The following is a 57671-nucleotide window of genomic DNA, read 5'->3' on the forward strand; positions in this document are numbered from 1 at the left end:
AGAGGCGCATGGCTGCTCTTCCTGCCGCCCTACAGTCCGGATCTCAACCCGATCGAAATGGCCTTCGCCAAGCTCAAGGCGCATCTGCGCGCAAAGGCCATCAGAACCATCGACGCCCTGTGGCAGGCCATCGGCGATATCTGCAATCTGTTCTCCCCAACAGAATGCAGAAACTACTTCACTGCCGCAGGCTATGGACTCACATGAAAATCCGCCGCTCTAGGCGCCCGTCGCCACGTGCGGACGACGCCACGCATTAACCGGCGGGCAGATGCGCGGAGGGCAACAACGGCGCTTGACGCAACGCCGCCAGATCAGCCGAGCCGGTGCAGAAGCACGCGACTGCCAACTGGCGGATGACGATCTCGAAATGCGTGACCACCGCCTCGGTGGACACCGTCGCCGCGCGCAGCACGCCGGCCGCCTGCCCGGCGAAGTCCGCGCCAAAGCGTATGGCCTTGGCCACGTCGCCGCCGTCGCGGATCCCGCCCGACGCGATCAGCTTCACCGTTGGCAGCGCGCGACGGACCGCCTGCACGCTGGCCGGGGTCGGAATTCCCCAATCGGCGAACGCCATCGCCACTGCACGGTCGGCGGCATCGCGGGCGCGCTCGCCCTCCACCGCGGCCCAACTGGTGCCGCCGGCGCCGGCAACATCGATCACCGCCACGCCCGCCTCGACGAGCGCGCAGGCCACCGAGGCGGACAGGCCCGACCCCACTTCCTTGGCCACGATCGGCACGCCCACGCTGCGCGCGGCGCGAGCGATCTGCGCCAGCACGCCGTGCCAGTCGCGGTCGCCCTCCGGCTGTACCGCTTCCTGCAGCGGATTGAGATGGACGATGAGTCCATCGGCCTCCAGCGCATCCACAGCCCGGCGCGCCAAGTCTAGGCCGTCGGCCTCGCGCAGTTGCGCGGCGCCGATATTGGCCAGCAAGGGGATGTCTGGGGCCAGGCGGCGCAGCGCGCGCGTCAGCCCCTGGGAGTTGCGGGATTGCAGGCTCACGCGCTGCGAACCGACGCACATGGCAATCCCCAAGGCTTGCGCTGCCTCGCTCAGATGCCGGTTGATGGCCTCGGCGCGCGGCATGCCGCCGGTCATGGAGCTGATCAGCAGCGGCGCGCGCATGGTCTTGCCCAGCAACGAGGCGCGCAGGTCGATCTGGGTCAGGTCCAACTCGGGCAATGCGCAGTGTTCGAAACGGATATACTCCCAGCCGGCGGCGACCGTGGCCGGCGCCGTTCGCCGATCCAGCATGATGTCAAGATGGTCGTCCTTGCGCCGGCTCAGGGCGGTGTCGTTCATGCTCGCTCCATCCGTCGCATCGGGCGACGGCGTTGCGTCGGGTCGGACCGACGGCAGCGCGCGCACGTCGCCGCCTCCCGCGCGTTCTGGCCGGCCCACGCTGGCGTCCCCCGCAGTGTCCCTGCGGTAGCGGCTGGCCGAGGCCTGGTAGTACTGCGCGCGGATGGCCGCCATGGCCTCGATCAACGGTCCCCACGGCGCGGGAAAGCGTGCTTCCGCCATCACCCGTTGCAGCATGCGCGTATGGCCGGCCAGCTCGTCGTTGAGGAACTTCACCACAGGCATAGCCGGATAGCGCTGCAGCAGCAGGATCGCCGCGTTGTCGGCCTCGCCGGCCGACCAGTCCTTGTCGCGTCCATGCAGATCGTTCTGCAGGCGCCCGATGGCAGAGATGAGCCGCAGGACCTGGCGAAACGCCGGACGCGCGCGCAAAGTCGCCATGTCCAGCCCCCACAACAACGACAGGCAACACAACACGTTCCTGTAGGCGATCGAATCGATGCCGTTGTGCAGGTACTCGGCGTAGGACCAGTGTTCCGCCCCTGCCGCTTGCGCGTCTCCGGCGCGCAGCGCCGCGCAGTAGCACCGAGTATCGTCGAGAAGCTGAGCATAGTCGCGACGATCGTAGGCGAGCGCGGCCAACGAAGCGCTTAGCACAGCGCAGCCCTCGAATCCGGGGAGTGCGCACGGTACGCCCTGCCCCAGCGCCTGCTCCACCGCGGCGAGCTGCTCCGGCGCGATCAGGCCAAGGTCGTTGCAATCGTCGAGCCAAAACAGCAGCGCCAGTTCGCGGTAGAACGCCACGATCAGTGTTTCGTCCTGCGGATCGCGACCAGTGCGGGCGCTGGCGTCCCGCAGGCTCGGGTCGATGCGCTGCAGGATGTAATGGCCGCCCCTGACCGCTTCCACGGCATGCTCGTCGGCGAACCCGATCAGGGAACGCCCCCACTCCAGCACCTGCTGCAGCGCGCGTTCGGTCTGGATCATGGCGCCGCTCCTGTTCCCTCGACCAGGACGCGCCGCCCCCAACGAAGCGCCAGCCACAACCCGGCGAGTTCGGCCACGCGTACAACCCGGGTGGGGCAATACAGTTCCTTGCCGATCCACAGCGGCATCTGTGGCAATGCATGCGCCGCATAGCGGGCGAGCATCCATTCCAGCGCACGCGCCACAGCCTGCGCGATGCGCCGGCGCCCTGTCGGCTCTTCGCTCCCGTCCATCACGTGCAGCGCGAACAGCGCATAGGCGGTTTCCTCGAATGTGGCCGCGCGACCGGCGCCCCAGCCGCCGTCGTCGCGCTGCGCCTGCAGCAGCGCCGCCAGCGCGCGCTCGTCGCGCCACTGGGGCTTGCCTTGCGCCAGCGCAGCGACCGCATGCGCGGTGGGATACAGCCAAGAAACGTGCCATTTTTCGTTGTCCCATAGGCCGTGCGGGTTGCGATTGGCCTCGACGTAGGCGCTGGTGCCGGCGGCGGGCTTTCCCAGCAGTCGCAACGCATGCAGGGCATGGATGTTGGTCGACACCGAAGCATTGCGCTCGCCGGGGAAGGTGACGAATAGCTCGCCGATTTCGAAATGGCGCAACGCGTCGACCGCCGGGTCGCGGCCTGCAAGGCGCAGGACGCACAACGCAACGGCTGTGTCGTCCGCATCGGCCGCGAAGTGCAAGGCCGGGCCCAGACCACGCACGCTCAGGCGGGCGTCGAGCTGCGCGACGATCACGCGCACCGCCTCGGCGAGCGCGGGATGCGCGAACAGCCCGGCCAGATGCAGGCTGTACAGCGACCAGCATGGCTCGAACACATTGATCGGCCAGACGTTGGGAACGACACCTTCGATGCCGCTGCGCGTCGCCCGGGATGCCGCGTGCAGATACGCGTCGGCGCGCCCGACCTGCGGCGTGCTCCCTTGTGTCACGGCGTGCGCACGCCACGCGGCGGTGGCCGCCGGACTGATGCCGATGCTGCCGTCATCATCCGGGCATGCGGTGCTCGGCGACGTCCCCCAGGCTTCCCAGGAGTGCAGCAACGGATGGCCGCTCGGCAACGTCGGCACCGCGCTCAGCTTGACCAGGCACGCTTGCCGCAATGGCAACAGCGCCGGGTGGCGCGGAAACGCCACGCCGCCGAGCAGGGATGAAGCCTCGCCGCTCAACTGCGGCAGAATCAGCTCCGCGCCGATCGGCGCATCTTCCGGCACAGCATGCGCGTAGGGATCGGGCTGACGCTCGAGGAACCGAGTTGCAGCCTGGACTGCGTCGGCAGCGCCGGGTTGAGGATCGGCACGCTGCAATGCCAGCAGCGCCGCCCACGTGGGCGCATGGCGGAACAGCGGGAAGTCCGCGCTTCCCCATCCGCCATCGGCCTGTTGCTGCGAGATAAGCCACGCGTATGCGTCCTGCCGACCGGTGACAGTGCCGTGGAAATGCAGAGCTCGCGCCGTGTCGTACACGGACGGACCGACGCTGCCGCCGTCGCTCATTTCGCTCAGCAGGTGGCGCAGCTCGGAAAGGATCCGTTCGGACAGCGCGTTCACGCGGGATGTTCCTTCTGCAGACGGTTTGACGAGAATCAGGACCGGGCAGACGCCGCGCACCTCGCCGCAGCCCTGTCGCGGCCCGGCCCCATGTGCAGCGCCGGGCGGCCGCCCTGCTCCGGCGCGGCGACGCGCCCCGATGCTGGCGCCGATCGACCGCATAGGCTTGCGCGCAGCGCGCCCGTGCGCCGCGGCCGGGCAGGGCAACCGCTTGATCGGCGCCGCGGACTCGGACATAGGCAGCACCGCTGCCGCCGGCCGATCGCAGCGGCACAGGGGCGACTCCAGGCGGACGGGCGCGCTCATGCGCATGGCGCGTGTTTGAAGAGATACGCTTTGGCCCGCTGCAGCATCTGCGCCAACCGTTCCGCACGCGGCCCCAGCGGGGCGATGGCCTCCCCGGCGTCGCGCAACAGATCCAGCGCGAACTGGCGCGCTTCCTGCAGCCCCATGATCGACGCGCAGGTCGGCTTCTGCGCCGCCGCGTCCTTGCCGGGGGTCTTGCCCAACGTCGCGGCATCCGCTGTCGCGTCGAGAATGTCGTCGACCACCTGCAACGCGAGGCCGAAACAGGCGCTGTAGCGATCGAGCGCACAGTACAGCGCAGCGTGCGCGGTGTCCTCCGCGATGGCGCATAGCGCGCCCATGCGAACGGACGCGCGTACTAGCGCTCCGCTCTTCATCCGGTGCATCGCCACGATCCTGTCCAGCTCGACGTGCTTTCCGACCAGCGACAGATCCATGGCCTGCCCGCCTGCGGCACCCTCGGCGGACACCGCCTGCGCCAGTTCGCGCACGAGCGCTATACGGTTGTTGCCCGGCGCATCCAGGCTCGCCAGGGTCAGGAAGGCGTGCGCCTGCAGCGCATCGCCGACCAGGATCGCAGTGGCTTCGCCGAACTTGACGTGCACGGTCGGAAGGCCGCGCCGAAGCACGTCGTCGTCCATCGCGGGCAGGTCGTCGTGGACCAGGGTACAGGCGTGCATCATCTCGATGGCGGCTCCGACGTCGTCGAGCATGTGCGCCGGCGTGTCGGCCAGTGCGCCGGCAGCCTCACAGAGCAAGGCGCGGGTGCGCTTCCCGCCCTGCAAGGTGGCGTAGCGCATCGCCGCCATCAGCTCGGTCTCACTGTTATCTTCGGCGCAGAGAAGACGCGCCAGCGCCTGTTCCACCCGCTTTGCGCCATCCTGCATCCAGATCTCCGGCAGCAGCCTGCCGGATGCGCCGCGCGCCTGCGCGCCCAATCCACCGAGCGCGGAAACGCCCGTTCGGTCGTCGTGTAGCGTGGGACCGGTCTGCATGTTGTTCATAGTCCTTGTACCTGACACGGCCGCTGCGAGCGTTGAGCCGCCGCGATGTTGCCGGCGCTGAGCGCTTGCGCCGAGTGCAGCAATGCTGCGCGTCGCCGGCGCCGCTGCCTCGCCACACGGGGCATGCGATGCCAGCTCATGAGAATCCGATGCGGACTGTCATGGACGGATGTGCGGTCGGGTAGTAGCGCCGGCCTTTTTCGGCGCCGTTCAGCAACCGCGGCCGCACCCCGGCCTCGTGCATAGTCAGCGCCAAGGCGATGCAGAACTGCACCATTTCCAGCCATACCAAGTGGTAGCCGATGCAGACGTGTGGGCCGGTACCGAACTGCAGCATGTCCACCGGCCGGATCGGCTCCGTGCGTTCAAGCCACCGCGCCAGGCGGAACTGATCAGGCGCCTCGTGCAGCAGCGCCGAGGTCGAGAAATGCAGCAGCGGGATGCACAGATGGGTGCCCGCGGGAATGCGCCGTTGGCCGAGCTGCAATTCCTGCAGCGCGAGACGCGGCAGGAGCGTGCTCGCCGGATGCACGCGCAACGTCTCGCGGAACAGCGCCTCGGCGACCGGACACTGCGCCAGGTCCGCGTGCCGGGTCGGCACCGCACCCACGCGTTGCGCCTCCTCGACCAGGGCGTCCCACAGCACAGGCTGCCGCGCCAGCTCGATCACCATCCAGGCCATCGTCGAGGCGGTGGTGTCGTGGCCGGCAAGCAGCAGCAAGCGGATGTTGGCGACCAGTACGTCATCGGAGAGCGCATCGTCGCTGCGATCGAAGGCGCTCACCATGTCGTTGATCAACCCGGTGCGCGTGGCATGCGCGCGCGCGTCGCGGACGAACTGGTGCAACTGCGCGTCGATCCAGTCGCGGGCGCTGCGGCCGCGCCGCAAGGGCAGTCCGGGCAGGTCGACCGGGGGCGCGACGATCAACTGCAGCAGTTGCCGGTACTTGCGATGCCATCCCGGCAGGTCCTGCGCGGGGATTCCCATGAGGCTGAAGATGAGCTTGAGCATCAGGTCGCCGGTTTCGCGCAGAATGGTTACGTCGCCGCGATCACGCCAGGCCTGCACCCGCGCTCGGATGACGGGCGCAAACAGGTTGCCGATGCCGGCCTGGGTCAGCCCCTTGGGCAGGAACGCCGCCTTGATCGCATCGCGCGCCTGCCGGTGCGCGACGCCGTCCTGCGCGACCAACGTTCCGCCAAGCAATTCGGGCGCGATTTCTTCTATTAGCGACGAGGACACGTCCTTGTGCCGGAGCAGTGCGAACGCATCCGGATGCACGCAGGTCATCAGGTGGCCGGCAGGGCCGAAATCCAGCCAGAAGTGGCTGCCCAGCGTCCGTTCCGCGCGCCGCAGCAGGCGCGGCAGGTCGCAGACGATGGCGGGAAGATGCCCGACCAGGGGGAAAGCGCCGGGCATGACCGGAATGTCGTGCCGCAGCCGGTGCCGACGGTCCAGCGGGTTGAGCAGCATGTCCATTAGCAGCGCTGCGCCGCGGCCGCTTCAGCGAGGCCGCCGTCAGGCCGCACGGCGCGGCTGTTGCCACCGTCGGCGTACGTCGGCACATGCGCCAGCATGCCGCCGTCGATGCACACGACCTGGCCGGTAATGAATGCAGCATCGTCGGAGAGCAGGAACGCCACCAGCGCGGCCACGTCGTCGGGGCGGCCGACGCGCGGCAGGAGCTGGTGCCGGCGCAAATGCCGTTGGATGCACTCGTCCAGCTTGGCGAGGAGACGCTCGGTCATGATGAGACCCGGCGCAACCGCGTTGCAGCGGATCTGCGCATGACCGTACTGGGTGGCGAGCGAGGCCGACAACATGTTCATCGCCGCCTTCGACGCGGCGTAGGACGTCTGCGCGGTGTCACCGCTGAGCCCCTGGCACGACGACATGTTGACGATCGCGCCACCGCCGCGGGCGATCATCCGTGGGATGGCCTGTCGGCAGCAGAGCAGCGTGCCGCGCAGATTGGTCGCCATGGTCTGATCCCAGACCGCTAGGTCCAGGTCGAGGATCGCGTAGTCGCGCGGGGTCAGATGCATGGCGCTCGCGTTGTTCACCAGCAGGTCGACCCCACCGAAGTGCCGCTCCGCCGTCTCGAACAGCTCTGCCACCGCCTGCGCATCGGCGATGTCCATGGCAACGGCCAGCGCGTGACCCGCTTCGGCCGCGATCTGCGCGGTGCAGGCCATGGCCGCAGAGCCATCAATGTCGGCCACCACCACTCTGCCGCCCTCGCGCGCGATGGCGAGGGCGCATGCCTTGCCGATGCCGGCGCCGGCGCCGGTCACCACGGCCACCTTGCCTTCAAACCGTCCCATCGTGTCGCCCTGGATTGCGTTGGTCTTTCGCGGCATGCCGCTCGGCCTCCGCCGGAGAAGGCGCAGGGTCAGCGCTGGCGCGCAACTCATCGCCAGCTTCGCTTTCGATGACCCGAATGGCGGCGACTGGGCACTGGCTGGCCGCGAGCCGCACGGCGGCGTGTAGCGCCTGCGGAACCGTCGCCATGCACATTTCGGCCACTCCGTCCAGTTCGCGCTGGCGAAAGATGCCCGGCAGCGTCAGCGCGCACTGCCCAGTGGTTCCGCACAGATCCTGGTCGACTACGACGCGCATCTCAGCCCCCCTGCGAACGCAGCCGCACCGGCAGTGCGCGGAACGTCCTAAGGAACGCGGAGGGCTCCCGGGTCGGCTGCTCGGCCAATGCCAGCGTGGGGAAGCGCGCCTGGATCCGCGGCAGGCTCTCGGCCAACTGCACCCGGGCCAGTTGCGCACCGAGGCAGAAGTGGATGCCGTGGCCGAAGCTCAGCATGATCTTCCCGTCGCTCGACATGCCAGGAGTGGTGCCGTAGAACCGCGCGGGATCGAAGCGGTCGGGATCGGCGAAGGCGTCCGGGTCGCGATTGCCGGCCGCGATCAGCACGCGCACGTCGGCGTTCTTCGGGATTACCACGCCACGCAGTTCGATGTCGTGCTGAGCAATGCGCGGAATGGAACTAAACATGGCGGGCGCATCGCAGCGCAGGACTTCTTCGACGAATGCCTTCACGTCCGCGGCGTCCCCCTGCAGCCAGTGCCGCTTTTCGGGAAACGCCAACATCGCCAGGACCGCATGGTCGATGCTCGCGGCAGTGGTGGCGAAGCCGCCCAGCAGCATGCCCCACAGCATGCTGATCAACTCCGCATCCGACAGCGTGTCGGCATCGTCGTCGTGTGCGCCGACCAGCATCGACACGATATCGCGGCGGGGATCGGTGCGTTTGCGCTGTATGAGGTCACCGAAGTAGGCCTGCACCCTGGCGCTGGCCGCGTCCGCCGCGGCGAGCTGGGGATCGCTGGCGCGCGGGCTCAGGCCTTCCAGAATGGCGCCGATGCCGGCGGCGAGCCCGAACACGTCGTCCCGGGGCATGCCGAACAGTTCGGCGAAGACCAGCATGGGCAAGGCAAGCGCGAATTCTCGATGCAGGTCCACTGTCCCCCCGCGCTCCAGCGCGGGTGCCATGCCGTCCAGGCGCTCTGCGACGATGCGCGCGATGCTCGGCCGCAGGTTGTCGATCTCGCGAATAGTGAAATCGCGCGAGATCAGCCGGCGCAGACGCGTATGTGTCGGTGGTTCCTTCATCGCTAGCGTGGACGCCAGCAGACTGAGCGACAGGCTGGTCGCCGCACGCGGGAAATAGCGCGCCAGTTCGCCCGGAGCCGGTCCCCGAAACGCATCGCCCGTGGCCTTGAGCGCCCAGTAGATGTCGGCGTGGCGGCTCAACAGAAAGAGGCCCGACGCCGCGCGATGCACCGGATCGTGCTCGCGCAACCACCGCACGAACGGATACGGGTCGTGGATGCAAGCTGGCGACGCCAGTTCGGCGAAGGCGTCCCGGCATGCTGCCATGGTTTCTTGCACGTCCATCTTGGTTACCTGTTGGCTGGCTGATCTGACCGGCGCGCGCCAGGGGCGCCGGCAAGTCGCAGAGAAGATCGCGATTCCCGGCGGCGTCCGTCCATCACCAGAGCACCGGGAACTCCTCGAACCCGCCAGTGATGATCTCCTTGCGCAACTTCAGCGCTTCGGGCGCCACGGCCAGGCGCAGCGCGGGAAAGCGCTGGAAGATCGAACCGAACACCACCTTAAGTTCCAGTCTGGCCAGCGCCATGCCGATGCAGTAGTGCGGCCCGTGCGAGAACGTCAGGTGCGGATTTTCGTCGCGTCCTATATCGAAGATTTCCGGGTCGTCGAAATGGCGCGGATCGAACGACGTCGCCGGCAGGCCGACCAGCACCTTGCTCTCCGCGGGAATATGCACGCCCGCGATAGTCACATCGGTCCTCGGATAGCGCATGATGCCGTCCCAGCCCGCGCCCGGCGGGTACATGCGCAGGATTTCCTCCACCGCCTTGTCCACCAGGGATGGATCGCCGACCAGGCGTTCGCGCTGTTGCGGATGGCGGAACATGGCCAGCAGGCCAAATTCGATCTGCGCGACGGTGCTCTCGTGCCCCGCCACCAGCATGCCCGCCGCCAGGCCGATCGCCTCTTCCTCGGTCGCCTTGCCCTGGTCGACCGCCGCGAGCAGATCCGTCAGCAGGTTGTCGCCCGGATCCCGGCGCTTGTCCCACATCTTGCCGCGAATGTAGGCGCGCAGTTCTTCCCAGGCCAGACGAGACGCGCTGCGCGGACCGCTTTCATGCTGGTGCGTCATCACCTCGTTGGACAGCCCGGCGAAAAAGGCGTGATCCTCATAGCGCACGCCAATCAGCGCGCTGATGACCATGGCCGGAAGCGGAAAGGAGAAGTGGCGCCTCAGGTCGGCGGGCTGGGGCTGGACAGCTAACGTCTCGAACAACTGCGCGGCGATCGCCTCGACCTGCTGCGCGAGCAGCTTCACCCTGCGGTTGCTGAAGGCCGGCGCCACGATCGTGCGTAACCGGTCGTGCTCGCCCCCCTCGTGCGAGACGAGCCACCCCGGCGAACCGAGAATCACCGAATCCGGGGTGAATGCCGCCGGCGGCATTCCCGCAGGCCGGAACGCCGCGTCGGACAGCGCCGCCTTGGCCTCGTCGTATCCTGTCACCCACCAGCCTTCGTGCCCGGACGGGAAGCGCACGCGGTGTATCGGACCGTTGGCGCGTAGCGCCAACATCTCGGGCGAGGGCTCGATGTGATCGACGCGCCACATCGGCAGCGTCGGCAAGGGGTGTTGGCCAACGTATAACTGTCCAGGCATACCGCGCGGGGCGAGATGCAGTACTTTATCCCGCGCCTTTGAGTCAGGATAAAGCGAGTGTGGTGGGCCGGCCTTTGAGTCGCAGCCGGCCATCAAGCTTTCCTGCGCAAGGGTCGACAAGGGCGGCGCCTGTTTGGGTACGGGGCGGTCTCGCCGAGGCCGCCTTGCCATAGAATGCTATCTGATGCGGGTTTGACATTTGCTTTCTTTCTTCGTTCCATCCATCGCGGTGTCATCCACGAAATGAAGGTCGGTCGGCGGCGCCCGGCTTCCAACGAAGGAGTGTCAAAACTCGTGCCAGTTTGGCCGACCCGGCAGAAGTGAAAACATTGTGATTGCTTTTCAACGGATTAGCATGATGCCAGACAAGAGCTCGGCTAAAAAGACCGGTGTCGCGGATCCAACAAAAGCGACAGAACAGTGTCGGATAGTATACGAGCGTCACACGCTAGACCGGCGACATACCCCGCAAACGCGCCATCCTCCCACTTCCCCGTCATTGAAGCTGACCGGCACATCAGGGCACCAGCGATTGTGTCATGAGGTTGGTCGGGACAGGCCGCTGTCATGCCGCCAGTATGTCGAGCTAAAACCGGCCCGACCGGCTGGCCGAAATGAACTATACGCTCGCGTAGGCCATAGAACCGGTCGGTCCGGTATGGCTGACCTTGATTCTGAAAGCAGCGCGCGAGCTGGAATACGAAGACGAGCGCGCACCGGGTAAGGCATGGTCCAGCGGGCCAGCTCTTCGTCAAGATCCGTCATTTCGCCCTATCCGGGAACCGATCCCTAGCCTCACGAAATCTGAACTGCCTCCCCGTCCGTGGCGCCGACGCGCTTGGCGTCATCGGTTTTTGGAAGCGCGGCATCGATTAGTCGCGCGCGAGCCCATACCCGCGATGGAAGCAGTTGCACTGCGATCCAGGCGGGATCGGCCAGAATTTTCCAGCCAGTCGCTCGTATAGGCCGATGAGCGCTTCACCGCCTGGACGCGCGGTCGTCGGTTCAAAGGCGTATCTGTCGTTGCGCGGCCCGCCGGACCAGGTTCACGGCGCCAGCCGGAAACGCACCGTCGACGCGCGGATTGCTGCCGAAGACGTCATTGAGGGCGAGCAGGGTCAGGAAGCGCCAGCAGCACAGCCTGATGCTGGGTCGACTATGCTTGATCGCTTGTGGCGACACCGTAGCCGACGCTCACCTTTCCAATTCGGAGATCATGGTTAGAGCTGCCGATTGGCTGCCACCACTCCTGACGGGCTAGTGAGCGGTCTTAAGCGAGCAGGGTCATTTATGCATGAGACTTCGAGTGAAGCCACGCACGGTGCCTGCAAAAAGGCAAATCCGTCTGCTGAAAACCGCCGCAGTGCAAGGCTTGACGGCCTTCTTTCCTATACCCGTCCACGCGACTCAAGCTTTTCCCATAACGTATCAATCGTGGACCGAGGAAGGTGCAGCCGAAAAACCTCGGACAAGACTCGCTGCAGGTCGCTCTTCGTTTTGAGTGTTTCTGTTTCCTCAATTTGATTCCGAATCAAGCTGAAATCCTTGTTGAACAAGTTCGCAGGCCCGTCGGCTGTCAGCACGCTCATCATGAGGCTGGATGGAAACGGCGAACGGTCCCAGCGAGCGCAGATGAAGTTGGCGCCCTCGAAATCTGAGGGTAGGGCCGTGGCTCGATCGAAACCATAAAGAGCGAACCATTCATTCCCGTTCTTGCGTTCAACGACGAGTTCTCCGCTGGCGGAGTCAGCTCGCAGGCGAAACACGTCACGGCCAGCTGTTTGCAGTTCGTCTATATCGAGCCGTAGCGGTGCAATCGGTGCTGGACCACCGAAGCCAGCGTCGGCGAGCCAGTCGACGCCCTCGATGGTTAAGATGAATGCCTGGTGTGTGCGTGGCCCACCCTCCGCAGCACCCATACGCACTCTGCAAAGGATGGGCTGGATCGTGAAACCGAGTGCTCCGAGCGCCAAGCCAAACAACTTGTTCAATTCGAAGCAATACCCCCCTCGCCGGGCATTGATAAGTTTGGCCCAGATCGAATTCTCAGTCAGATTGGGTATATCACCCAACAGCACATCGATGTTTTCAAAGGGAATCGCGCGCATTTGAGCCTGCTGAAGGGCAACAAGACCGTCGACCGTTGTCGGCACTCGAGCAAGGCCGATACGATTCAGATAGGTCGCAATATTGAATGCCATGGGAATGTCCTTAACAGCTAGGATTCGTATTCGTTGAACACTCTGCCGAAAGCGAGATGACGTCCCAGGGTTCACGAAGCAGAGTAAGGTGGCCATCTCCCCCGATAGAAGTGAACATGCCGACCATTCCTCGTGTTCGCCCTGAACCAAAGCGGCGGTTCGAGCGTTGCAAATTACCCTCGTGATCCGGAAAACTCGGGCATTGCTCGTACAGGGCACTGGACATCACGGTGCTGCAAAAACGGGTACACAAAGGACTTCCGATCCATATCGGATTGCACAGTCGACCTTCTCAGGCCTCCGCTCATGGTGACTCGCTGTGGCTCACTACGAGTGGTCGAGATAAGCGTCGAACGCGGCAGCAACAGAGCGAAGCAAAATGCGATGGCCATGCCGCACACGGATGAAGCCATTCTCGACGTCCACAATCCCGTCGTCGGCCAGCATCGCCAAGCGCTCAGCTGATTCGAGAAAATGGGTCCAATCAAATCCGTGGGCGGCACAGATTGCCGGTACGTCGGCCTCGAGATCACACATCAGTCGCTCGATGATTGCGCCTCGGACGCGGTCTTCGCCGATGAGACGGTAGCCCTTCGACGTTGCCAAGCAACCAGCTGCGATATGCTGAATATAGGCCTCCAGAGCGCCTTCGTTCTCGACGTAACCCTCTCCAACACGCCCGATAGCCGACGCACCAAAGGCGATCAAGGTTTTGCAGGTGTCGGCAGAGTAACCTTGGGAGTTGCGCCGCAGGCGACCGGTTTTCTGAGCCAATGCGAGCTCGTCGTCCGGCAAGGCGAAGTGGTCGAACCCAATCTCTCGGTAGCCGGCGGCAAGCAGCGTCTCGGCGACGGCCGCAGCTTGTTCGGCACGGGCAACGCTGTCCGGTAGTCCTGCCTTTTCAATGAAGCGCTGATGTTTATTAGAAGACGGCGTGTGAGCGTATCCGAACACGGCAATCCGCTGCGGGCGCTGGGCCACCGCCGCCGTTGCGGTCTGGACGCAGGACTTCATCGTCTGATTGGGAAGACCGTAGATGAGATCGATGTTAATGCGGTTTATTCCCTGCTGGCGCAGGTTTTCGACGGCAGTCGCGGTCTGCTCTACACTCTGGATACGATTGATCGCTTTTTGAACACTCGGGTCGAAACTTTGCACGCCGAGGCTCGCGCGGTTCACCCCGGCTGCTCCTAAGGCTTCGGCCATCTCCGCGGTGAACGTGCGCGGATCGATCTCGACGGCGATGGCGCTCTTTTGCCTGAACGCGAAGCGGCGGCGTAGAAGCCCCGTCAAGGCGAGGAATTCCGTTGGCTCAAGGAGCGTAGGCGTTCCGCCGCCAAAGTGCACGTCGCTCACGGGCAGCGCCTGCGGCGTTAGCTCCGAGACCAAACGGATCTCGCCGCGCAGCGCCGCCACGTAATTTTGGATCGGCGCGTCCCGCTGGGTGATGGTAGTGGGGCAGCCGCAATACCAGCACATCGACCGGCAGAACGGAATATGGATATAAAGCGATACGGGATCGTTAGCCGATAGGCCGCCGAGCCATTCTCCATAGACCTCCGCGCCGATCGCTGCGGAGAACTGCGGTGCAGTTGGATAATTGAAATACCAAGGCAGGCACGCCTCGCTATGTTTTGTCTCTAGCATAGCCGACTCTCATCTTGATGTTAGCTCCCCTACCTGCCGCGCTATCCTATGTCTCTGATCTTCAACTGTCGGGGCGCAACCTGTATTTCCGTCAAGCCAAGTAGCCTGTGTACAATAGTCTCCATAGAAGCGTGCACGGGTGCGCCTTGTTGGGGCGCTGTTGGCGAAGGGCAGATTTGATCGGCGCATCTGGTGCAGGTGTTTGATCCCACCCGTGGTGCGCGCCCACGTCTCCGCGCTCGCCGCCGGCTTCATCTCGCTTCAATCCGCCCACACGGCCTTAAGACTTGCGCACTATTGTGCATGAGTTTTTGAGACATGTAGGTGTATTCGAGCGCGTAACGGCGGGCGTATTCCTGCAGGTTGCCCTCGGCCTTGCACAGCGCATCGACATCGAGGATGGTGCGCCATTGCGGCTTGCCTGACCTGTAGGATTCCCAGCTCGCACGCCGCGACAAGCCTTGCACGTGCGTGCCGTCCTGCCAGAAGTTGTCGATCATGTCGCCTTGCAAGGCCGGGCGAAACAATACGATCGGTGGCCAGTAGGATCTTCAGAATGTCGGGTTGGTATTCGCAGTTGCGCGGATTTTTCGACAGCTTATTGAGGGTCGATAGGTTATGCGCCCTGACCCAGACCATCGCCTCGTGGCCGTCGACCTCGTTCAGATAGGCGCGAGGGTCGGTGGCATCGTTAGGAGCCTCGTTGGGGTTGGAACCTATCGCCTTGGCTATGGTGGTCATCTGGGGCTGGGCGGAAGCCGTCATGGCGGTCGCCGTAGCTAAGGCCGTCGCCGTCATTAAGCTGTTCATAGATGTACTGCTGATGGTTAGCCCTTTCGAAAGCCTCAAAAAACGTAGCCGAAGCGATAGAAATGAACCGCTTAGGCTCTCTTCTGGGCAAGAGCTGTGCCAGTGAGACACGCTTGAATTCAATGGATTATTCTGGGGCGGTTGGGGGGCAGTCTAGGATAAGTCGCACCGTAATGTCGCAAGCGCGACACGCTTGTCGCTTCGGGATGGCTCTAAGACAGATTTTACAATGCAAGAGGGCGGCCATTCTCCACCTCCCACAACTCGGTCATGTCGAGACCGAGTCCGTGGCAGGGTTTGAGTTGATATGCAGATCGTAGAACTTGCGGCGCAAATGTGCCCATCACCCTGCCACTGGATGGTTTCGTTGCTGCCGGTGGCAGCGACTGTAGCTGTCTTTGGTTGAACAAAGGCCCCCAGGCTTTTTTCGGTAAGCGGTCAGCTCGATAACGTCAGGCCCAAAGTTCCAAGGCATTAGCATTTCGATTTCGGATGCCGGCCACCCTTGAGCGATGCGGGTCATGGTCTGCGAGAGCCAGTCGAGCGGATCGACGCTGTTCATTTTGCAGGTTTGCAGCAAGGTGGCCACCGTCGCCCAGGTTCGTCCACCGCCGTGGCTGCCGGTGAATAGACTATTCTTTCGCGTGATCGTCTGGGCCTGAATGCACGCTCGACGATATTGGAGTCGATTTCGATGCGCCCGTCCATCAGAAAGCGTTCCAGCGCCTCCCGCCGGGTGGGCGCGTAGCGGATCGCCTCGGCGGTCTTGGATTTTCCGGAGACCTTGTCCAGTTCCGCTTCCCCTAGATCGAAGAGGCTCGCGACAATGGCTACGGACTTTTCCTTACGGAGCGCGGCGCGGCTTCCGGCACCCTTGTGCGAACCTCGTCCTCGACCTTCCACAATTCGGTCATGGCGATGATCGTTACCGTCGCGGCCTGCGAGACCCCGCTGATGTGCAGGTCGTAGAATTTTGCGCCGCAGGTGAGCCCAGCACCCGGCGAGGCGGATTGTTTCATTGCTGCCGGCTTTGGCCCGTGCCTTGACCAGGTTGGTATTGGCCGAGTAGCCATCCACTTGCAGGATACCGCTGAATCCGGCGAGGTGGCGCGCCACGCAATCCGCGTCTCGGCTGTCGTACCCAGCTTCTTTCAGCGGCCACCGTCCGCAGTCGCGACACCTGTCGACGCCCAGGTGAAGTGGTTCAACGTGCAAGCAAGGGGTTTGGGTTCGTCAAAGCCTCAGACGGCACAGAGGCCTATTTGCCCTTGAGGCGATTGGAAGCCACGGTGTCGCCGAAGGAGCGCATCTAAAGGTCACGTTGGAGGAAACGAAAATGGGACATCAGGTAGCGCAAGTACAGGAGATCGGAGAGGAAATTCCGATAAGTTCTGCAAATGCGCCTGCCGGTGGGACATCCGTCGTTCGGCCGCAAACGCAGTTCGCAACCAGAGGCACTGTGAAGTGGTACAATGCCGAAAAGGGCTCGGTTTCATTGCGCCTGAAGGCGAAGGTAAAGACGTCTTCGTTCATGCCTCGGCGCTATCCCGTTCTGGGCTCAGCGCGGTGGCCGAGGGACAGAAAGTGCTGTTTGAACAGGGACTGGGCAAAAAGGCCTGGAAGTTCAGACTATTCGTATTGGTGAAAGCTACCCCGCCGTACCCAACATTGATCAGCAGCCGACCGGCGGCCGACGCATACTGTCGGGGGTACATGAAAGCGTCGGTCGCCGGCATCAGGCGAAGGCTCCGCAAGGGCGGACGGCAGGTTAGGCGCGAGGCAGCGCCAACGCTCACAATGCCCACTCATAGTTAACGATGCGTTACTGTCGTAGCGCCCCATTCGTGTCTTTGGATGCCGAACTTAGCAGGGGAACGGTAGTCTAAACAGTTGCCGCGCCGTCCGGTCGCCGAATAGAGCTGAAATGCGACCCCGTTGCGGTCGGATACAGAAGCTGAAGGCATGGGCCTTTAGCTCGCGGCGCACTCCTTTGTGCCCAAGGGTGCACAGCATTACTTTGACACCCTCGCGACGCACGAATTTGAAGGCCGGGACAAAGTCGCTGTCCGCGGTAAACACGACCACTGCTCGAACCATGTCCCGCAACGGTCGGCGCGGCCAAGCTGAGCTCAACAAGGGCAAAGCTGAGTATAAACTGAAGCGCGCCCGTCTTCTTCCACGACCGCGGCGAAATCCGCGCTCGATCAGGCCTTCCGCGCCTCCGGCCTCAAAACCTCGTCGTTAGCGCGATCGTGCATTGGAACACGGTCTATATCAAACGGGCCGTCACCCACTTGCGCAAAATGCATCGCGAGACTCCGGATCAGCTGCTCAAGCACGTCTCGGCCGCTGAGCTGGGAACACATCAATCTGACCGGCATCTACACCTGGAATACAGAACATCAGGATGCCTGAAGGCTTCATGGTCGCTCAGACCCCGGCTCCGTTACGCCACGCCGCATGACTCAGTCGGCGCTGCTTAAGGACCTGGCCTTCCTCGAGGCGGTGTAAGACCCGAGATTATGCCCGAATGTAAGCGGGGCGGCCCGCCTACCGGCCGCAATTGCGCGTAATTGACGGGTTGCTTTACACACCATTCGGCATAGCTCGGAGCGTGGCTCAAACCGCCAAGTTCAACGACTTTGAACCCCTTGCACCCGAGCCGGACTTCCCACGACTGTTGCCCCTGCGGGAACATCTCGAGTGACCACGCTGCCAGCGCCCACGACCGCATCATCGCCAATCGTGACGCCCGGGAGAATGATTGCCCCACCGCCGATCCAGACACGGCTGCCAATGCGGACAGGACGCCCGAACTGCAGCCCTCTCTGCCGCTGCTCGGGATCATGCGGATGATCTGCGGTGTAGATCTGAACGGCAGGCCCAATTGCCGTTCCTTGGCCAATCGTCACCTCTACCACGTCAAGGATGACGCAGTTGAAATTGAGGAAGACATGGGCTCCGAGGCGGATGTTAAAGCCGTAGTCGCAATAGAAGGGCGGACGGATGACCGCTCTGGGCCCAACCTCTCCTATCCGCTCGGACAGGAGCGCATGCCCCTGCTCGGCGGTTTGGCAAAACGTGTCATTGTACCGCTTCAGCCAAGCCCCGGTGGCCAGCAGGTCGGCTTGGATCTCCGGATCCGCCGCACTGTACGGCTCGCCTGCGAGCATCTTGTCTTTTTGACTGCGTATCATGGTTCCTCGTCAGATCGTGTCCCGGGGTGTGGTCTAGGAGTGCATGGCGGATTCCCCTCGGCAGCGTTTGTGTCTTGGTCTTACCGCGCCCTGAAAAGCTGAGTCCGAGCTTCTCAAGATTCGGACGAACGCAGTACAACCCCAGCTCCGCCACTAAAAGATCGACTTCGCCAACCTTGATGAAGCGGCGTGGTATGCCGATGTGTGCTGCTACACCATCCGGGTCGCTGGCGATTAGTCACGCGCCAGCCCAACTGCGGCCGCCTTGGAATGGTTTTGCGTGGAAGGTGCTAGTCCGTCCATAGGTGTTTCGGAAGAAGTCGGAGAGTTCGACATGGTCGGCCAATTGCAGGTCGTTTTCCCAGCATAACCTCCATCGCACCTCAGAGCGCATGGAAGAATTTCTCCTTTCTGGTGTGCTTGAGACGTTCGTCACGTCACAAGGCGGCTGGTGATCCGTACGTCAGGTGCTTTTCCATGCAAGATTTCGAAAGTCTGATAAAATCGTTTGTTGCGATCAAGGGCATCCACACTATGGATTGACAAGCTGCGTTTCAAAGGGCTTGACTTAAATCTCCTCGTCGTGCTCGACGCACTTCTGACGGAGCGCAATCTCACCATGCCGGCACGTAGCATCAACCTAAGCCAGCCGGCCATGAGTGCGGCCGTTCCCGGCTGCGCGCCTTTTTCCGGGATGAACTGTTTGCGACCATGGGCCGCGAACGCATTTTAGTCGCGTGCAGAATCACTTGCTCCCGCAGTTCGCGACGCTCTCCACCACATACAGTGCGCGATCATCGCTTCGAATCCGTTCGACCGGCTCTATCCGATCGCCGCTTCAGAGTTATTGCATCCGATTCGCGACGCTGGCTTTTTCGAAAAGGTCGTGGAGTGTGTTGCACGCGCAGCTCCCAGGGTCAGTTTCGAATTGCTGCCCCTTGACGGCGACCCCTAGGAGTTGCTGTCTCGCGGTGACTTCGACTTCCTGATTCTTCCGGAGCGATTCATGTCAACTGCGCACCCAAAGCGCCGCTATTTGATGGGACGTTCGCGTGCGTAGGCTGTACCGCAGTTGCCCCTGCAGCTAAGCTTCGAAAGATACATGTCGTTGCGGCACGTTGCCGCCCGGTTCCGGGGCCTGAGGTCGTCCGTAGAAGAATGGTTTCTGCTCGACATGGCCTTAGAGTCCGCGTCGAGGTGGTTGCGCAGGCTTTTAGTATGATTCCACCGATGGTATCTCGCACAACTCGCATCGCGACCATGCCTCTGCGGCTTGTAAAGCAATTCGAAAACACGTTCCCCCTGGCCACGCGGAGTTCGTGGGTGCTCAGCCGTCGGGAAGCGGGCGTCCGGTTTTTGCCGCTCGTATGCTGAGCGAAGTCGGAAATCAGGGTCGGCCAAGTAGGTGACCCTGGATCGCATCGCAGGCTTCTTACCGCAAGAACGTCAGCTCCGCGTCCGTTTCGACACCCTCTGCCAGCGCCGGGAGCTTGACGCCCCGAGCGAGGCTAAGACCGCACGCATGGCGGCAGCGCCTCATCGCTGGTATCCACTGCCCGGACAAGAGACTGATCGACTTTGATCTTGTCAAACGGGAATCCCGCATCGTTCGGGAATACAGCGATGCCTATGCTAGTGCCGGTGGTGACGCCGGCGCGCAGGTTGGCGCCTGTGTCGTTGAATGCGTCCAGGATGGCTTCAGCAGTGCGCGTCGCATAACCGATCCTCAGTCCCAGTCCTGATCAAGTGTCGCGGGACGGCGGTTCCAGCTTCTAACGGCGTTCAATTCGTCGATGCAGACCGGGCCGGATGCGCCGCAGTCGTCGCATCTCATCACAACGCCCTCCTCGCCCGTCACGTACGGCCTCACATCGGTGCTTGTGCAGAACGGGCAAGGCTCCGCGTTCATCGCGGAGAACGCTTTTTGCCTGTGCTTTTCGACGGCTTTGCCGCAGGTTTCCGGCCGAGCCCGCTTGATTTTGCCAGTGCGGACCGTTGAGCCGCGTAGTTCGGCGCTACCATCGGATAGTCCGACTTCAAGCCCCACTTCTCCCGGTACTCGTCGGGTGTCAATCCGAAATGCACGTCGAGATGGCGCCTGAGAGATTTGAATTTCTTCCCATCCTCGATGCAGATGATGTAGTCCGGGAACACCGACCGCTTCGGATTGACTGCGGGCGGCTGGGCCGGCTTCTCAGGCTCGGCCGGTTGTCCGATTTTCGACAGCGACGAATTCACGCTTTCGATCAATTCTGGAAGAGACGCAATCGGCACTGGGTTTTTGCTAACGTAGGCAGACACAATGTCCGCGGTGAGCTCGATCAACTGGCTTCGGCTGTTCTCATTCTCTTCCGGCATGCAGTAACTCCGTTCGCAGAAACAATGGATGAAACCTCATAGCCGGTTTTCGGCGCAGCGCAACAGTGTGAAGACGCTACCTGTACGAAGCCGTTGCTACACTACGATTGCTCCCCGATGAGCGGTGTCGAGGCGACGGAGACACCGTGCACGCCTTGAGCGGCCGCCTGCGGCGCAATTCTGATCGGCAGATTGGGGGCCGAAGCCGGACTGTCAACTTCTGGCCGAGAGGTGTGACAAGCTGCCTCTCGGTCACGACCTCCAAACTATCGTGCCGTGTTGCGGCTTTCCGAAAGCTGCCTTACCTGGCTAAAGCACATCGCGTATCCGCCTGCTCTGAAAAAGTTTCGGCATTGCTGCGGATCGATGGCATTTCATGAAGTATGCCTTTGCTGCGGACTCAATCTGTCCACCCGTAGGTGCACGCTCCACCGCGCGTGCATTCTGGCCGCCGATGAGCCCGATGCTTCAGATAAGGATGTCGATGCATAAGAAGTGGTCCTCCGCCTTGTGCACGGCGTCGACGCACGCCTCGGGGCGGCCGTCATCCGTGCGGATGGCCATGCCAATGCTGCTTCGGTGCGCTGCGGCAGCGTCAGGGGGGCTTCCTGTCGATCTTGGCCCCGAACCTTCGCGGCGCGGAAAAGACGCGGACGGCGAGCAGCCCAGAAAGCGCGATGCTGGCGATATACGCGCCCCAGATGAGTAGCGGCTGGATGACCGGGAAGATTGTCACCGAGGAAGGTGGCGCAAGATCGCGTTTGCCATAGTGGTACGCATTATTGATGTACCCGCCCTGCGCTCCGGGTTTCGGAGTCACCACCGAGAACGGCCCGGCGTCTGGATGCGTGCAGTAGTGCACGCTCGACCGGTAGCAGCGTTGCCCTTCCTTTTCGAGCTCATCGGCGGTGTACCCGAACTGGCCGGGATAGATGTAGATATCACCTCGGGTGTGGAACATGTGTAGGAAGTGCCCCTGCACGTAAAGCGGGGCGATCACGAGGAGGGCCAGCGTGAGCAACGCTGCCGTCCGGCTTGCCGTCGGCTGTGCTGGGCGCGCAAAGCGGCCGAACCGCGGCAGCCGCATCCACCAAGGATGCTCAGAGTAGCCGGACGAAAAGCGGATTGTCATACCGAGCACCATCGGCATCAGCACGGCGAGGATGTTCATCCCGAAGAAGCCGGTAACGATTGTATTGCCTCCCCCGAGCGCGAGCGTCGTTGGATAGCCTCCAATCCTTTCGCCTAGGAAGTGAGTCAGCATCATCAGGAAGAAGAAGCTCACGAAGACGGCCCAAGTCGCACAGAAATACGGACCGATCCGACGCACTTCGCTGGGGATGTCGGGAATCAAGCGGCGGATCGCGCTCGTCGGGATCATGAACGCACGCTTCTGATCCTCGCCGAGATGCATCGCGACGACCATGCCGATCGTGGCGTCATGCGGGAAGCTCCAGACCCTGCCGCCGCTGAAGCCACCCCTTACGAATGCGTCGCCCGCGGTGACAGAATCGAGCTGCGTCCATGACGGGTTGACCTTGCCGCCGAAGCGAGCGTCGACCTGTACGACAAACCTCGGGTCCCCTGGCGGCCCCGAGACGCCGAGCTCGTCGCCGTCGAGCGCCACGTTGCAAATCTCCGCCAGCACCGTCTCGCCGACCTCGGCGGGTGCGGGATCGTCCAGCTCCAGCAAGGCGATGTCGCTGGTCGGGAGCCGGCCCGGCGGGTTGAACCGCCTGATCTTGGAGGTCCGATCGGGGAGCACCGCCCCATCGGGACGCGGGATATCGTCGGCATGCGGGAACCCTAGCATGACGGTCGCGCCCGCCGGAGGTGGGGAGGTGTCGTCCCGCTTCCGGCCGAGCGCAACGTTCACGACGTGCGCACAGGTGAGTGCAAGTGTTGGACTGACGAGAAAGGCCATCCCGACCGGACGCTTTGATTCTCCATCCAGCACCTGCGCTAGCCCCGCGTCCGGCACCCCGAACGGCCTCTCCGCGTTATCAATAAGCCCCGCCACCTTATTGTGGAGCACGGGCCCGACCCCAGATAACAGCATCCTCGGCGACGCCTGGTTCAAGCGGGCTTGCCTTCTCCTTAAGCATGTCGATGACCTTGCGCGCGCTCACCGAGCCAGTCCCGTCCTGCAGCTTCTCGATCCACAGGCATGCCGCGCCGGCAACATGCGGTGCAGCCATGCTGGTTCCGTCCATCGCAACGCCCCCGCCTCCAGGCTTCGCTGACCAGATCCCGACGCCCGGCGCCGCAAGCTTCGCGCCGACATTGGAGAAGGGCGCCAGCTGATACCTGCCGTCGGCTGGCCGCTTAAGAGCCGCCACCGAGACGAACTCAGTAGCGTTCGCCGGAAGCGAAGCTGCGATCGTGTAGTTCGGCATGTCGCTCTCGTTGCCGGCTGCACCGACCACCAGCGAGCCGTCGACGAGGCCCGGCACGCCGATCACCGATTCGGACAGCTTGTTGAACATTTCGAGGTTCCGACGGTATGCCTCGAGCGCTATATTTGCGGCTTGAATTATCTCTAGCTTGTACTTCTTCATCAGCAGACCGACATAGCCGGGGAAGTCAATCCCCAGCGACATGGAGATCACGTCAGCGCCGTTGAATTGAGCCCACTTCAACGCTCGCACGATACTGTTCGTGTCGCCGCCCACGCTGTTGTGAAACACCTTGCCGATCAGCACCTTCTCGACCCCCGGTGCGACCCCAACGGGTATCCCGTCGATCGTGTCGCCGAAGATCGTTCCTGCGCAGTGCGTGCCGTGCCCCTCGTCGTCGTCCCTTGCGTCGGTCTCGGGGCCGACGCCTGTAAAGTTGAAGGCAGCGATCTTGCCCTCCAGATGGCGGAAGGCTTCGTGCCCGGCGTCGATCCCCGAGTCTAGTACTGCGACCACAACGCCCTTGCCGCGCAACTCGCCGCCGCCCGTCCCTATGTCGGCGAGCCCCCAGGGTGGATCATGCGTCGGCCCGGCGGCGCCCTCCGCCTTCGACTTCGGCCTGATCAGACGAAGCGGCATTTGGATTAAAGGAATTTTACCGGCACGGGCTTCCTCGCCTGCCTCTTGGACGGTCATCGGTTTCACCTCGGAGGGCGGTGCCGCCGCCACGAGTGCGACGTCCTCTCCGAAACTTGTGCCGGCGCGCCTCGGCGCCGCGCCCGGTAATTCGAGTACGTCAGCCTTCGGCCCCTTCCGCTCCACCTTCTCGACCACGACCCACTCGAACTTGAACTTGTCGCTCATCGCTGAACCCCAATCGAGGCGGGACGCTCCCGATATCTTGAGGAAGTGCGCCTCCCGCAGCCACAGATTGACGCGACCAGCGCCGGTAGGCAATAAACTACCGCAGGCGCCGGATCGGACTTAGGCTCAGTCGTCGCCATCTGAATCTCATCAGGTACATGCATCGCGTCACCGCTGGTTGAGTTGAGACAGCGCCTCACCCATCTGGCGCTTCAGCTCGGCACTGGAATTTACGGCTGCCTCCAGAATCCGGCCGAGCACGCCGAGTCCGGTTGTAGCCGACATCCTCGGCTCGCACTCCCAAGCGCCGCCGCCGACCCGGGTGCAGCTTGGTTGAAACGACGTAGTAACCTCAAGTGGTGGTCCAGCGCCCGAAAGCGTGCAGCGCACGTCGAGCGGCGGCAGCTTGATGGCGCCGTCAGTGATGAACTCGCCGTAGATCCGCTGTTTCGCAAACGCGAGTGGCATTCGGCACGCAAGTCCAGAGATCGCGCCGCCGGTCTGCGCCTTCAGCTGCGCCGTGAGGGCCGGGTCCGCGTCAAACGCGAGGCTGCAGTCCACGCCGGTCCGCAGGATGTCGGCCATCTGCCGGCGACATTGTTCGGCATCGACATCCGCCTTCGCAGCTGCGGCCGTGGCGAAGAACGCCAATGTGCTCGCCGCGAGGCCCCGAGGAATTGTCATGCGAACGCCCCCAATCACCTGCAGATAGAGTCAAGGTTGGACTGGATCGGACCTCGCAGCCGCCCCGTTGCACCGGCCGCCTTCGCAATCCACTTGCCGATCTCCCCCGACGGCTCGACATGGAAATCCCGGAGCGCGCAAGTGGCATCGTCGATGACAGCGGTGAGCGTTATATCCTCCTCAATATGCGTTTGGATTACCGCCTCCGGCGAGGTTGAGCAGCGAACATTGACCCGCGCCCGAACTTCGGATTGGCCGTCGCCAACACAGTAGCTGAAGTCCCTCAGCTCGACACGGCTTTTGTCGATCCCGAAACTTGGAGCTCGGACGATACACCCGCCGAAAGGATTCTGCACGGCGCAGCCGCCGCCAACCGAGAAGCCGAGTTCGCGACAAGGTTCCGAAGCCTCGATCAACGGGCGGACCACGGCGGTGATGGCATCGTTGAGCAATGAGCTACAAGCTTGGGTGGGAGTGCTGAAGGCCAATGGCATCGCGATTGCAATGATCGGAGAAATAAGTGTGCAGAATGACATTACTTCTTCTCCATAATAGATTTCATTGAGAGTAATTAATGCTAAGCGATCCGCCCGCTTGGCCTAGCATTTCGGCGAGGCCGGCCTCGAATAGCAGCGCCTCGTCCTCGCGGCGGCGGGCGAGGCCGGCCTGGACCGCGGTGTTGCGCCAGACGCGCTTCATCATGCGCATCAGCGGCGGCACATCGCGGAAGCGCCCCGCTCCCATCGCCTGCCGGATGCCGCGCATCTCGCGGTAGCGGTCGAGCGTGTCGCCTAGCCTGCGCGGGACGGCGTACGTCGCCCCCCGGTTGAAGGTGAGCGACACGAGGGCGCCGAACGCGTGCGAGTGCAGTTCCCGGGCGTTGGGTAGCACGCGCACCGTCTTCCCCACGAACTTCGGCATGGTGGCGGCGTTGAAGACGGCCTCTGCTAACTCCCATTCGATGGCGATGTCGCGCAGATCGTGGGCGAGCGCTGCCATGTCTGCGTCCGGGACGGTCCGGCTGCTGAGGCCGACGGTGGGGGCAAGGCGCTGGCGAACGGTATCGTCGAGTCGCGCCCAGTCCCGTGCGAACTCGGTCGCCGTGGTATAGCCGAGATCATAGCCGAAGCCGATGGTGATGCCAGACTGGCCCTTCGGCCAGATCGGCCGCTTCTTGAGGACGCGCTCGTAGTAGGCGCGGCCGCCGGTCTCGTAGTCGACGATAAGCCGCAGCGCCCGGGCGGAGACCTCCGGAAACGGGCCTTCGAGTCCCCCGGCAGCTGCCGTCCCTTCAAGGCCTGCGGCACCCGCCTCGGGCGCCGGGACCTCCCCTCGGTCGGCGGCGGCGAAGGCGAGGAGTTCTTCGCGCGCCGCCTCGACGGCGACATCCGCGGCCTCCTCGGCCCCGGTGCCGAGCGCCTGGCTGACGACGTCCGCGAACCGCTTCGTTACGTCCGTGAAGCCGCGGTCCGTCGGGTGCAACTCGTCGGCCCAGCGGTCGCGCACAACGCCGCGGACGTCCACGTGGAAAGCGTTCTTATGTGTTCCGCCGGCATTCCCGCCGCACAGGCCGATCAGCATGGCGTTCAGCCGGTCGATGAGGTTTGCGATGATTTCGCGTCGCAGCGTCGGGTCCAGGATGCCGAGGCGTCGGACCATCGGGCCAGTGAGCCACTGATCCTGCCGCGCCCACAGCGGGTTCCGCTTGTCTTGGGGGAAAGCCGGGATCGCGTGATCGTAGCCGTGACAGAGGACTGGAAGGCCGGGGAATTCGTTCGCCACCTCCTTGAAGAGGCGTTCGTAGAGCCCCTTCAGCGTCGCGAGCCGGCGATGGAATTCGCCGGTCTCGAGGTACCACGCCGCCGGCTTCCCCGGCTCAAATGGGCGCAGGATCTTCGTGAGCACGGAGACGCCGTCCGGATCCTCGCCGACGATGTCGTTGCCGCTGCCGGAGAAGAGGAGGAGCTTCGCGACGCCCTTCCAGCGCCTCAACCCCTGGAAATGGCGCTGCTGGTGCGACACCATATTCTCGAGCGTGTCGCCAGCGGCGTCGAGGCTCCAGATCGAGTAGGTGTCGCCGAGCTGGTCGATGACGTCCGACAGGAAGAGCGGGAACTGGAACCAGCTGTCCCCCACGGAGACGAGGACAGGTCGCGGGTCGTTCTCGCGGCGACGCATCAGGAAGCGGTTCTGCCGGCGCCATCCGACGAGCTCGTTCGCCCACCCCATCAGCTGCGCGCCCTCAAGCCCCGTGTCCGGCTGCCCGACAGCGACAAGGGCAGGGTTGAACGCCACCGCTGGGGCGAACGGCCGCGACTGGTCGGGGACCGGCACGAGGAGTTGGCGCACCACCTCCTCAGGCACGCGCGGATCGAGGATCATCTCGCGTGCCACGGCGAGGGAGATCTGCCGACCAGGACCGATCGCGTCCGCCACCTCGACCTCTTCCGGCGGCTGCGGCGGCAGAATGCCCTCCAGCCCCGCCGAGCTCTCGGCGCCGCCGACGGCGAGCGGCGCCTTGCTCCGCGGCAGGCCCGGGACGGGGCCGATCTCATAGCCGGCCTGGCGCAGTTCGTCTGCGAAGAGCGTGATGACGCGATCGCGGTCGTGTGGCACGAGGTCCGCGCTGAAGCGGACCGCGCGCACGAGCGCCCTGAACTCATCGAGCACCTTGTCCTCCGGCTCGAGGCTCTGTGCCGCGTCCGTGATTCGCTTCCAGGCCGCGCGGACCTCCGGTATGCTGCGGTAGTCCGGCCGCTCGGTAATGCGTTCGACGCCGATCACCATGTACGGGAAGGCCCCGAGCGGCCGGCCGGACCGGTCGAGGAGGCGGAAATCGTCCTTGTCGATCGTGGCCTCAGCGAGCGCGTTGCCGCCCTTCGGCGTGCGGGCGACTACGATGTTGCCAGTCTCGATCAGGCTATCGGTGCGCGAGAGGCCGATCTCGAGCTCGGCGCGGCCGGGATCGAGGAGCAGCACCTCCGCCCCACGCCGGAGCGGCGCGATGATAGGCGCAACGGACGACAGGAACGAGCCGGCCGAATTTGCCGTGAGCTCGGACAGGAGATCGAGGTATGGCTTCGCGAGGTCGTCGGATACGACGGAGAAGAGGGCGATTTCGCTTGTGAGATCGCCACGGACGGGGGTGGGTCCGAGTAGTGGCTGGTTGACCACAATGAAGCGGTCGAGGTGGCTCGCGTCAAGCTCTTGGAACGCCTTCGTCGGCGAGCTGACGGACATTACCTCCCGTACCCCAGTCGTAGCGTCGGCATGGACGAAGCGTGCGTGCACGGTCGGGTAGAACTTGCGCGTCCACCGGCGGACGTCGAGGATGCGCGCGCTGCGGAGCCAGACTCGCACGTACTCCATCTCCGGAGCGATCGTGCCGCCCGTCGGGCCGATGTAGCGGTGTGTATAGTCCTCTGCCGCCTGGCCGGAGAGGCGCGAGATCACATCGGCGACAAACCCCATGATGGGAACCTCGGTCCTAATAGTGAAATCGGCAGCGCTACGCGGGGCGGACGTCCGGCGGAGCGCGTTTACTTGATCGTCCAGGCCGTCGTCTTGTCGAACAGCGACGGAGATGGCTGGACCGAGATGTGGCAGTGCTTCTCGTGCTTGTTGGACCCCTTGTAGGGACGCCAAGCCCATGCGGCCGCGCCTCCTTTCGGGACCGATGCGGCTATCCGGGACTTCGAGATGATGTACTTAACACGGCTATCCTTGCTCAGGCGGATCGCTTCGGCGATAGCGTGGGCGTCGCAGCCGTGTGCAGGATCGTGGGTAATATCAATAGCTGTCACCACCGCGACACCGTTGTCCAGCACCCGTGGGCAGTGGTCGGAGGTGGACTTCGGTCCGCCGCAATGCCGCGTGTCGCCGATCGTCCCATCTGACGACTTGCTCCGGCTCGGCGCCGCCTCGTCGACCTGCTTTCGCAGCGCGAGAAGGGCGTTCGCCGCCCGCCACCGCGTTGTCGCCTCGAGACCCGCCTCCACCGACTCCGTCAGCGGCTCGGGCGCGCTGTCGGGGTCCTCGTGCAGGTCTTCCTCCCCGACCGCCTCGCCGCGGAAGGCGAGTTCTTCGTCCGGCCGGTCGTTCAGCGCCCGGAGCACCGGGGTGACGCTGATCTCGGATTCGGGGGCCTCGGTCATCGGTCGCTTCTCCCTTTCTGATCCAAGCTGGATGTCGGCAAGCGTCTCGAGCGGTACCACGATCACCTCGTCGCTGGCGGCGGCTTCGGCCGCGGCGGGCAAGCGGGCTAAGGGGTCCGCCGCGAAGTAGGCGGAGAAATCGTAGCCGGTCGCCTCCGCAAGGTCGGCGACGGATATCTGGAAGGTGCGATACTCGCCGAGAGTGAAGCCCTCCAGCGCCTCCCGCCGCGAGCGGTCCTCGAGGAGCCGGCGGATGAGGTCGCCCTGGCTGAGGAGGTAGGCGGTCGCGTTCAGCCCCTCGTCCGCCGCGTCGAGGGTGACCACGAGCTTCCAGAACTCGATCGGCACGGTCGCGCGGTCGATGACGATCTCCTCCTCTTCGTCGTCGCGTCGCAGCACCGGCCCCGTGAAGACGCACGCCTTGAGCCCGTGCGTGCGGGCGCTGTCGAGGATGTAGTTCTCGAGGCCAAGCCAAAGCGTCTTGCCTTGGTTCAGGGTGGAGTGCTGCGCGGCGGCGTTCACATAGTGGAACGTGTCATCGTTTCCGAGGCGCGCCTCTCCCTCCTCGCCCCAGTTGGGGTCCTCGCGGCGAACCATGTGGCCGCGGTCGATCTGGTCGTCCCTGAAGTCGTTTCGGCCGAGCTGGATTTCGCGCGGGATGCGCCCGTCGCTGAACCACTGGTCGTCGCCGCGCTTGATCCGCACGGCTCGGCCCCCGTCGATGTTGACGGCCGTCATCAACGGCAAGTGCCGGCGGGCGCAGTACTTCACCCCGAAATGAGTGTAGCGGAGCTCGTTCGACTCCTCGGGCCCGTCGCTGGGGCGCGCGAGGTCGGCGACGAGGGTGTCCGGTAGGGCCGGCCAGGGCGTCACTAGCCCGAGGAAATTCTGGTGGAAGCCCCGGCGGCCCGCGAAGTGGGCGGCGTCATGATGGCCGTCCGGCCGCTCAATCTCGCCGGAGCCGTGCAATCTGATCGAAACGGGCCGCTCGCCGCGCAGGAGTGCGATGATGGTCGCAGCGCAGACCGCCGTGTTGTTCTTTCCGTACTCGCCCTGGAAATGGAGGCCGACGGCCTTGCCATCCAAGAGACGAATGAGCGGCGAACCGGAGTTGCCGCCGAGCGTCGTGCAGTCGTGCGAGAACAGGACTCCCGCGCCAGGATCGCCGTTGATGAAACCAGGTGCGAAGCGCTTCACCTCATAGAGGTCGCGGAAATAGCGCGCTTGGTCATCGGCGTTGTTGCGCCCATCGAAGGCCGGGTACCCGATGATCGCGACGCGCCGGTCGTCGCCGAACGGGGTGTCGGCGAGCTCCAGCGGCGGCGGCAGCTCGTCCCCGTCCGCCTCGACGCGCATGAGAGCAACGTCCGCGGAGAGGTCGTCCGCGAGGTACTCGACCCCAGAGAGGCGCAGCGTTCGGGAGGTGTCGTCCAGCCGGTCAACCTCCGCGATGAAGTCGATCGCCGCCCCGTACTTCGCGCCGAACGGGTTGCGCAAGAAGATCGCGGCCCCGTCCGACTTCCGCTTCGCGACAATCTTCGCGACGTGGCGGTTGGTGATGACGAGGCGTCGGCGGCCGCGGTCCTCGACCACCCAGCCTGTGCCACCCCAGCTCAGGTTGTGGTTGACGAACTCGATCCGTCCGACGGAAGGCACAAGCGGCTCCACGGCGCGGATGCGGTCGGCCGTATCCTCCGGGAAGTCGGGGAGGTCCTCCAGCACGACTTTATCGTTGCGCACAAGGAGGGGCGGACGCCCGACCCGCTGGACGATAGCCTCTAACCCAGCGATCGGCATGCGTCCCAGCACGACCTCGCCCGCCGCTGTGGCGCCCAGCCGCGCGGCCACCTCCAGGCCGCTGCGCCGCTCGGGGATAAGGTCGTCCAGCGTAGGGGCGGCGAGGACCTCGACGAAGGCGGGCGGAAGCAGGCCGCCGGCGACCATTCGGTCGATCGCCTCGCGGACGGCGGGGGTGAGACGCTGCTTTACGGAATCAAGGCGCTCTTCAAAGGAGGCCATGACGATCTCCTAAAACGTCTAGATGAACGACTTTATTTGCAGCCGGCAGGTTAATACTTGCAGAGCACACTGTCTAGTTTTGTCGGCGGCGTGTGGAGAACACGCTCACTGGCTGACCCAGGAATTAAAGAATTCCTGCCGATGAGTGTGAAGAGCACGTGCGTCACGCGGCCACAGCCGAGGGGCCGCAACTCAGGGGCAAGGCCCCCGCGAGCGGCGCCACATCGGCCGTCCCGTACGGAGCTCGTCCAAGCTTCCTGCGGATTTGATCCGCTCCTCCGGCCGCCCAGAGAGCGCGTGCGGGCCCGGATGCGGTACAAGGTCAAGGGTGGGAAGGATGGCCGCGGTCATTCTCGGACGTCCTGCCCAAGTGCGACGAGCCGCGACACGCAGGCCATGCACGGAGCCGTGCCATGCGGCGATCGACGCAAAAACATCGCGTGATTTGAACGGGGCCGAGTAGAACGCGCTGCACTTCCTCTCGGCCTTCTCTCCCGGTCTCCGCGCTTGTCGTCGAGCCAGGTGGGAACCAGAGCCAGTCCGACCACGACCCTTGAGGCGATGCTTGCCACACCGACGACGACGCGCCGGGCGCTCTCCGGCGCGGGCCTCCTGACAAGGACGCGGTACTAGACGGTCCGAGACATGCGATCCGTTCTGGGCGGCACTAGCTTCGTCCGCCGCACCGAGATCCACACAGCGATGCACGCCATCGCCTCAGCCGTTGCTGGCCACGCTGCTGGCCGGGTTCCCGACGTAGCTGCTGTGGTTCGACGGACCCGTAACCTGATCCGCCGTTGCAACATCAGTCCTCCGACAGGCGCTCGAAATGTACAGTCGCAGGCTCGTGAGAAATCGGCTATATTGTGTGCACGGACTCATCCGTTGGTGGAACCTGAGCGCGCGGCCAATATTACAGTGCAGCATTTCGTGGTGACGATGATCGTGTCGTTTGGTTCCTATCATAACCGGGGACTACGAGGAGGGACCCTTGAGACTACAGGGGGGCGATATAGCGCTTCTGCTTAAGGCGATGGAGGATAGTTTCCATCCGCTGGACGTCGACCGACTGCTGTTGGAAAGGTTTGGACTTCAGCTGCATAGAATCTCAGGCCCGAAAGCATGGCAGTATCAAGTAGTGGACGTTCACGCCCACTTTGATATGCGAAACCAGACACAGTGCCTCATCGCTGCGTTGCGCGATGCGCGCCCTGACGTGCCAGAGATTGTCGCGCTGGCGGACCGCGCCGGCTTCACGCAGGGGCCTTCACAAGGCAGCCTGGAGGTACTGGTCCGCAAGGACGGCCAGCCGTACCAAGATGTGACTGTCTTTCGGGCCGAGTTGGCTAAGCGGGAAGCGGCGGTGTGCCGGGTCGAGACCCCGACTACCTATGGAACGGGGTCGCTGATCGGGCCTGATCTCGTCTTGACGAACCATCATGTTATCGCGGGTGCGCTTGACGGAGCCGGGAAGCTCGCCGGGACGATATACTGCCTCTTCGATCACAAGCAAGGTGCGGAGGGCTACACGACGCCGGGAAAACTGGTCAAGGTCACTGACCTTGCAGCCTCAAGCGTACATGCAGAGGAGGATCTAAGACCAGACAGCGATATCACCCCGTCGGACAGGCTGGACTACGCCCTGCTTCGGCTGGAGAGTAAGATTGGCGAAGCAGCCATCGTTGCCGGGGGGGTGGAGCGTGGCTTCATCCAGACTTTGCCAGAGCCTCACACAGCCGGCAAGAACGAGGGCTTATTGATCCTACAGCATCCCAAGGCACAGCCGATGAAGATCGACATCGGGGCCGTGACCTGGATCAGCGCCACGCGCCTGCGCCACAGCGTCAACACCGAGGAAGGCTCGTCAGGCTCGCCTGTGTTCGACGCCAGCCTAAACCTCGTCGCGATCCACCATGCTGGCTATGATTGGCCGAGCCCCCGTGTCCCCTACAACCAAGCCATCCCATTCGCTCTTATTGCCGCCCATGCGAAAGCGCTCGGCGGGGGTCTACTTCCATGATCCTCCTGACGGATGAACGCTTCGCCCTGTCGGAATGGGTCGCGTCTGTCAATCATGACACCTTAGCCATGGTCCTCGGGCGGGCTGGCGTTCGGATTGAGGAATTTTCCGCTGCCGCCAAATCGATGCCGAGCATAGCTGTGGAGCTCAACGGTTGGCTCGAAACGAACTCGGCCCGAATAAGACCCATTCTAGAGCAGATAACAGCGGACTTTTCAGACCACGAGTCCGCCTCACTCCTCAAACAGGCAGCTGACCGGATCGCCCGCGCCGAACAGGCGCTCGGAAACGAGCTGCCTTGGAAAGCAGTGTTGTCGAGAGGTGTCCCGGTCGTCAATAGATCGCCGCTTCGTGCCGCGTTGGAGAATCTCATTACCTACGATAGGCCGGACGTGCTAATGATCGACGGGCCGGAAGGTGGCGGCAGAACCCACTCCTGGTACCTGATTAGCCATGTTGGAAACTCAGCGGGCGCAGTTGAGCCCTTCAAGATCGATCTGGTCGCGAGGTCCGACCAGCGCTCGATCGGGGGCCTCTTTGACTTGCTGGTGGGGAAGTTCAACCTTGCGAGGGCGGTCAAGCCAACGACCGTCGGAGCCACCGCCGAGACCGTGGCCGACCGGTACGCGCAAGAGATTGCAGAGAAGTGGTTTTCCCAGCCAAGAGTCCCGTGGATTGTGTTCGACAGTGTCGACCGAAAGATCCCGACTGAGGTCAAGCTTTTCATCTGCGCACTTGCACAGCGGCGCCTCCAAGGCGAACTTCAGGGTTGCAAGCTGTTCCTGCTCGGTGCGGGCGACGGCTACGGAGTGGAAGACCCGTTTCGGTTGGTCGAAATAGAGCGGCTTACCGCGTTCCAGACGAGGGAGGTCGAAGAGGCCGCGACGATCATCAATGCTCGGGGCGCACGGCCGATGGACGATGCGGCTCTGCGGCAATGGCTGACACCTGTTGTCTGCGAGCTTGCGCTCCTCGGTGGCAGGGTAGCCGGCGAGCACGTCAGCAAAAAGCTCGTCGAGCTTAGGCAGGAAGTCCGAGCATGACCGCCGCCATCCTTCCCACCCTTGAACTTGCCGGGGACCCTGGGCCCGCACGCGATCTCTGGGCGGCTGCAGCAGTCCGCGAAAGCTTCCAACCCGAGGTGCTGCTCGACAGCTGGCTCGCCGCTCATGGGGACGCACAACGCGACGAACAGCGCCAAGCAATGCGCGCCGCGCTTGATCTGCAGGCCGCTTGCCTGCCCTCCGCGGACGAGGACATCGCCGCGGTCCAGCTTCCGAATCCGCAGCGCTTGCAGGTACTCGAGCTTGTCGGCGCTGAGACGGCGCAACGCACTCTATCTGCGTTAGAGCCTACGGACCGAACGCTCACGGAACAGCTATTACAAGCTATCCTAGCTGGAGAGACAGTCCCGGTGAACCGTGACGATCAAGCCCAGCTCTTGGCGCTGAGCCGGGTTGCTCCATGGGCCGCCGCCGCCGGGGCAAAACTCTCGTTCGAGCCGGATGAGATCGACCAGCACATTGCGCGCATTGATTTCTTGCGAACTGCGGGCGGAGCCGACCTGCACCGCTTTGTAGGGCGTAACTCCCTCCAGCTCTACCTGCGGAGGCGCTGGGCTAGTGACGAGCCGAGCCAGCCGGTCTTAATCGACGGACCGGGTGGGATCGGCAAATCTCTTGCTATTACCCGGTTCATCGCGGATGTCTTGGAAAGCTCGGAACCGTCCTTGCGACCCGACGCTGTGTTTCACATCGACTTTGACCGCTTGTCGCTTCAGCAGGCCCGGCCGGTGACAATCCTGCAGGAATTCGTTCGGCAGGCTGCACGTTGGTGGGCTAGAAAGGACTCAGAGTTGCTTCTTGCCCTCACACGCGATGTGTCAGCTGGTGACGCCGGGTTGGAGATTACCGGCTCGACGATCCGCAGCATCGAGGCTAATCGAAGCGATTATTATCTGGCTCATCGACTGGTGTCCACGCTGGCTGGGCGGAAGGAGGGACCACCGCGGGTGATTCTGTTCATCGACACGTTCGAACAGGTGGAGACGTTCAACGATAGCGCCGCATATAGCACTCGTGCCGTGGCCAAACTCCTCGTTTTGGCCGGAGCTCGCCTGCTTCAGATCTACGCGTCGCGCGCCTTCGCGCGGCCTCGGGATCTCTCCGGAAAGCGCTCGATTCGGCTCAGACAGTTCTCGGTTGCCGAGGCCGAGACGTACTTGCGGAACGAAGCGGCGCGAGCCGGATTCGAGATCGGCGCGAATGTGGCCAGGCGAGTCCGAGAGGCGGTGGGCCGCTCACCGCTCGCCTTGCGTTTGGCCGTTGGAATCCTGGAAAAAGAACAGACCGAGTTCAACCCAGAGGATTGGAGCGAGCTGGCGCGTGACGATCCTGAATCGATTCAGGCCACCCTTTACGATCGTTTTCTCCGTCGCATCCGCAACCAGGAGCTGCGCAAGATCGCCAGGCCTGGCCTGCTCGTCCGCCGCCTTACCGAGGACGTTATCACCAAAGTCCTGGCGGAGCCCTGCGGGTTGGATCTGGGCAAGACATCGCCCCAGCAATTGATGGAGGATGCGCGGCTCGAAGGCCAGCTTTTCTCCGCCGACGTATCCGACCCTGACGCTTTGAGACACCGTCAGGACGTGCGCGGCATCATGCTGGCCAACCTCGACGCATCGTTGGAGGAGCGGCTTGCGCGGGAGATCAACGAGCGCGCCATTGCCTACTACTTCACACAGGGAGAGAGTCTCATTTACCGCACCGAGGAGCTCTACCATCGGCTCCGCCTCGATCAGAGCAGCCAGGAGATCGATGGCCGCTGGACAGACGAAGCCGGGAGGGGGCTGCGGCCGGCACTGAAGGAGTTTCCACCGAAAGCCCAAAGCTTCCTTCGCAGAAAGCTTGGCGCCGCTTCGCTCGAACGGGAAGGTTCTGAGCGCCTCGCTGGAATGTCGAGAACTGCGCAGCACGAGGACAGCGATCGATTGCACGAGCTCCGCCAAATCACGCGCCAGCAGATACAGTCCGGCTTTGTCAGCCAAGCGCTACTTGCTCGATTGGAGGAGGAAGGTGTGGAACGGCTGGACGGGCCGCTGGTGGACATCTTCTTTGAACTTCTTGCTTGGCAGGGGCGGCATGACGAGTTGCTCGACCGCGCTCGCAGCTTGTTGATCGAGGCTCATCATCGGATCGCGCCAGATACTCTCGCTCGCATCCATTCGACCGCCGCCGCCCTGCTCGAAGGACGCGAGAGCTTGAGCGAGGCCGAAACATTCTGGCTCGCTGCACTGCGCGCCGCACAGGCGTTCGGTGCGGACCCACTACTTGAGCTCTCTTGCCGGACTGGAGCGCTACGCATCCGCCGGAAGCTCGGAACCGTACCAGCGCTTCGGAAGACCGAACTCGACAGAGCCGCATCGCTTTGTGCGGCTCATCGGGCTGACGTCTTCGAACGGCGGGTTTTGGCGCGCGAAACCGCCGCAGAACTTTCAGAAATCCTGCTTGAGAAACGAACTTACAATGACTTCGGGAAACCGGCTTACCAGCACTACGCCATCCAGCGCTTGGTCGACTTCGTTCTTCGGACTAATGAAGCTTTCCCAAGCGCCGTTGACAATCCGGCAAGGCTGGCTGAGTTGGCCAAGAAGTTTAACGGTCAGGAATTTCTATCGCTGCACCAACTTAACGATTTCGTTGCCCAGTTGATCCTTGGGAATGCACAAGACGTTGCGCAGGTCGTGTATGCTCTGAGGGAAGAGGTCGACTGGACTTTGCGGGAAGCTGCGGGTCGCTCCGTTAGCGGTGCGCCGGCGTCACCTCCGGCGCGAAGGGGTGCGGCTCCATGAGGGTTGGACGTGACCTTCGACGAGTTCCAGCAGGTCAACTCCCACCCGTCATGCCATCCGCGCAGGCCTGCGCGCATAGTGGAGATGGAGGCCCGAGTCGCGCTTGCGAGGTGCTGGTCCACATGCTCAAGGTTGCCAATTCTCGGTTGAAGAAGCAACGATTCTGGGCGGAGAAGATTGAACGCGAAATCGAGCGGCTCGGGCTTGCTGTGAACCGGCGTGTAAGTCCGTCGGGACTTCGCGGAATGACGGCTTCCAGGCAGCGATCACTGCAGGCTGAACGGCGAGTCTGAGGCGCAAAGCTGCCGTTCGCGTCCTGAGGAGCTTTGTCGCATTCGGCTCAAAAAGGAGAATGGCAATTAGAGTCGGAGAAGGAAGCTAATCGCTCAAATATTCGTGCGGGAAAGCAAACAATCCATTATTCGCTTGATCTATCGGTCAATCTGCACAAATAGCAGGTCCATCCACCAATCAATCAAGAGGGAAAACACCAACACCATGTCCGATGAGCCTCACGATAATGCCGATCTTGTGTCACTCGCAGCTGATATCGTTTCCGCCTATGTGTCGAACAATTCGGTGCCGGTGGCAGAACTGCCAAAGCTGATCGGCGACACCCATGCGGCCCTTCGTGGGCTTGGCATGGCTGCAGCAGAACCTTTGGCCAAACAGGAGCCGGCTGTCTCGATCAGGAGATCTGTGACGCCCGACTTCATCATCTGCCTGGAAGACGGCAAGAAGTTCAAATCGTTGAAGCGGCATCTCAGAACACATTATAATCTGAGCCCAGAAGAATATCGGCAGAAGTGGAACCTGCCAGCCGATTATCCGATGGTCGCGCCGAACTATGCCGCCACCCGCTCTGCCTTGGCGAAGGCGTCTGGACTTGGGCGTCCGCGCGCAAAGCAGCCGGCTCTGGCGGCGAAACCAACGCGGGCGCCCCGCGCCGCCGCGGCTGCAACGGCTGCAGCGACGGCAACATCTCCGGTTAAGAAAACGCGCAAAGTTGCCGCCAACGCCTAGACGGGTCCCGCAGTTTACTGTTCAGCGCTGGGGCGGACGTGAGCAGAGAGAGGCCCCTTCCGGCGGACGGGGCTTCTCTGTATTGGGCCGACCTCACTCGGCTGCGCGGGCGAGACCGGATGAGCGAAAACTCGCCCTCAGCTTCGGTCTACCAGGCCTCGCGTAGATCGGAGCGGGGAGGCTTGGATCATCGAGCTTGACGGAGTGGTAGTCGCGGCCTTCGCGCGACGTCTTCTTGCATGCCGCACCGAAGTCGGTGGCGCCGGCGAGGATGCGGTAGTCCGGACCCTTGTCATTGTCGCCCTCGGCAGCCCCCTCGGCGACAGTGCTTCAGGGGCTTGGCGGAAGGTAGGGCGCCGCAGTCGCGGGAACCATGGGCTCAAGCGACGTGGGTGAGAACCACGGTTTGCGCCGTCTCTGGATTCAAAGCACGGTCTCCGAGCGCCGAAGTCAAAAATACCCGGGAGAGCGGTATTCCTGATTCCCCTAAAGCTGTGCAATAAGGCGAGCGTTCCAATCAACGCAAGAGGGGATGGCAACATGGCAGTAAACACCAATGACCTGGCGGAGCGTCTTGCTACGGGGCACGGCCTGTCGAAGGCGCAGGCTAAGACTGTAGTTGAGGATGTGCTGAAAGGAATTACCGAAGCTGCCGCCAAAGGCGAGGAAGTGTCTCTGAACGGCTTCGGCAAATTCAAGGTGCAGAACAAGCCGGCGCGCGAGGGACGCAACCCGTCGACCGGGGCCACAATCAAGATCGCCGCATCGAAAAAGCTGGTGTTTCAGCCCGCCAAGGCCCTCAAGGATACTGTGAACAACGGCTGACGTTCCTGCAAGACAAAGGGCTGCCGGCGATAGCCTCACCTATTCAGTCCAGGCTTTCGTCAACGGCGACAAGTCAAAGTGGGCGTGCCTCGATATTGCAGGTATCGTGCTCTCGAGGTCTCGGCCGCGGTCATCAGCGCGGCCGAAAAATTTGGTCGATCGGATCGAGGAGGTGCCGGGGCCGTCAAACCGGCTCCGGCGGCCTCATTCGGCAGCGATGTGGAGTGATCCTGCTTTCGTCAGCCATACCACCGCCATCAGACGGGTCGAAGTCCGCTTCTCCCGAAGGCGCAACCAGTTCCCTCTCTTCCGCTACCGGCTCGACGGCTCCGTCAATCGTAGGCGCAGTGGGGGAGGCCGTCGGCGCCTTCGCCTGGGCCGACGGCGATCACCTCGCCTTCCTGCGGCTTTTCCTTCGCGTTGTCGGGGACGATGATCCACCTTTGGATTCAAGTCGCCTTCAGCGCCTCGGATGAGGACGCGGTCGTGGAGCGGCCGGAATTTAATTGCGATCTCTCTGCGGCCCGCACAGGGCAGACCACGTCCCTTTTACACAGAAATTAATCGCTCGCGTAACTCAAAAAATATCTATTTATCGGAACCAGGAAACACGCGATTTTTGTTCATTAGATCGTTCGCTCTAGCCGTTGCTTATTTTGGACGGTTCTAACTTTTTAATTGGACAGCGAAAATAGTTCACTTTGCGCCTTGTTCGCAACTTAATTGAAGCGCATACAAGGAGCTCGTTGATTTGGCCGATTTGGCTTTTGCGGTGTCAGAGATCCGCCATTCATCACCGAATTCTCGATAGCGGTCCATGCGCCGATCCGGCACGTGTGCCGCTCCGCTCGAACCCTGGAATGAACGTCGGCACTGACCACGGATTTACTGGCAGCATCGGGATCGTTCCGGTTCGGACGGGAATGATGCGGGAGGCGCCTCCGCGTGCTTCCGCGGAAATCGCGACCATGACCAGCCGTACCACACAGACCGTCGTTCACTTCTCCGCGCCGTTCCGGCTGCCAGACTTTGATACGGTGCAGCCGGCCGGCGATTATCGCGTCGACCATGACGAGGAAGCGATCGAGGGTGCCTGGCGACGTGTCGGCGCTTTCATCCACTTGCCGGCCATCGGGATGCGTGGACCTACGCAGCAGATGGTGCCGATCAATCCGGCGAACCTCGACGCCGCCCTCGAAAAGGATAACCAACCATGACCACCATGAGCATTCAGCGGCGCACCGCGCATGCCAATCGCCGCCCGACACCGATGCATCTCTTCACCATTGGACAAGCAGTCCGCCTGGGCGGCAACTTCGGCACATTCCCGAAGACCTTGGAAGTCTACCGCATCACCGGCACACTCCCGCCGAGGGGAGATTCGCCGCAATACCGCATCCGCAACGACGAGGAGCGGCATGAGCGGGTGGCCACACAGGACAGCCTCGAACCAATCCTTCCTTCGCAATCCAGCGAAGGCGCAACCCTCATCGAAAGGACGTTCGGCCATGCCAAAGGGACAGAAACGCAGCAGTTGCGAGATCAGGAAGCCGAAGCAGGCGCCGCCCAAGTCTGAAAGCAGATCCGGCGGCCCGATCAAGGTCACCGCGAACAGCAACGCTTCGCGCGGCAACGGCAAGGGCTGATGACCGCGATGGGAGAGATTGATTGGGCGGGCAAGGACGATGAAGATCGTGATCGAATTCTACCGGACCCGCGACGCTGACGATGCCCATGCCGTCGTCGGTCGTGAAGCCGTTGAGGTCGACGATCTCAACGGCGCCATCGTTGCGCGCGGCCATCTACGAAGTCGCGCGCGAGGCCTGTTCCCACGACCGCCGCGATTCCTACACGCTGACGGTCGTGGATTTCCGCTAGGCGGATCTCTATGCTGATCCGCTATGGTTACGAGATCACGCTAACCTGCCAGCAGCCTACGGCGCTAGTCTGCCTGCTATCGGTCCATGAGGATCGCGCGCCCGACATCAGGGTGCCGGAAACGACGTTCATCAATCCCGACGTACCGGTCTCTAGCTACCGCGATCTCTTCGGGAACCGTTGCCGGCGTCTTGTCGCGCCGGCGGGCGACCTGACGATGTGCGGCGATGCAACGATCGAGGACGACGGCAGGCCGGACCGGCTGGCGCTTGACGCCCGAGAACTGCCGGTGCCGGACCTTCCGGACGACAGCCTCGTTTACCTCCTGGGAAGCCGCAATTGCGAGACCGACCGCCTCAGCCAAATCGCTTGGGATATTTTCGGCGCCGTTGCTCCGGGATGGGGCCGCGTGCAGGCGATCTGCGACTTCGTCCACAATCACATCCGATTCGACTATATGCAGGCCCGCTCGACGCGAACGGCCTCCGAGGCCTATCACGAGCGCGTCGGCGTCTGTCGCGATTTCGCGCACCTTGCCGTCGCGTTCTGCCGCTGTCTCAATATCCCCGCCCGCTACGTCAACGGCCATCTAGGCGACATCGGCGTGCCGGTCGTCGATCCGATGGATTTCAGTGCCTGGATCGAGGTCTTCCTCGATGGCCAGTGGCATACCTTCGATCGGCGCAACAACACGCGGCGTATCGGCAGGATCGTTGTCGCGCGTGGCCGCGACGCGGCAGACATCCCGTTGATCAATTCGTTCGGTCCGCATGTCCTGAAGGGGTTTCGGGTCTGGACTTATGAAGTGCCGGGACCGACCGGGTGACAGGTATTCTCGGACGATGGGTTATGTACCATGAAAGAGCGGGACCTTCCTGCCCAGCGCTCCGGCCGCCTTGGACGGCAGGCAGCGTTCTACCTTACCGAGCGCCGGTTAACGCACGGAGCGACCGGGCCACGTGACGATCTTTCATCTCGTCAGTCCAAGCTGTCCATATTATTGTGCAGTGCAGCAACCATATTGCTGCAAGTGCGTTGCCCACGATGCCTTCCAATTCCGGCGTCAAACAGGGGACGGCCATATTGCGAAAAATCTCCGATACGATCGCGCGCCTGAGCGCGTTGCGCGCGCAACGCCCCACACATGTCCCGGGCCCCAGAGGACGTGCACGTCTCCAGGCTTTGACCGACTTCGGTTCCAATCCGGGAGCGTTGAAAGGCAGGTTCCACCTTCCGCTCGACTTGCCGACGAATGCGCCACTCGTCGTCGTCCTCCACGGCTGCACTCAGGATCCCGCCGCATACGACCATCATTCCGGATGGTCACAGCTCGCCGACGAGGCCGGCTTTGCCCTGCTTTTTCCCGAGCAGCAACGTGCCAACAATCGGAACCTTTGCTTCAACTGGTTCGAACCTGCCGACACCCGGCGCGGTACGGGCGAGGCGCTTTCGATACGCCAGATGATCGAGGCGATGGTCCTCGCGAAGGGGATCGATCGAAAGCGCATCTTCATCACCGGCCTCTCGGCCGGCGGCGCGATGGCGGCGGCCATGCTGGCGACCTACCCGGAAGTGTTTGCAGGTGGCGCCATCATTGCGGGCATACCCTACGGCAGCGCGACGACGATTCCGCAGGCGTTCGACCGCATGCGCGGGCATGGCGGTCCGTCGGGAAAGGAACTGCAACGGATCCTTCGTCATGCTTCCGACCATAGGGTATTATGGCCGAGGATTTCGATCTGGCAGGGCACGGCAGACCAAACAGTCGCGCCGTCCAACGCGGATGCCCTCGCGGCACAATGGCTGGGCGTTCATGGATTCGACAAGAAGACGCCGACGCATTCGGAAAGGGCCGGCAGGCTTGCGAAGCGAGTCTGGCGGAATGTCGGGGGTGAGGCAATGATTGAGATCAACATGATTGCCGGAATGGGACACGGTACGCCGATCCGCGATGGCCTGGGCAGTCCAGGCCCTTTCATGCTCGATGTCGGCATCTCGTCCACGCGCGAGATCGCGCGTTTCTGGGGTATCGATGCGACGCAGACGAATGGTTCGATCCGATCGAATCTTGATATGGAGGCCGAAAGGCCGTCCTCCCGCTCGTCGTCGCCGGCCGCGGAAGAAGAGGCGCTGGCAAAATTTCCCACTCCGTCAGCCCGCAACATATCCGCGCCTCGACCCGAGTCGGGCCCGCATGGCATACAGGCCGTCATCGAAGATGCGCTACGAGCGGCGGGTTTGATGCGCTAGCATGTTAGCGCGATCCTAGACGGCCGTCCTTTCTTGAAGCCACTGCACCATCACTGGTTCTTATGCCGGGTAGTGTCTCAGTTTGAAGTTTCTGGATTGAGAGAGGTGTGGGCAGGCTGGTGGACTCGACCCCTGCCGACCACCAGCCCCCGTCGCCAGTTCTCCAGTGGGTGGAGATCAGCGCCAGAGACACGCTAGCACTTAACGGCATGCCGAGTCAGATTTAGTTTTCAGTACGGCGACCCGGCCAGTAATGTTAGAGCGCGCTTTTTTTAGGGACCGCGCTTGCCGGGTTAAGGCGCAACGGCGTCGATCTTCTCGCAAAGGTCTTCCATCGACCAGAGCGTCTTGGAAACACCAGCCGCCAGATTCTCGGAGGCGGACGAGCCAGCTGCTTCGCCCACCGCTTCGCACCAGCCTTCTTAGCAATCTCTGCGCGCCGTTCCGGTGACATATTGGCGGCGCGTTTCTTTCCGCCGTTCGAGCCAGGCTCTTTTGCGGCGGCGCCGTTGCCGTCATCCGGTGTGTCGTCGGCTTCCTCGCCAGGTGGCGATGCGCATGACGCGGACGGCGTTGCCGATCACGTCGGCCGGTCGCTTCTGGCCTTTAGGTCCGATGGGCATTCGCTCTCGCACTCTGAATGGGTTGATTGATCTGCTTGCGAAGGGCCAAGCCTTCATCTGACGACTGTCGTAGCCTTCGTTTTTGATCTTTGTACGCACCTCTCCGAAATTGACGCATACGCCAGACTGGGCGAGGTCGAAGGCGCGCTCAAGGGCTCGTTTGTTTTGATCCATAGCGCTAAGCATATTGGGAATTCGACGCGTCAGGCGACAGGCCGGCGGCACTGAATCATCCATCTCAAATTTCATCACTACCTATGCCGGCCTCCTTGGCCTCACTGACCTCGACGGTGTAGAGTAGTTCGCCATTCCGCCGCGCACGCGCACCAGCCAGCCAGAGAGATACTCGGTCCGCACCCGGTTCCAGGTCGGCCAAGAGATCGGTCGCGCTCCGGACCGCCTCCTCGCCCCAGAGTTCGAGATGCGCGGGCTCGCTCATCCTTCGGCGGGAGCCTTGCGCCACATCACCCAGGGAAAGCCGTTCGTCACCGCGAACGCCGCCGTTAGTCCAACATCAACCCCGCGTTCCTGGCGCCGGGCGCGCCACCGCCGCCCGAAGGACTACTCACCAGGAGGGCTATGCTTCGGGACGTCGGCAGCCTGCCATTCAAGAAAAAGGCTGTATCCCACTGCTAGGAGGACAGGGCCGAGGAACACACCGATGAAGCCGAAGGCCAAAATGCCACCGAGAAAACCGAAGAAACTGAGCAGCACTGGCAAGCTGTTCGCTTGCGTGAGAAGATAGGGCCTCAACAGGTTGTCGATGCTGCTCACCAGCAGCAAACCCCAAGCAGCAACGAAGATGCCCCAGCCGAGCTCGCCTCCAAAGAACAACCAGAGGGCGGCGGACCCCCAAACCAGCGGAGGGGCGGCGGGCACGAAGGACAGAAGGAATGTGAGGAAGCCGAGCAGTAGCGCCTGAGGCACACCTGCGATCCAGAACCCAAGCCCGGCGAGCGCTCCTTGCGCAATAGCCGTCCCGATCACACCGTAAACCACCCCGGTAACTGTTGAGCCCGCAACTGCGAGCAGATGTCGGGCGCGAGTGCCACCGATCCGCTCAGAACTGCCACGCACGGAAGCTGCCATCTGGCGGCCGTACCGATAAAAGAAGAACGCGATGAACACGCTCAGTGCCAGTTCGAGGAGCCCGACGCCCAGAACCGCACCGCTGGCCACTGCGATGTCGGTCGCAGGCCGGATCAGCTTCGTCAGCTCGACGAGGAAGGCTGGTGCATTATAGGCCAGGCCCTGCCAGTAAAGCGCAAGACGCTCACCTATGAAGGGGATTTCGGCTACCCACCCAGGCGGCGCAGGTGGGCCTTGCTCAAGAAGGCTGTTCACGGCCTGGGCCACGGTCGCCACACTATCGGCCAGTGTTGCCACCAAGATGGCAAACGGCGCCACAATAACAGCTGCCACAAGCAGTGTCATGAGAAGCGCGGCGGGCGTCCTCCTTCCTCCTAGCAGTCGCTCCAACCAAGTGTAGATTGGCCAGGTGGAGAAGCAGAGCACCGCCGCCCAGATCAAGGCGGAGAGGAATGGCCAGAGCACGACAATGCAGCCGATGCCCAGAAGCACAAGTGCGCCGATTCCCAAGATCCGCTCGACCGATAGATCAAATACCATGATATTCACTTTGGTCTTACTGGGCCATCGAACGGTCCATGCAAAATCTGCTGGAGGGCTAACAGAAACACTGCGTGCTTAACGTACCAATCTACACGGATTTCCTATTTCACACGACTGCCGTCCGTCTTCGGCTACTCTTGAACGCCAACCTGTTATTGGATGATTGCCGACATGCGCTGCGACGTCCCTGACGTTAGGGGCAGGATGAGGCATTTGACCGGGCAATCCCCCAGTATCATGCAAGTGAGACACTAATTGGACTGACCGCGGCGTCAGTCGGCCGCTTCGGGGAGTCATAATAGGTCGAACGCGCAATGCCCATCAACCGGCATCCCTCCGCGACGGAGACGCCACGGGGCCGGTGATAAGGGACGTAGCCCCGATTCTCGGCAGCGGTGCGCTTTTCAGGCCCCCTTTAGGAACTAGGTTCCAGAGCCTATTTGCCGACGAGCCGTTCAAGCGCAGCAATGCGACCCTCATATTCCTGGATGAGATCGGCCGCCTGCGCATCCTCATCAAGAGCGCCTTCCTCATACTTGCGGACCAGACGCTCCTGAGGACTTGGCTGCCTTGCAGCAGGTGAAGCTCATGCCCGGCATGCCCGCCGAGATATTGCTCACGGACGGCGAACAGAGCGTATTCGCCTATCTGCTTAGCCCTATCCTTGACAGCGCGCGGCGGAGCCTTCGCGACAATTGAGCTGCATTGGCTGCTGCCTAGTTCGGTCTGTTCGCCTGCGAAGCCAATGCAAACCGCGACAGGAGCGAGCGTTATGCAATGACAGGGAAGATCACGGTTATTGTGGTGCCCGCGGCGGAGCTCTCTTGCTGGAGGTTACCGCCCATCTGCCGGGCGAGCGCCTGGATCAATTTCTGTCCCGACCCGCCAGGCCGGGGATTCTGAATGCCACGACCGTTGTCGGCAACGGTCAGGCGTGCCTCGCCGTAGCCTATCCCGGACTCAAGCTTGACAACGATACGCCCGCCCTCCGCTCCGAACGCATGCTTGACTGAGTTCATCGCGGCTTCATTCAAGATAAGACCGAGCGGCACCGCGCGTTCAATCGAGAGCTCGACTTCGTCGGCCGCGATCTCGATCGTTGCAATTTCCACCTGCGTCTGCAGCGAAGCGCAGAGCGCCCGCAGGTAACCGGCGACGTCCACCGTTCGGAGGTCCTGCCCCGGTGCCAATTGGTCATGAGCAAGCGAAATGGCATTAACGCGGTTAGCCACGTGTTCCAGTGCCCGGTGCACTTCCGGCCTTTCAAGGCGGCGCTTCTGAATGGCTATCGAGGCCAGGATCAGCTGAAAGTTGTTCTTTACGCGGTGCTGCATCTCCCGCAGCAGCACCTCGCGGGATTCCAGGTTGCTTCGGTCCACCTCTGGTCGCCGCATTGCTGAAGCAATGAGGGCAGCAGCAGCCGTCATGAAGTCGACGGTATCTTCGCTGAAGTCGCGCGTGACCGAGGAATCCACCTCCAGCACGCCCCAGGCTGCACCCTTGATGAGGATCGGCACGTTCGCCAGCGATTTGATGTGGTGCTCTCTCAGCACATCTGAAAAGACGTATTCGCCATCCTGCTCGGCGGCCGTGCCATCGACAATCACCAAAGGCTCGGCTGTCTGATAAGTCCGGCCGGGCGGCGATCGCAGATCCGCCGGAAAAACAGCGTTCCGCACAGTCCCTTCCTTCCACCCGAAGCCGGCCTCCATGAACAGGTCCGCGGTGCGCGGGCGGTAGCGAAGGATCTTTGCGTGGTCAATCTCAACAGCCCGGGCTACCTGCACACAGGCCTGATCGAGGAAGCGGCCGAGCGGAGTTTGCTCGCCCGCTACGCGGCCAAGGTCCACGAGAATGCGGACATGTCGGCGCAACTTGGCTAGCTCGGTGGTGGGGTCCAATGATGAGATCCTCTCGAGCAGGGTTGAAAAACCAACGCATGAGCCTGCGAATTGCTCCGATCTCGCACCTTGGCAAGCAAAGTGACGCGGATGAGTAGGAGCGCTCTGCGCATGCGATCAGAACAACGAGTTGCTGCCTAGCCGAGTTTGCGACGTTCCTCGTGAAGTCAGCCTTCGCCTGCTTTTAGGCGAGATCAGAGCCTTGTATGACCGACATGCTTAAGGGTTTGGCTGCCGTCAGGCCCACGAAAGCCTCTCATGCAAGAACCCGAGCTATGAGGCTTTGTGTCTCGGGTGTGCCAGCGTCTGTCGCGACGTCCGCATGAGGCGCTCGTGGCTGGTCAAGCGTGGGGCCTATGGGCCAGGTCGGAGAGCTTCTTGCGGTGATGCCCGACAGGCTTCACGTGCCTGACGACCGGCGCCAAAGCGATGCGCATAGCGCGCTGATCGCAACGGTCGCGACTGGCAGGGTGATTGGGCTCTGCCCGACCGTTAGGGAACGCTTGTGCTGCTTGAGCCCGAAACGCCTCAGGTTCGATCCTCGATGTGGACCTCCGGGGTGAACTGGTGAGGGGGGTCGGGCGGTGGCTAGCGCCTATGACAAGCCGGAGCGGGTCGGCGGCAACGTGCTGGCGGGCGCACCCGACCCCGGCAAACCGGCGCGAGCGGGCCACCTGCTGGAGAGCTGATGGGAGCCTGATGCGCTGCAGTGGCAATGAGCGCAGGCGCCATTCGGAAAGTGGGCTGATTTCCACCGCGCGGTCGTCATCCATGAAGAATTGGTCGCAGTTGGCCTAAGTGAGCTCAAAACAGAAATCGCAGATCAGGTCCGCAACTTTTACCGCTTCAAAATCGGTCATGTGTGCCGCTGTCTCAACCGCGGTCGTGACCAAGTCGTCCTGATCAACGGCCAGGAGGTCCAAAATTCTTGCAAACTTGAGCTTCAGCTCAAGGTCGCCCGCGAACTCGTCGAGGGTCACGTTGAGGATGCTCTCGTTCGCTTCGATCAGCCGCGTTTGAATGCCATCCGACGACGCGGCCAGTGCCCTTACGGCTGCGAAGAAATGCCCTCGCGCGTGTGAATATTTTTCCACCATCGGTCACCGCCGGTCGTGATTGAGGATTGGGTTCGTCGCCGTCCCCGTCGGATGTTCCACTATGCTCGGCCTGAGGCCTTCTGGCCGGCCGCGTGCCTTCCCTGCGGTCAGGCGGCAACGCGCCGCTTTGCCGATGCACGTTTAGCTTTTGGAAAAGCGGCGGGGGCAGCAGCTTCTTTGGCCAGCCGAGCCAGTCTGAGCCGCTGTGTCTTTGACTCGCGCTCTGCGGCCTCTTTGTCCATGATCTCTCGTGCGGCTTGTGTGGTCGCGTCGCCCTTGCTCTCCCTAGCTGTCGGCTTCGGCTTGAAAACGGCTTCCGCAATTGCATTGCGCATCATAAGTTCCTTAAACGAAAAAAGGCCGGGCGGGCCCGACCTTTCCAAAACGCCTCGACGGCCAGTGCCAGTACATCCGTGGTCAAGGGCCAGAAGCGGTATCCTTTAGGCGGCCCGAAGATTCTCGGCCGCGCTCTTGCCATTGCGGCGGTCCTGCACCACATCGAAGCTCAGCTTCTGACCTTCTACGATTGTGCGCATACCGGCACGCTCAACAGCGGTGATATGGACAAACACGTCCGCGCCGCCCGTTTCAGGAGCAATAAAGCCGAAGCCCTTGGTCGAATTGAAGAACTTTACGGTTCCAGTGTTCATAGCGATTTCCTTTCAAATCGGCATAGAAATTCGCGTCTGGCGATACGCCAAACGTCATATTAGTCGAGATTTGAGAGGAAGATCGTCGGGCGCCGGAGCGCAAAAACAAGTTCAACAGCAAACATCGATTGCAGATATATAGGCTTGAATTACCGCCAACGCAAGCCTCCCATCTCATTCTGGACATTCCCGACTTTTGGTTTTCTGCCGCCAAACCCGGGGCTGACCTAATCTGCTATGCGCTCCTGTGAACGATCGCATCCAGCATGTCGCCTGATAGAGGCGCTCTTCGTCGATCTGGATGCTGCTGATGCCGAGGGCCTTGGCGCCGGAATAGCTCCTGGATTGCTTCGCGAATGGCATACATCGCTGCTGATCAGATCCGACTGAGGTTGGCCGGCCCCCGGGTGAGGAGCTTGGGACGATGTGTGCTCACGACCCCCAATAACATCCGAGAAGCCTTCCGGCGTTCCGTACTAGACGATTGTCTTCCGCGACAAGAGTGGGAAAGGCATGCCCCGGACCTGTCGGCCTCGAAGCTCGGCCCGAGCTCCTCGCCGCATTGCTTGATGACACAAAAAAACCGCCGACCGAAGCCGACCAGCTCTGATGCTGCGAATCAGGCGTCGATCCGTTCCGGGCATTTAGTGCGGATTGTATGTGGGACCGGGTGTGCGGAACGATTTGGGAGGGAACAGCCTCTTCCGGCTCGTCCGATAAAGCCCGCACGTCCGGGGGGACACGCGGGCTAACGGGTCGACTCAGCGGCTCTTGCGGAGCTGCTCAGCCGCTTTTGGAAACAAATTCGGACTGTTGTCGTTAAGAAGTAGGTTGCTGGGAGACTACCGCATGCCGCGTTACTTTTTCCATGTCGATAACTGTGAGTTCATTCCAGACCAGGCAGGAATCGATTTGCCCGACTTAAACGCCGCGCGGCGAGAGGCCGTTCGAGCGGCCGGCCAAATGATAGACGATTCGCAGCAATCGTTCTGGGAACACATGACCCCCTTGGAACATGCATGTGACGGATGACGATAGTCGACTGCTGTTCACGCTTCAGTTTGGTGCTAAGGTTCCATCCGGCGAAGCGCGATACATCCCTCGGCCCTCAGAATTGACCCACTACCGCTTCAGCTCCAGTTCCCGGTTCATGTTCCTCTACCAGCCCCCCTCCTAGACGAAGAAAAAAGTCAACAGATCAATGGGGCGCTATCGCGCAATGTCCCGATACGTCCCAATGAGACCGCCCGAAGCCCGGTTCGGCTCATGCCTCACGAAAATCTCGTCCCGCTCGCCGACCTTGACGACCAGCCAGCGGTCGCCGTTCGAACTTGTGTAGAATGCCCGTGAGGGGTTTGACATGGCGACATCCTTTGCCCTGTCTGCAGCGACATCGCGCCCTTAACTTCGTCTCTGTGCATCGTTCTCGCCTTTTGAGCAGCGAAGTCTGCTTACGGACGGCGGGCAAGCTTGCTCCAATGGCCGGATGGAGGCGCATTCCAGTCCATCTCGAGCGGCTCGTGTCCAAGGCGTACCTGTGAACAACCTGGTCGGCTTGTTGATTTCCGGCTCAGATGAAAACAACAAATGTTAATGTGGATCAGGGCGGCCGACGCCACAATGAGTTAGGGCCTATCGCAACGCAGTTTGCTGACCATATGGCCCCTTGTCCTCCGACGACCGTCGACACACCCCGGTCCCCCGCCCCGCTCGGCGGTCGTCTCCTTGTTCGAGAGCAATGCAACAAATGTGGGCGACGACGCACCAGCGCTGCTCATGGCCGGAACCTTTCCGTGTGCCAGACGATCTTGCCGTCGACCTTCATGGGCATGGATCACAAGCTTCCTCGGCAGATGCTCGGGGTGAACCTCGACAAGCGTCACCTTGATCTCCGGCTTGCACCGGCTGCAGTCGAACCTCAGGCGGAAGGGATTGGCGCCCCCGCCGTAAACCATCATGAGGTCAGCTGACCGGCAGTAGCGCACGTTCCCGCAGGCGCACTCCACCTTCAAAAACATGTTGTGCATGGTCGCTTTGCCCAGCGTGTCGATCATCATGCGCCATGAGAACAGAAAAAGAACAAAACGCTTGAACGTCAAGCCAGCGTATGGAATCTTTTTGGCATGAGCGACGAACGACACGCCCCGGCGAGCCTTTGCAAACGCGCGAGCGCGGGCCTCTCGGCCACGCCTGCGAGCACGAGGGTTGTGGGAAAGATGCGGGCTGGGGCTTTGCTCGCCTGAGGAAGCCATCCCACTGGTTTTGCTTTGAACACCGTGGGGAGGGGAACGCTACCTGTAGCAGAGGCACATCCATGATACGTGAGACGATAGCAACCGACCTGGAAGTGCCAGTCGATCAGATTGCAGAGATCTCGAGAGCCGACCTTCAGGTGATGCTCCGCAGGGCCGCCCTAATGCTGAGGAATGTGACGGGGCTCGTCCTGGATCCGAAGGTCGAGGAAGCATTGGCAGGCCTGGCTGCGGAAATGGGGCTATCCAAGTCGGAGCTGGTCAGAACGATCGTCGGTGAATGGCTGATGGCCAACGCCTACCTGCCGGTGCCCTATGCGCTGGACGAAGAGAGCTCGGTCGAAGGCAACGCGTGACCGCGCCTCTCGTACGTGGTGGCCAACCTATTTGTAGGCAAATTTGTAGACCGCTCGATTGGTTTCGTCCGTGACGCGAACCCATTGGGTTTCGTCTCGCCGGTCCTGTACGTGGCGGCCGGTCACCCATTCAGCGGCTTCTTTCGGTGAGGTGGTCCTCGCGTAGGCAATAGCGACTACATCCGTTCCCGACATCGTTTCAACGGTGTAGCTGTTCATCGGAAAGCTCTTCAATAAACCGCCGCCAATGCACTGAAAGAGCCCGCCGGTGTGAGGGACGGGCTCTTTTGTCGGGTCTCCTCTGAGGAGTCAGCCCGTTCCAAATGAGGCCATCCCGAGGCGTCGCTATAGCAGCGCCGCCCAGCTACCGAACTTCGACAAGGGCAAAGGTTCCAGGAGTTGCTCACCGGCGGCTTTGTTGAGGTCCTTTGGGCTGGTGTCTGGCGAATAGGTCAGCGTGATGCGCTTGCCGCCGCAAACGGCGCATTTCATCTTCGGCCGCAAGTCCCATTCCATGGCTGGCGCATCAGCGCCGAAGCGATCGCGTAGCGCAGGCAGATCGAGCTTCTAATGACGATGGCAATCGAGGCATCCGCCCGTGACAGACATGCCGGCGTCGATCAGTTGTTGCAGGGTCCAGCCGTCAGGTTGGTGGTTAAAGGCGGGTTCGCCCTTTTGGCTGAATTCCATTCATTAGTAGATGCGAATATTTTCGGCTGCGGGTCATCTAGCTCTCCTGCCGGCCAAGGCCCGGTGGCCGCGCCCAAACGCCACACCCAAGGGCTACCGGGCCGCTCCCCTCCCGTGTCATGGACATGTTCAACGCCGTTTGTGGCCTGGAAGGCGCCAGTTCCCGCGCGGGGTGTGGACTTATGCGACCTTCAGGTTAATGACACGCATCACTGCGACCACTGTTCCATTGTTCGTAGCAGCCTCTTTCGTACTGCCCTTGCCGCAGCTCCAAACGTCGCCTTCCTTGGCCGTGAACTTCATATCGCCGGCCGTAACTTCCAGTTCGCCTTCAGTGACCGTGCAGACCATGTCGTCGGTCATCACGTCCCCCAGCGGGCTAGTTCCTTTCGGCTGATAAATCACGTCTTCCATGACGATTTTCTTATACCCCTTGATATGGGAGTCTCGTGTCCCCCGCTCGACTAGCCGAACGCCAGGAAAAATCTCCTTGCCCTCAGTCGGGCCATAGGTCTTGGCCGATACCGGCGTGAACTTTGCGGCCAAAAGCGGGGCGGCCAACGATGTGGCAGCAAGGGCGAGAGCATTACGTCGACTCATCTTCATAACATCCTCCCTGAGTTAGTCCGCCCGGTTGGGCGAACCTGATATTTTACGCGCCCGACAAAGCAAATAGTCAAACACAATTGGGGGTTCGCCCGGTGATTTGCCCGGCGAGGCATAGCCAACGAAACGGGGGCACTAGAACGGCAAGAGCCCGCCGCCTTGAGGGATGGCGAACGGGCTCCCGGGGGGAGCGCCCCAGCGCGGCGGTGAGCCTCGTGCCGGAGACACACGCCGCGAGACTCAACCGGGACACTGGTAGGAATGTTCCTTCCGGAAGTCGGATAGGCTGATGCTTTGGTCCCTGTGCTGAAACCTAGGCCCGCTGGATCATTTGAGAGCCGGCGAGCATACGTCCCTTAGTTCGGTGGCATGAGAGAGATGCCCGCCATCCCGTTGCCTGGGGTGACGGGCATTCTGTTTGGGTCTCGGCCGGCCAAGCGGGCCGCCATCAGTTCCGGCCGCCTTCGGTCGGGGCGAGCCGGCGCCACAGACAGGGGCCTGGAATGGCCCGATTACTTGGAAAACTGTTTCAGGTAAGCAATGACGTTGGCTACGTCCTGATCGTTCTTGAGGCCGGGAAACGCCATCTTCGTCCCCTTGACCGTCCCCCTGGGGTCCTGAATATACTTTGTCAGCGTAGGCTCATCCCATTTGATGCCGGATTTTCCGGCCTCGGTCATGGCCATGGAATAAGTGAAACCGGGATGCGTGCCCGCGGTGCGCCCGATGACGCCGTGCAGAGACGGGCCGACCTTGTTCTGGTCCTGGTCTGCAATGTGGCAGACCTTGCACTTGGTGAAGACCTTCTCGCCTGCGGCTGCATCCTGCGCCCGCGAAGGGCTTGCAATGAAGATCGTCGCCGCCGAGGCGATGAAAAGTGCGATTGCGCGCATGGCATTCCTCCCTGATCGATCGTCATCTGCGCCGGACGATCCGCACCACGCCAGCTGCGCTGGGGCGGCCTGCACGGTCGAGCGGAATATCCGTGGTCCCACCCTATGGAATTGCGGCATCTACATACCACAGTATCAGGCCGATGGGTAGAAAGGCCAGTTTGTGCGAAGGTGCATGTCGCCCCGGTTCTGGATCATAAAATGCATTGGTAGCGGTTAGCTTGACCCGCTTGCCACCGCAACCGCGCGTCGGCAGATCGATCCGCTGATAGCGGTGACAATCGAGACGCCCGGCCGTGACGGACATACTGTTGAAGGGTCCAGCCGGCACTCATAGCGGCGATACGCGATCGCTTCGGCGCTGATGCGCCCGCCATGGAGTGGGAGCTTCGGCCGAAGATGAGGTGCGCGGTGTAGGCAGCGATGATCCAGATACCCAGATCGACTGGAGCCCACTCCTGAGGGAGGGTCGAGTGGGCTCCGTTGCTTGCCTTCAGACGGCTCGGATCGAATGGAGGAAACCGTGCCGTCGACTCTAAATCCGTGCTATTTGAGGGGATTCACAAGACCGGCCTCGATCACAAGACTCGGCAACAACCGAGACAGCCCCATGCGCCGGCCGCGAAACCAAAGAAGCAATCGCGCGTTGGACGCGATTAAGCCATTTCGTCTCGGGTTTGGGGTGCGTGAGAATGGTCAAGCCAACGTCGCGTAAGGCAATCCCTAGGTGGAGCGCTCCTCAAGCGAAGTCGCCTATTCGTGACCGGACCAAATTAGCGCTTCCCACTTTACGGCCCGTCCAGCTGGCAACGCTCGTAGACACCGTCCCTGCCGGCGACCGCTGGATCCACGAAATGAAATATGACGGCTATCGCATTCTTGTTGCCGTCGGCGGCGGCGAAGCGCGGGCCTATACGCGATCTGGCCTGGACTGGTCTCACCGTTTTCCTTCCATTCTTTCGGAAGCCCGTAAGCTCCAGGTCCGCTCCGCCCTGATCGATGGCGAGGCCGTCGTTGTCGATGCCGACGGAAGATCAAACTTCCAGGCGCTTCAGAACGCATTAAAGGGTGCGCCGGCAACGATCGACTTTTATGCCTTCGACCTCCTTCAGCTCGACGGCGAAGATCTCACGAGGCATCCACTCCTTGAACGCAAGGAGAAGCTCAAGGAAATTTTGCCCGCGAAGAACCCAGTCCTTCGTTACTCCGATCATATCCTCGGTCGGGGAGAAGAGCTGCTCGATCACTTTTGCGCGGCCGGTCTCGAGGGAGTTGTTTCGAAGCTCGCCGATTCGACTTATGTGGGAGCCCGCGGCGGAAGCTGGCTCAAGATCAAGTGCATCAAGCGGCAGGAATTCGTGATTGTCGGCTGGACGCCGTCCGATAAGGTCCGCGCGTTCCGGTCATTGATCCTGGGGGTGCATGACGGTGGCAAGCTGCGTTATGCCGGGAAGGTCGGCACCGGCTTCGATACGGCTGAACTTTTCCGTCTCATGAGGATCATGGCACCGCTCGAGCAGAATGCCGCGACCGTCGAGGCGCCGCGAGCCGAAGTTCGCGGAGCACACTGGCTTCGCCCCAAGCTGGTCGCGGAGATTGCCTTCACCGAGATGACCAACGAAGGAACGTTGAGGCATCCGAGCTATCTCGGTCTGCGCGAAGACAAGAAGCCGGAGGCGGTCGTTCTGGAGACGGAACGTCGCACGGCCAATCTGACCACGTCGCGGGCGCACACCATCGCCATCAGCAACCGTGACCGCGTGATCTATCCGGAGTCCAATATCACCAAGGGCCAGCTCGCGGACCACTACGCGGCCGTCGCGGAGATCATGCTTCCCTGGGTCGGCAGTCGGCCGATCAGTCTGGTTCGGTGCCCCCAGGGCCGGGCCAAGAAGTGCGTTTTCCAGAAGCATGATGCCGGGAGCTTTGGCGACAAAGTCCACCAAGTGGGTATCACCGAAAAGGACGGCCACGAGGAGCCATACCTTTATGTCGACGATGCCAATGGGCTGATGACTTGCGTCCAGATGGGAACGATCGAGCTGCATGGGTGGGGAGCTCGGATCGAGGATGTCGAAAAGCCCGACCGCCTCGTGTTCGACCTCGACCCCGATGAGGGTCTCGATTTCGAAGCTGTCCGCGGGGCTGCTTTCCAGTTTCGTGATATTCTGAAATCGCTGGGACTCGCGACCTTCCCGATGCTGACGGGAGGCAAAGGGGTGCATGTAATCGCGCCCCTCACCCTCACGCCGATTGGCCGCAAGTAAAGAACTTCGCGTCTCGCCTCGCTCAAGCGGTCGCTCAGAGCGATCCGGCCCACTTCACGGCCGCGCTGTCGAAGGCGCGCCGGAAGGGTCGCATCTTTGTGGACTATTTGCGCAACCAGCGCGGGGCGACCGCGATCATGCCCTACAGCGCAAGGTCTCGACCGGGCGCGCCCGTCGCGGCGCCGATCACCTGGGCGGAGATGAAAACGATTGATGCGCCCTCTCATTTCCACGTCGGCGATGCTCCTGAATTGAAGAAACGCGCAGCCTATAAATCATTGGCGGGGTGGGGTCGCGCCGACCAGTCCTTGCCTGATCTGTAACGCCCACTCCGCGAAAAAGGCATCAACTGTGGATGGAGCGTTTCGCGGTCCTTGCCTGATTGGAACCTGCGGAGATCGGCCCCGTTTGCCTCGACTATGGCAAAACCCGATCCGCGGACAGTCGCCAGTCTCCTAAGGGAATACGCACATCGCTTATCGCTGCGCGGAGACAATCCCTATCGCACCAAGGCTTACTTGCGCGCGGCCGATAGTCTGGCTGCGTTGTCGCAGCCGCTTGACCGGATCATCGCCGCGGGCGCCCTCACCAGGATCCCGGGCATCGGTGACGCTATCGCAGACATTGTGCGCAAGCTCTACGAGTCGGGCACGCATCCACGCCTTGAGAAGCTGCGCGAGGAGGTGCCGGCGGGCGTAATGGAGCTGTTTGCCATACCCGGGCTTCGGCCCGACAAGATACTGAAGCTCCATCAGGCGCTCGGCGTGAACTCGTTGGCCGAGCTCGAAGCGGCAGCAAGGGCAGATCGCATCCGGCCAGTCAAAGGCCTCGGTGCTTCGCTTCAAACGAAAATCCTGCAGAACCTGGCTATCGCTCGAAGCGGCGAAACACAGCTTCACCTGCACAAGGCCGCCGCTCTTCTTGAACATGCGGTCATGTCGGTGAAGCAGGAGCACCCCGAGTTTTCGCGCGTGGAAATCGCCGGTGATTTCCGACGTGGTTGCGAACTTGTTGCCGACCTCGCGCTGGTCGCGCAAGGGAAGAAACGGACCGAAATCGAGCAGTCCACCCTCAGGCTTGTCGTCACGGACAAGAAGCACTTTGGCGCGAGCTTCCTCGAAGCAACCGGTTCCGCGGCCCATCTAGAGCAATTGAGGATGTTTGCGGCCGAAAGAGGGTTCGCCCTCAAACCGGATGGGCTCTACCGCGCCAGAAAGCTGATCGCATCAGTGACAGAGGAGGAAATCTACGACGCGCTGGGCCTGCAGTTCATCGAACCTGAACTGCGCGAAGGCAGGGACGAGATTGAGCGGGCAGCGAGGCGGCAACTCCCTACCCTCGTCCGGGACGAAGATCTGCATGGCATCCTGCATTCTCACACGACCGCATCCGATGGCACCGAGACGCTTGAGGCAATGGCTGAAGCGACCCGTGAGCGCGGGTTCGAGTACTATGGTGCCGCCGACCATTCGCAGTCTGCCCACTACGCGGGCGGCCTCACATTGCAGGAGATTGCTAAGCAGCACCGCGAAGCGGATCGGCTGAACAAGAAGTATGGTGGAAAATTCCGTATTCTGAAGGGCATCGAGGCAGACATCCTGGCCGACGGTTCGCTTGACTATCCGGACCATGTTTTGGAGCAGTTCGATTTCGTTGTCGCGAGCGTGCACAGCCGCTTCAAGTTGCCGAAGAAAGTGCAGACGGACCGTATCATTGAGGCAATCGCGAACCCCCTTACGACAATCATCGGACACATGACCGGTCGCCAGTTGTTGCGTCGCCCCGGCTATGATCTCGACATCGACAAGGTCCTCAGAGCGTGCGCGAGATATGGCGTCGCGGTCGAAATCAATGCGCATCCGTGGCGGCTCGATCTCGATTGGCGGTGGCATCAGAAGGCTCTCGACTACGGCTGCATCTTCAGCATCAATCCAGACGCTCATTCAATCCGAGAACTCGACCACATGCATTGGGGTGTCGAGATCGCACGTAAGGGGGGCGTCCCTAGGACGCGGGTTCTCAACGCGATGGGTTTGGCGGCTCTGCTTGCGCACCTTTCAAAGCGCAAGCGCGATTCCAAGACCGGCGGCAAGCGCCGTTCGCCAGCGCCGAAAGCTGTCGCATGAGGCTCGAGGTCCTAGCCTTTTTCTGA

Annotated in this window: 48 protein-coding genes and 7 pseudogenes; 18 read left to right on the forward strand and 37 right to left on the reverse strand. The window is 62.2% G+C overall.

Features of this window, described 5'->3' with window-relative positions; translation table 11 throughout:
- The coding region (locus tag A9K71_RS15560; protein ID WP_197504236.1) for a transposase at positions 1–207 on the forward strand (207 nt) is incomplete at its 5' end.
- 49 nt (positions 208–256) lie between these two features.
- Here A9K71_RS15560 and fni read toward each other — a convergent pair.
- The 12 genes and pseudogenes from fni to A9K71_RS32580 form a co-directional block, all read right to left on the reverse strand.
- On the reverse strand, positions 257–1306 hold the full coding sequence (gene fni, locus A9K71_RS15565; RefSeq protein ID WP_066997295.1) for a type 2 isopentenyl-diphosphate Delta-isomerase: 1050 nt from the start codon (positions 1304–1306) through the stop codon (positions 257–259).
- An 88-nt stretch (positions 1307–1394) separates the two neighbouring features.
- Positions 1395–2293 (reverse strand): annotated as a pseudogene (locus A9K71_RS30420) (hypothetical protein); the annotation flags it as partial.
- Complete coding sequence (locus A9K71_RS15570; RefSeq protein ID WP_066997298.1) at positions 2290–3840, reverse strand: hypothetical protein; 1551 nt, start codon at positions 3838–3840, stop codon at positions 2290–2292. The gene A9K71_RS15570 and the pseudogene A9K71_RS30420, both read right to left, overlap by 4 nt.
- 302 nt (positions 3841–4142) lie before the next feature.
- On the reverse strand, positions 4143–5150 hold the full coding sequence (locus A9K71_RS15575) for a polyprenyl synthetase family protein (RefSeq protein ID WP_197092124.1): 1008 nt from the start codon (positions 5148–5150) through the stop codon (positions 4143–4145).
- Positions 5151–5286: 136 nt separating this feature from the next.
- Positions 5287–6630: a cytochrome P450 gene (locus A9K71_RS15580; RefSeq protein WP_066997204.1), complete on the reverse strand. Its 1344-nt coding sequence runs from the start codon at positions 6628–6630 to the stop codon at positions 5287–5289.
- A complete protein-coding gene (locus tag A9K71_RS15585; RefSeq protein WP_066997301.1) occupies positions 6630–7475 on the reverse strand; it encodes an SDR family oxidoreductase in 846 nt (281 codons plus the stop codon). Before A9K71_RS15585 ends, A9K71_RS15580 begins: the two co-directional genes overlap by 1 nt.
- Positions 7462–7770, reverse strand: a complete 309-nt coding sequence (locus A9K71_RS30425; protein ID WP_082980543.1) for a ferredoxin — start codon at positions 7768–7770, stop codon at positions 7462–7464. The genes A9K71_RS15585 and A9K71_RS30425 overlap by 14 nt, the downstream gene beginning before the upstream one ends.
- 1 nt (position 7771) lies before the next feature.
- On the reverse strand, positions 7772–9061 hold the full coding sequence (locus A9K71_RS15590; RefSeq protein WP_066997207.1) for a cytochrome P450: 1290 nt from the start codon (positions 9059–9061) through the stop codon (positions 7772–7774).
- Between the two features lie 94 nt (positions 9062–9155).
- A complete protein-coding gene (locus tag A9K71_RS15595) occupies positions 9156–10376 on the reverse strand; it encodes a cytochrome P450 (RefSeq protein WP_066997210.1) in 1221 nt (406 codons plus the stop codon).
- 1388 nt (positions 10377–11764) lie between these two features.
- Positions 11765–12577: an arylamine N-acetyltransferase gene (locus A9K71_RS15600; protein WP_066997211.1), complete on the reverse strand. Its 813-nt coding sequence runs from the start codon at positions 12575–12577 to the stop codon at positions 11765–11767.
- Positions 12578–12904: 327 nt separating this feature from the next.
- Positions 12905–14224, reverse strand: coding sequence for an oxygen-independent coproporphyrinogen III oxidase (gene hemN / locus A9K71_RS15605; protein WP_066997213.1), 1320 nt, complete (start codon positions 14222–14224; stop codon positions 12905–12907).
- Between the two features lie 251 nt (positions 14225–14475).
- Positions 14476–14724: a hypothetical protein gene (locus A9K71_RS32580; protein WP_066997216.1), complete on the reverse strand. Its 249-nt coding sequence runs from the start codon at positions 14722–14724 to the stop codon at positions 14476–14478.
- 209 nt (positions 14725–14933) lie between these two features.
- Here A9K71_RS32580 and A9K71_RS32585 point away from each other — a divergent pair, with 209 nt between their 5' ends.
- The gene (locus tag A9K71_RS32585) at positions 14934–15140 is read left to right on the forward strand and encodes a hypothetical protein (protein ID WP_066997218.1); all 207 of its coding nucleotides are present in this window, start codon (positions 14934–14936) and stop codon (positions 15138–15140) included.
- Positions 15141–15377: 237 nt separating this feature from the next.
- Here A9K71_RS32585 and A9K71_RS33020 read toward each other — a convergent pair whose 3' ends face one another.
- Positions 15378–15596, reverse strand: coding sequence for a transposase domain-containing protein (locus A9K71_RS33020; protein ID WP_246728121.1), 219 nt, complete (start codon positions 15594–15596; stop codon positions 15378–15380).
- The gene (locus tag A9K71_RS15620) at positions 15593–16150 is read right to left on the reverse strand and encodes an IS66 family transposase (RefSeq protein ID WP_245299639.1); all 558 of its coding nucleotides are present in this window, start codon (positions 16148–16150) and stop codon (positions 15593–15595) included. Before A9K71_RS15620 ends, A9K71_RS33020 begins: the two co-directional genes overlap by 4 nt.
- 348 nt (positions 16151–16498) lie before the next feature.
- Here A9K71_RS15620 and A9K71_RS32910 point away from each other — a divergent pair, with 348 nt between their 5' ends.
- Positions 16499–16849 carry a cold shock domain-containing protein gene (locus A9K71_RS32910; protein WP_280940555.1) on the forward strand — a complete coding sequence of 117 codons (351 nt, stop codon included), beginning with the start codon at positions 16499–16501 and terminating at the stop codon, positions 16847–16849.
- A 295-nt stretch (positions 16850–17144) separates the two neighbouring features.
- A pseudogene (locus tag A9K71_RS30440) lies at positions 17145–17498 on the forward strand (Tn3 family transposase); the annotation flags it as partial.
- A 169-nt stretch (positions 17499–17667) separates the two neighbouring features.
- Here the strand turns inward: A9K71_RS30440 and A9K71_RS15625 are convergent.
- Both A9K71_RS15625 and A9K71_RS32595 read right to left on the reverse strand, forming a co-directional pair.
- Positions 17668–18231: a sugar O-acetyltransferase gene (locus A9K71_RS15625; protein WP_066997221.1), complete on the reverse strand. Its 564-nt coding sequence runs from the start codon at positions 18229–18231 to the stop codon at positions 17668–17670.
- 85 nt (positions 18232–18316) lie between these two features.
- Positions 18317–18625: pseudogene (locus A9K71_RS32595) on the reverse strand (acyltransferase); the annotation flags it as partial.
- Positions 18626–18778: 153 nt separating this feature from the next.
- Between A9K71_RS32595 and A9K71_RS32600 the strand changes: the two are divergent.
- Positions 18779–19536: pseudogene (locus A9K71_RS32600) on the forward strand (LysR family transcriptional regulator); the annotation flags it as partial.
- Positions 19537–20136: 600 nt separating this feature from the next.
- On the opposite strand, the gene A9K71_RS15630 reads toward A9K71_RS32600, so the two are convergent.
- From A9K71_RS15630 to A9K71_RS15660, 7 genes are all read right to left on the reverse strand, one after another.
- Positions 20137–20589, reverse strand: a complete 453-nt coding sequence (locus tag A9K71_RS15630; protein WP_066997224.1) for a MucR family transcriptional regulator — start codon at positions 20587–20589, stop codon at positions 20137–20139.
- A gap of 595 nt (positions 20590–21184) precedes the next feature.
- On the reverse strand, positions 21185–22624 hold the full coding sequence (locus tag A9K71_RS15635) for a trypsin-like peptidase domain-containing protein (RefSeq protein ID WP_156320000.1): 1440 nt from the start codon (positions 22622–22624) through the stop codon (positions 21185–21187).
- Complete coding sequence (locus tag A9K71_RS15640; RefSeq protein ID WP_066997228.1) at positions 22611–23849, reverse strand: S8 family serine peptidase; 1239 nt, start codon at positions 23847–23849, stop codon at positions 22611–22613. Before A9K71_RS15640 ends, A9K71_RS15635 begins: the two co-directional genes overlap by 14 nt.
- 168 nt (positions 23850–24017) lie before the next feature.
- On the reverse strand, positions 24018–24500 hold the full coding sequence (locus tag A9K71_RS15645) for a hypothetical protein (protein WP_156319999.1): 483 nt from the start codon (positions 24498–24500) through the stop codon (positions 24018–24020).
- 47 nt (positions 24501–24547) lie between these two features.
- A complete protein-coding gene (locus A9K71_RS15650; protein WP_156319998.1) occupies positions 24548–25069 on the reverse strand; it encodes a hypothetical protein in 522 nt (173 codons plus the stop codon).
- 22 nt (positions 25070–25091) lie between these two features.
- Positions 25092–28004, reverse strand: coding sequence for a hypothetical protein (locus A9K71_RS15655; RefSeq protein ID WP_066997238.1), 2913 nt, complete (start codon positions 28002–28004; stop codon positions 25092–25094).
- A gap of 68 nt (positions 28005–28072) precedes the next feature.
- Positions 28073–30706 (reverse strand): DNA/RNA non-specific endonuclease, encoded by a 2634-nt coding sequence (locus A9K71_RS15660; RefSeq protein ID WP_066997241.1) that lies wholly within the window; start codon positions 30704–30706, stop codon positions 28073–28075.
- Positions 30707–31697: 991 nt separating this feature from the next.
- Between A9K71_RS15660 and A9K71_RS15665 the strand changes: the two genes are divergently transcribed.
- From A9K71_RS15665 to A9K71_RS15680, 4 genes are all read left to right on the forward strand, one after another.
- Positions 31698–32726 carry a trypsin-like peptidase domain-containing protein gene (locus A9K71_RS15665; RefSeq protein ID WP_156319997.1) on the forward strand — a complete coding sequence of 343 codons (1029 nt, stop codon included), beginning with the start codon at positions 31698–31700 and terminating at the stop codon, positions 32724–32726.
- Complete coding sequence (locus tag A9K71_RS15670; RefSeq protein WP_066997247.1) at positions 32723–33769, forward strand: hypothetical protein; 1047 nt, start codon at positions 32723–32725, stop codon at positions 33767–33769. The genes A9K71_RS15665 and A9K71_RS15670 overlap by 4 nt, the downstream gene beginning before the upstream one ends.
- Complete coding sequence (locus A9K71_RS15675) at positions 33766–36576, forward strand: hypothetical protein (protein WP_066997250.1); 2811 nt, start codon at positions 33766–33768, stop codon at positions 36574–36576. Before A9K71_RS15670 ends, A9K71_RS15675 begins: the two co-directional genes overlap by 4 nt.
- 498 nt (positions 36577–37074) lie before the next feature.
- The gene (locus A9K71_RS15680; RefSeq protein WP_066997253.1) at positions 37075–37599 is read left to right on the forward strand and encodes a MucR family transcriptional regulator; all 525 of its coding nucleotides are present in this window, start codon (positions 37075–37077) and stop codon (positions 37597–37599) included.
- A 159-nt stretch (positions 37600–37758) separates the two neighbouring features.
- On the opposite strand, the pseudogene A9K71_RS32610 reads toward A9K71_RS15680, so the two are convergent.
- Positions 37759–37905, reverse strand: a pseudogene (locus tag A9K71_RS32610) (DUF736 domain-containing protein); the annotation flags it as partial.
- 210 nt (positions 37906–38115) lie between these two features.
- Here A9K71_RS32610 and A9K71_RS15685 point away from each other — a divergent pair.
- Positions 38116–38424 (forward strand): HU family DNA-binding protein, encoded by a 309-nt coding sequence (locus tag A9K71_RS15685; protein WP_280940556.1) that lies wholly within the window; start codon positions 38116–38118, stop codon positions 38422–38424.
- 371 nt (positions 38425–38795) lie between these two features.
- On the opposite strand, the pseudogene A9K71_RS30460 reads toward A9K71_RS15685, so the two are convergent.
- Positions 38796–38931: pseudogene (locus A9K71_RS30460) on the reverse strand (co-chaperone GroES); the annotation flags it as partial.
- A 461-nt stretch (positions 38932–39392) separates the two neighbouring features.
- Between A9K71_RS30460 and A9K71_RS15690 the strand changes: the two are divergent.
- From A9K71_RS15690 to A9K71_RS15705, 5 genes are all read left to right on the forward strand, one after another.
- Entirely contained in the window at positions 39393–39641 is a 249-nt protein-coding gene (locus A9K71_RS15690) for a hypothetical protein (RefSeq protein ID WP_066997307.1), read from the forward strand.
- Entirely contained in the window at positions 39638–40000 is a 363-nt protein-coding gene (locus tag A9K71_RS15695; RefSeq protein ID WP_066997258.1) for a hypothetical protein, read from the forward strand. The genes A9K71_RS15690 and A9K71_RS15695 overlap by 4 nt, the downstream gene beginning before the upstream one ends.
- A gap of 158 nt (positions 40001–40158) precedes the next feature.
- Positions 40159–40302: a hypothetical protein gene (locus tag A9K71_RS30465; protein ID WP_197092122.1), complete on the forward strand. Its 144-nt coding sequence runs from the start codon at positions 40159–40161 to the stop codon at positions 40300–40302.
- Between the two features lie 10 nt (positions 40303–40312).
- Positions 40313–41128, forward strand: a complete 816-nt coding sequence (locus A9K71_RS15700; RefSeq protein WP_066997261.1) for a transglutaminase family protein — start codon at positions 40313–40315, stop codon at positions 41126–41128.
- A gap of 257 nt (positions 41129–41385) precedes the next feature.
- Positions 41386–42552: a PHB depolymerase family esterase gene (locus A9K71_RS15705; RefSeq protein WP_082980547.1), complete on the forward strand. Its 1167-nt coding sequence runs from the start codon at positions 41386–41388 to the stop codon at positions 42550–42552.
- A 515-nt stretch (positions 42553–43067) separates the two neighbouring features.
- Here A9K71_RS15705 and A9K71_RS32615 read toward each other — a convergent pair.
- The 8 genes from A9K71_RS32615 to A9K71_RS32620 form a co-directional block, all read right to left on the reverse strand.
- Entirely contained in the window at positions 43068–43424 is a 357-nt protein-coding gene (locus A9K71_RS32615) for a hypothetical protein (RefSeq protein ID WP_245299640.1), read from the reverse strand.
- On the reverse strand, positions 43414–43614 hold the full coding sequence (locus tag A9K71_RS15715) for a hypothetical protein (protein WP_066997267.1): 201 nt from the start codon (positions 43612–43614) through the stop codon (positions 43414–43416). Before A9K71_RS15715 ends, A9K71_RS32615 begins: the two co-directional genes overlap by 11 nt.
- 122 nt (positions 43615–43736) lie before the next feature.
- Positions 43737–44804 (reverse strand): AI-2E family transporter, encoded by a 1068-nt coding sequence (locus tag A9K71_RS15720; protein ID WP_066997312.1) that lies wholly within the window; start codon positions 44802–44804, stop codon positions 43737–43739.
- 773 nt (positions 44805–45577) lie between these two features.
- Positions 45578–46708, reverse strand: a complete 1131-nt coding sequence (locus A9K71_RS15730; RefSeq protein WP_245299641.1) for a histidine kinase dimerization/phosphoacceptor domain -containing protein — start codon at positions 46706–46708, stop codon at positions 45578–45580.
- A 794-nt stretch (positions 46709–47502) separates the two neighbouring features.
- Positions 47503–47805 carry a hypothetical protein gene (locus tag A9K71_RS15735; protein WP_066997276.1) on the reverse strand — a complete coding sequence of 101 codons (303 nt, stop codon included), beginning with the start codon at positions 47803–47805 and terminating at the stop codon, positions 47503–47505.
- 107 nt (positions 47806–47912) lie between these two features.
- On the reverse strand, positions 47913–48140 hold the full coding sequence (locus A9K71_RS15740) for a hypothetical protein (RefSeq protein ID WP_066997316.1): 228 nt from the start codon (positions 48138–48140) through the stop codon (positions 47913–47915).
- A 105-nt stretch (positions 48141–48245) separates the two neighbouring features.
- Positions 48246–48455, reverse strand: coding sequence for a cold-shock protein (locus tag A9K71_RS15745; RefSeq protein WP_066997278.1), 210 nt, complete (start codon positions 48453–48455; stop codon positions 48246–48248).
- A gap of 1625 nt (positions 48456–50080) precedes the next feature.
- The gene (locus tag A9K71_RS32620; protein WP_245299642.1) at positions 50081–50596 is read right to left on the reverse strand and encodes a hypothetical protein; all 516 of its coding nucleotides are present in this window, start codon (positions 50594–50596) and stop codon (positions 50081–50083) included.
- Positions 50597–50769: 173 nt separating this feature from the next.
- Between A9K71_RS32620 and A9K71_RS15755 the strand changes: the two genes are divergently transcribed.
- The gene (locus tag A9K71_RS15755) at positions 50770–51063 is read left to right on the forward strand and encodes a hypothetical protein (protein ID WP_066997281.1); all 294 of its coding nucleotides are present in this window, start codon (positions 50770–50772) and stop codon (positions 51061–51063) included.
- 27 nt (positions 51064–51090) lie between these two features.
- Here A9K71_RS15755 and A9K71_RS15760 read toward each other — a convergent pair whose 3' ends face one another.
- From A9K71_RS15760 to A9K71_RS15770, 4 genes are all read right to left on the reverse strand, one after another.
- Positions 51091–51282, reverse strand: a complete 192-nt coding sequence (locus A9K71_RS15760) for a hypothetical protein (protein ID WP_066997284.1) — start codon at positions 51280–51282, stop codon at positions 51091–51093.
- 126 nt (positions 51283–51408) lie between these two features.
- The gene (locus tag A9K71_RS32075; RefSeq protein WP_197504238.1) at positions 51409–51579 is read right to left on the reverse strand and encodes a hypothetical protein; all 171 of its coding nucleotides are present in this window, start codon (positions 51577–51579) and stop codon (positions 51409–51411) included.
- 354 nt (positions 51580–51933) lie between these two features.
- On the reverse strand, positions 51934–52359 hold the full coding sequence (locus tag A9K71_RS15765; protein ID WP_066997287.1) for a hypothetical protein: 426 nt from the start codon (positions 52357–52359) through the stop codon (positions 51934–51936).
- Between the two features lie 512 nt (positions 52360–52871).
- Positions 52872–53252 (reverse strand): cytochrome c family protein, encoded by a 381-nt coding sequence (locus A9K71_RS15770; RefSeq protein WP_066997289.1) that lies wholly within the window; start codon positions 53250–53252, stop codon positions 52872–52874.
- Positions 53253–54106: 854 nt separating this feature from the next.
- On the opposite strand from A9K71_RS15770, the pseudogene ligD reads away from it, so the two are divergent.
- Together ligD and A9K71_RS15780 are read left to right on the forward strand one after the other, a co-directional pair.
- Positions 54107–55842: pseudogene (ligD, locus tag A9K71_RS15775) on the forward strand (DNA ligase D).
- A gap of 96 nt (positions 55843–55938) precedes the next feature.
- Complete coding sequence (locus A9K71_RS15780; RefSeq protein ID WP_066997292.1) at positions 55939–57645, forward strand: DNA polymerase/3'-5' exonuclease PolX; 1707 nt, start codon at positions 55939–55941, stop codon at positions 57643–57645.
- The last annotated feature ends 26 nt before the right edge of the window (positions 57646–57671 follow it).

Source organism: Mesorhizobium sp. WSM3873, assembly GCF_001672445.1.
Classification (GTDB): Bacteria; Pseudomonadota; Alphaproteobacteria; order Rhizobiales; family Rhizobiaceae; genus Mesorhizobium.

Excerpts from the sequence above, each read along its gene's own strand:
- A9K71_RS15630 (WP_066997224.1), bottom strand. The coding sequence starts at position 20,589 with ATGCCGGAAGAGAATGAGAACAGCCGAAGCCAGTTGATCGAGCTCACC.
- A9K71_RS15575 (WP_197092124.1), bottom strand. The coding sequence starts at position 5,150 with ATGAACAACATGCAGACCGGTCCCACGCTACACGACGACCGAACGGGC.
- hemN (WP_066997213.1), bottom strand. The coding sequence starts at position 14,224 with ATGCTAGAGACAAAACATAGCGAGGCGTGCCTGCCTTGGTATTTCAAT.
- A9K71_RS15765 (WP_066997287.1), bottom strand. The coding sequence starts at position 52,359 with ATGAAGATGAGTCGACGTAATGCTCTCGCCCTTGCTGCCACATCGTTG.
- A9K71_RS15650 (WP_156319998.1), bottom strand. The coding sequence starts at position 25,069 with ATGTCATTCTGCACACTTATTTCTCCGATCATTGCAATCGCGATGCCA.
- A9K71_RS15595 (WP_066997210.1), bottom strand. The coding sequence starts at position 10,376 with ATGCCTGGACAGTTATACGTTGGCCAACACCCCTTGCCGACGCTGCCG.
- A9K71_RS15715 (WP_066997267.1), bottom strand. The coding sequence starts at position 43,614 with ATGAGCGAGCCCGCGCATCTCGAACTCTGGGGCGAGGAGGCGGTCCGG.
- A9K71_RS15590 (WP_066997207.1), bottom strand. The coding sequence starts at position 9,061 with ATGGACGTGCAAGAAACCATGGCAGCATGCCGGGACGCCTTCGCCGAA.
- A9K71_RS15690 (WP_066997307.1), top strand. The coding sequence starts at position 39,393 with ATGACCAGCCGTACCACACAGACCGTCGTTCACTTCTCCGCGCCGTTC.
- A9K71_RS33020 (WP_246728121.1), bottom strand. The coding sequence starts at position 15,596 with ATGAACAGCGTCGATCCGCTCGACTGGCTCTCGCAGACCATGACCCGC.
- A9K71_RS15660 (WP_066997241.1), bottom strand. The coding sequence starts at position 30,706 with ATGGCCTCCTTTGAAGAGCGCCTTGATTCCGTAAAGCAGCGTCTCACC.
- A9K71_RS32580 (WP_066997216.1), bottom strand. The coding sequence starts at position 14,724 with ATGATCGACAACTTCTGGCAGGACGGCACGCACGTGCAAGGCTTGTCG.
- A9K71_RS15640 (WP_066997228.1), bottom strand. The coding sequence starts at position 23,849 with ATGAGCGACAAGTTCAAGTTCGAGTGGGTCGTGGTCGAGAAGGTGGAG.
- A9K71_RS15770 (WP_066997289.1), bottom strand. The coding sequence starts at position 53,252 with ATGCGCGCAATCGCACTTTTCATCGCCTCGGCGGCGACGATCTTCATT.
- A9K71_RS15655 (WP_066997238.1), bottom strand. The coding sequence starts at position 28,004 with ATGGGGTTTGTCGCCGATGTGATCTCGCGCCTCTCCGGCCAGGCGGCA.
- A9K71_RS15625 (WP_066997221.1), bottom strand. The coding sequence starts at position 18,231 with ATGATACGCAGTCAAAAAGACAAGATGCTCGCAGGCGAGCCGTACAGT.
- A9K71_RS15600 (WP_066997211.1), bottom strand. The coding sequence starts at position 12,577 with ATGGCATTCAATATTGCGACCTATCTGAATCGTATCGGCCTTGCTCGA.
- A9K71_RS15735 (WP_066997276.1), bottom strand. The coding sequence starts at position 47,805 with ATGGTGGAAAAATATTCACACGCGCGAGGGCATTTCTTCGCAGCCGTA.
- A9K71_RS15695 (WP_066997258.1), top strand. The coding sequence starts at position 39,638 with ATGACCACCATGAGCATTCAGCGGCGCACCGCGCATGCCAATCGCCGC.
- A9K71_RS30465 (WP_197092122.1), top strand. The coding sequence starts at position 40,159 with ATGCCGTCGTCGGTCGTGAAGCCGTTGAGGTCGACGATCTCAACGGCG.
- A9K71_RS15755 (WP_066997281.1), top strand. The coding sequence starts at position 50,770 with ATGATACGTGAGACGATAGCAACCGACCTGGAAGTGCCAGTCGATCAG.
- A9K71_RS15580 (WP_066997204.1), bottom strand. The coding sequence starts at position 6,630 with ATGGACATGCTGCTCAACCCGCTGGACCGTCGGCACCGGCTGCGGCAC.
- A9K71_RS32075 (WP_197504238.1), bottom strand. The coding sequence starts at position 51,579 with ATGGAATGGGACTTGCGGCCGAAGATGAAATGCGCCGTTTGCGGCGGC.
- A9K71_RS30425 (WP_082980543.1), bottom strand. The coding sequence starts at position 7,770 with ATGCGCGTCGTAGTCGACCAGGATCTGTGCGGAACCACTGGGCAGTGC.
- A9K71_RS15740 (WP_066997316.1), bottom strand. The coding sequence starts at position 48,140 with ATGCGCAATGCAATTGCGGAAGCCGTTTTCAAGCCGAAGCCGACAGCT.
- A9K71_RS15585 (WP_066997301.1), bottom strand. The coding sequence starts at position 7,475 with ATGGGACGGTTTGAAGGCAAGGTGGCCGTGGTGACCGGCGCCGGCGCC.
- fni (WP_066997295.1), bottom strand. The coding sequence starts at position 1,306 with ATGAACGACACCGCCCTGAGCCGGCGCAAGGACGACCATCTTGACATC.
- A9K71_RS15675 (WP_066997250.1), top strand. The coding sequence starts at position 33,766 with ATGACCGCCGCCATCCTTCCCACCCTTGAACTTGCCGGGGACCCTGGG.
- A9K71_RS15700 (WP_066997261.1), top strand. The coding sequence starts at position 40,313 with ATGCTGATCCGCTATGGTTACGAGATCACGCTAACCTGCCAGCAGCCT.
- A9K71_RS32615 (WP_245299640.1), bottom strand. The coding sequence starts at position 43,424 with ATGAAATTTGAGATGGATGATTCAGTGCCGCCGGCCTGTCGCCTGACG.
- A9K71_RS15780 (WP_066997292.1), top strand. The coding sequence starts at position 55,939 with ATGGCAAAACCCGATCCGCGGACAGTCGCCAGTCTCCTAAGGGAATAC.
- A9K71_RS15745 (WP_066997278.1), bottom strand. The coding sequence starts at position 48,455 with ATGAACACTGGAACCGTAAAGTTCTTCAATTCGACCAAGGGCTTCGGC.
- A9K71_RS15720 (WP_066997312.1), bottom strand. The coding sequence starts at position 44,804 with ATGGTATTTGATCTATCGGTCGAGCGGATCTTGGGAATCGGCGCACTT.
- A9K71_RS15680 (WP_066997253.1), top strand. The coding sequence starts at position 37,075 with ATGTCCGATGAGCCTCACGATAATGCCGATCTTGTGTCACTCGCAGCT.
- A9K71_RS15670 (WP_066997247.1), top strand. The coding sequence starts at position 32,723 with ATGATCCTCCTGACGGATGAACGCTTCGCCCTGTCGGAATGGGTCGCG.
- A9K71_RS15760 (WP_066997284.1), bottom strand. The coding sequence starts at position 51,282 with ATGAACAGCTACACCGTTGAAACGATGTCGGGAACGGATGTAGTCGCT.